This is a genomic window from Oceanobacillus senegalensis (genome assembly GCF_900176885.1).
Lineage (GTDB): Bacteria > Bacillota > Bacilli > Bacillales > Amphibacillaceae > Oceanobacillus > Oceanobacillus senegalensis.
The window spans coordinates 3,703,297-3,760,967 of the sequence record NZ_LT839648.1; the positions used below are offsets into that span (position 1 = coordinate 3,703,297).

47 protein-coding genes and 1 riboswitch (1 of these 48 running past the window's edge) are annotated in these 57,671 nt (G+C 37.4%); of the genes, 35 read left to right on the forward strand and 12 right to left on the reverse strand.

The window, feature by feature from the left end; translation table 11 throughout:
- Positions 1 to 298 precede the first annotated feature (298 nt).
- The 6 genes from CAO17_RS17920 (at position 299) to CAO17_RS17945 (ending at position 5,775) form a co-directional block, all read left to right on the forward strand.
- A complete protein-coding gene (locus tag CAO17_RS17920; RefSeq protein ID WP_085993926.1) occupies positions 299 to 1,339 on the forward strand; it encodes an ABC transporter substrate-binding protein in 1,041 nt (346 codons plus the stop codon).
- Between the two features lie 209 nt (positions 1,340 to 1,548).
- Positions 1,549 to 2,526 (forward strand): ABC transporter permease, encoded by a 978-nt coding sequence (locus CAO17_RS17925; protein ID WP_085993927.1) that lies wholly within the window; start codon positions 1,549 to 1,551, stop codon positions 2,524 to 2,526.
- Positions 2,527 to 2,528: 2 nt separating this feature from the next.
- The gene (locus CAO17_RS17930) at positions 2,529 to 3,323 is read left to right on the forward strand and encodes an ABC transporter ATP-binding protein (RefSeq protein WP_085993928.1); all 795 of its coding nucleotides are present in this window, start codon (positions 2,529 to 2,531) and stop codon (positions 3,321 to 3,323) included.
- A 389-nt stretch (positions 3,324 to 3,712) separates the two neighbouring features.
- Entirely contained in the window at positions 3,713 to 3,895 is a 183-nt protein-coding gene (locus CAO17_RS17935; RefSeq protein ID WP_085993929.1) for a hypothetical protein, read from the forward strand.
- A 218-nt stretch (positions 3,896 to 4,113) separates the two neighbouring features.
- The gene (locus CAO17_RS17940; protein ID WP_085993930.1) at positions 4,114 to 5,025 is read left to right on the forward strand and encodes a DMT family transporter; all 912 of its coding nucleotides are present in this window, start codon (positions 4,114 to 4,116) and stop codon (positions 5,023 to 5,025) included.
- Positions 5,026 to 5,241: 216 nt separating this feature from the next.
- Entirely contained in the window at positions 5,242 to 5,775 is a 534-nt protein-coding gene (locus tag CAO17_RS17945; RefSeq protein ID WP_085993931.1) for a flavodoxin family protein, read from the forward strand.
- Between the two features lie 210 nt (positions 5,776 to 5,985).
- Here the strand turns inward: CAO17_RS17945 and CAO17_RS17950 are convergent, their stop codons facing one another.
- Positions 5,986 to 6,966: a M20/M25/M40 family metallo-hydrolase gene (locus CAO17_RS17950; protein WP_342744218.1), complete on the reverse strand. Its 981-nt coding sequence runs from the start codon at positions 6,964 to 6,966 to the stop codon at positions 5,986 to 5,988.
- A gap of 310 nt (positions 6,967 to 7,276) precedes the next feature.
- On the opposite strand from CAO17_RS17950, the gene CAO17_RS17955 reads away from it, so the two are divergent.
- Positions 7,277 to 8,329: a M14 family zinc carboxypeptidase gene (locus tag CAO17_RS17955; protein WP_179151983.1), complete on the forward strand. Its 1,053-nt coding sequence runs from the start codon at positions 7,277 to 7,279 to the stop codon at positions 8,327 to 8,329.
- A gap of 90 nt (positions 8,330 to 8,419) precedes the next feature.
- Here the strand turns inward: CAO17_RS17955 and CAO17_RS17960 are convergent, their stop codons facing one another.
- Both CAO17_RS17960 and CAO17_RS17965 read right to left on the reverse strand, forming a co-directional pair.
- On the reverse strand, positions 8,420 to 9,649 hold the full coding sequence (locus CAO17_RS17960) for an ABC transporter permease (RefSeq protein WP_085993933.1): 1,230 nt from the start codon (positions 9,647 to 9,649) through the stop codon (positions 8,420 to 8,422).
- Positions 9,642 to 10,574, reverse strand: coding sequence for an ABC transporter ATP-binding protein (locus tag CAO17_RS17965; RefSeq protein WP_085993934.1), 933 nt, complete (start codon positions 10,572 to 10,574; stop codon positions 9,642 to 9,644). The genes CAO17_RS17960 and CAO17_RS17965 overlap by 8 nt, the downstream gene beginning before the upstream one ends.
- 375 nt (positions 10,575 to 10,949) lie before the next feature.
- Between CAO17_RS17965 and CAO17_RS17970 the strand changes: the two genes are divergently transcribed.
- The 5 genes from CAO17_RS17970 (at position 10,950) to CAO17_RS17990 (ending at position 18,237) form a co-directional block, all read left to right on the forward strand.
- A complete protein-coding gene (locus CAO17_RS17970; protein ID WP_085993935.1) occupies positions 10,950 to 11,465 on the forward strand; it encodes a DoxX family protein in 516 nt (171 codons plus the stop codon).
- A 409-nt stretch (positions 11,466 to 11,874) separates the two neighbouring features.
- On the forward strand, positions 11,875 to 12,465 hold the full coding sequence (locus tag CAO17_RS17975) for a superoxide dismutase family protein (RefSeq protein ID WP_085993936.1): 591 nt from the start codon (positions 11,875 to 11,877) through the stop codon (positions 12,463 to 12,465).
- 346 nt (positions 12,466 to 12,811) lie between these two features.
- Complete coding sequence (locus CAO17_RS17980; RefSeq protein ID WP_085993937.1) at positions 12,812 to 14,005, forward strand: MFS transporter; 1,194 nt, start codon at positions 12,812 to 12,814, stop codon at positions 14,003 to 14,005.
- Between the two features lie 26 nt (positions 14,006 to 14,031).
- The gene (locus CAO17_RS17985; RefSeq protein WP_085993938.1) at positions 14,032 to 14,754 is read left to right on the forward strand and encodes a DUF3784 domain-containing protein; all 723 of its coding nucleotides are present in this window, start codon (positions 14,032 to 14,034) and stop codon (positions 14,752 to 14,754) included.
- Between the two features lie 303 nt (positions 14,755 to 15,057).
- Positions 15,058 to 18,237 (forward strand): DEAD/DEAH box helicase, encoded by a 3,180-nt coding sequence (locus CAO17_RS17990; protein ID WP_085993939.1) that lies wholly within the window; start codon positions 15,058 to 15,060, stop codon positions 18,235 to 18,237.
- Positions 18,238 to 18,406: 169 nt separating this feature from the next.
- On the opposite strand, the gene CAO17_RS17995 is transcribed toward CAO17_RS17990, so the two are convergent.
- Entirely contained in the window at positions 18,407 to 19,696 is a 1,290-nt protein-coding gene (locus CAO17_RS17995) for a hypothetical protein (protein WP_085993940.1), read from the reverse strand.
- Between the two features lie 472 nt (positions 19,697 to 20,168).
- Between CAO17_RS17995 and CAO17_RS18000 the strand changes: the two genes are divergently transcribed.
- Positions 20,169 to 21,854, forward strand: a complete 1,686-nt coding sequence (locus tag CAO17_RS18000; RefSeq protein ID WP_085993941.1) for a peptide ABC transporter substrate-binding protein — start codon at positions 20,169 to 20,171, stop codon at positions 21,852 to 21,854.
- 198 nt (positions 21,855 to 22,052) lie between these two features.
- Here CAO17_RS18000 and CAO17_RS18005 read toward each other — a convergent pair whose 3' ends face one another.
- The gene (locus CAO17_RS18005) at positions 22,053 to 22,406 is read right to left on the reverse strand and encodes a DUF3899 domain-containing protein (protein ID WP_085993942.1); all 354 of its coding nucleotides are present in this window, start codon (positions 22,404 to 22,406) and stop codon (positions 22,053 to 22,055) included.
- Between the two features lie 466 nt (positions 22,407 to 22,872).
- On the opposite strand from CAO17_RS18005, the gene CAO17_RS18010 reads away from it, so the two are divergent.
- From CAO17_RS18010 to CAO17_RS18070, 13 genes are all read left to right on the forward strand, one after another.
- A complete protein-coding gene (locus CAO17_RS18010; protein ID WP_085993943.1) occupies positions 22,873 to 24,534 on the forward strand; it encodes a peptide ABC transporter substrate-binding protein in 1,662 nt (553 codons plus the stop codon).
- Between the two features lie 303 nt (positions 24,535 to 24,837).
- Positions 24,838 to 26,508: a peptide ABC transporter substrate-binding protein gene (locus CAO17_RS18015; RefSeq protein ID WP_085993944.1), complete on the forward strand. Its 1,671-nt coding sequence runs from the start codon at positions 24,838 to 24,840 to the stop codon at positions 26,506 to 26,508.
- Positions 26,509 to 26,663: 155 nt separating this feature from the next.
- On the forward strand, positions 26,664 to 27,593 hold the full coding sequence (gene opp3b / locus CAO17_RS18020; RefSeq protein WP_085993945.1) for an oligopeptide ABC transporter permease: 930 nt from the start codon (positions 26,664 to 26,666) through the stop codon (positions 27,591 to 27,593).
- Positions 27,593 to 28,744: an oligopeptide ABC transporter permease gene (gene opp3C / locus CAO17_RS18025; RefSeq protein WP_085993946.1), complete on the forward strand. Its 1,152-nt coding sequence runs from the start codon at positions 27,593 to 27,595 to the stop codon at positions 28,742 to 28,744. The genes opp3b and opp3C overlap by 1 nt, the downstream gene beginning before the upstream one ends.
- A gap of 19 nt (positions 28,745 to 28,763) precedes the next feature.
- The gene (locus CAO17_RS18030) at positions 28,764 to 29,807 is read left to right on the forward strand and encodes an ABC transporter ATP-binding protein (protein ID WP_085993947.1); all 1,044 of its coding nucleotides are present in this window, start codon (positions 28,764 to 28,766) and stop codon (positions 29,805 to 29,807) included.
- Positions 29,807 to 30,742, forward strand: coding sequence for an ABC transporter ATP-binding protein (locus CAO17_RS18035; protein ID WP_085993948.1), 936 nt, complete (start codon positions 29,807 to 29,809; stop codon positions 30,740 to 30,742). Before CAO17_RS18030 ends, CAO17_RS18035 begins: the two co-directional genes overlap by 1 nt.
- Before the next feature lie 217 nt (positions 30,743 to 30,959).
- Positions 30,960 to 31,955: a TAXI family TRAP transporter solute-binding subunit gene (locus CAO17_RS18040; RefSeq protein WP_085993949.1), complete on the forward strand. Its 996-nt coding sequence runs from the start codon at positions 30,960 to 30,962 to the stop codon at positions 31,953 to 31,955.
- 273 nt (positions 31,956 to 32,228) lie between these two features.
- The gene (locus CAO17_RS18045; protein ID WP_085993950.1) at positions 32,229 to 32,759 is read left to right on the forward strand and encodes a DUF1850 domain-containing protein; all 531 of its coding nucleotides are present in this window, start codon (positions 32,229 to 32,231) and stop codon (positions 32,757 to 32,759) included.
- The gene (locus CAO17_RS18050) at positions 32,752 to 34,779 is read left to right on the forward strand and encodes a TRAP transporter permease (RefSeq protein WP_085993951.1); all 2,028 of its coding nucleotides are present in this window, start codon (positions 32,752 to 32,754) and stop codon (positions 34,777 to 34,779) included. The genes CAO17_RS18045 and CAO17_RS18050 overlap by 8 nt, the downstream gene beginning before the upstream one ends.
- A 201-nt stretch (positions 34,780 to 34,980) precedes the next feature.
- Positions 34,981 to 36,324 carry an MATE family efflux transporter gene (locus CAO17_RS18055; protein WP_085993952.1) on the forward strand — a complete coding sequence of 448 codons (1,344 nt, stop codon included), beginning with the start codon at positions 34,981 to 34,983 and terminating at the stop codon, positions 36,322 to 36,324.
- Between the two features lie 490 nt (positions 36,325 to 36,814).
- Complete coding sequence (locus CAO17_RS18060; RefSeq protein WP_245831868.1) at positions 36,815 to 37,435, forward strand: lysozyme family protein; 621 nt, start codon at positions 36,815 to 36,817, stop codon at positions 37,433 to 37,435.
- 118 nt (positions 37,436 to 37,553) lie between these two features.
- Positions 37,554 to 37,931: a RidA family protein gene (locus CAO17_RS18065; protein ID WP_085993953.1), complete on the forward strand. Its 378-nt coding sequence runs from the start codon at positions 37,554 to 37,556 to the stop codon at positions 37,929 to 37,931.
- Positions 37,932 to 37,958: 27 nt separating this feature from the next.
- Positions 37,959 to 39,131 (forward strand): iron-containing alcohol dehydrogenase, encoded by a 1,173-nt coding sequence (locus CAO17_RS18070; protein ID WP_085994562.1) that lies wholly within the window; start codon positions 37,959 to 37,961, stop codon positions 39,129 to 39,131.
- 264 nt (positions 39,132 to 39,395) lie between these two features.
- Here CAO17_RS18070 and CAO17_RS18075 read toward each other — a convergent pair whose 3' ends face one another.
- Entirely contained in the window at positions 39,396 to 40,613 is a 1,218-nt protein-coding gene (locus tag CAO17_RS18075; protein ID WP_085994564.1) for an MFS transporter, read from the reverse strand.
- Between the two features lie 322 nt (positions 40,614 to 40,935).
- On the opposite strand from CAO17_RS18075, the gene CAO17_RS18080 reads away from it, so the two are divergent.
- The 4 genes from CAO17_RS18080 to CAO17_RS18095 all read left to right on the forward strand — a co-directional run bounded on the left by CAO17_RS18080 (position 40,936) and on the right by CAO17_RS18095 (position 45,081).
- A complete protein-coding gene (locus CAO17_RS18080; RefSeq protein WP_085993954.1) occupies positions 40,936 to 41,868 on the forward strand; it encodes a DUF1002 domain-containing protein in 933 nt (310 codons plus the stop codon).
- Positions 41,869 to 41,931: 63 nt separating this feature from the next.
- Positions 41,932 to 43,281 carry an MFS transporter gene (locus CAO17_RS18085; RefSeq protein WP_245831869.1) on the forward strand — a complete coding sequence of 450 codons (1,350 nt, stop codon included), beginning with the start codon at positions 41,932 to 41,934 and terminating at the stop codon, positions 43,279 to 43,281.
- Positions 43,282 to 43,460: 179 nt separating this feature from the next.
- On the forward strand, positions 43,461 to 44,015 hold the full coding sequence (locus CAO17_RS18090; RefSeq protein WP_085993955.1) for a TetR/AcrR family transcriptional regulator: 555 nt from the start codon (positions 43,461 to 43,463) through the stop codon (positions 44,013 to 44,015).
- A 319-nt stretch (positions 44,016 to 44,334) separates the two neighbouring features.
- The gene (locus CAO17_RS18095) at positions 44,335 to 45,081 is read left to right on the forward strand and encodes a 3D domain-containing protein (protein WP_085993956.1); all 747 of its coding nucleotides are present in this window, start codon (positions 44,335 to 44,337) and stop codon (positions 45,079 to 45,081) included.
- 185 nt (positions 45,082 to 45,266) lie between these two features.
- On the opposite strand, the gene CAO17_RS21970 is transcribed toward CAO17_RS18095, so the two are convergent.
- The 5 genes from CAO17_RS21970 to CAO17_RS18115 form a co-directional block, all read right to left on the reverse strand.
- Positions 45,267 to 45,398, reverse strand: coding sequence for a hypothetical protein (locus CAO17_RS21970; protein ID WP_281252946.1), 132 nt, complete (start codon positions 45,396 to 45,398; stop codon positions 45,267 to 45,269).
- Between the two features lie 226 nt (positions 45,399 to 45,624).
- Entirely contained in the window at positions 45,625 to 47,247 is a 1,623-nt protein-coding gene (locus CAO17_RS18100; RefSeq protein WP_085993957.1) for an ABC-F family ATP-binding cassette domain-containing protein, read from the reverse strand.
- A 432-nt stretch (positions 47,248 to 47,679) separates the two neighbouring features.
- Positions 47,680 to 48,318 (reverse strand): YpmS family protein, encoded by a 639-nt coding sequence (locus CAO17_RS18105; RefSeq protein WP_085993958.1) that lies wholly within the window; start codon positions 48,316 to 48,318, stop codon positions 47,680 to 47,682.
- 5 nt (positions 48,319 to 48,323) lie between these two features.
- Positions 48,324 to 49,241 (reverse strand): SGNH/GDSL hydrolase family protein, encoded by a 918-nt coding sequence (locus CAO17_RS18110; protein ID WP_085993959.1) that lies wholly within the window; start codon positions 49,239 to 49,241, stop codon positions 48,324 to 48,326.
- A gap of 536 nt (positions 49,242 to 49,777) precedes the next feature.
- Positions 49,778 to 51,493, reverse strand: a complete 1,716-nt coding sequence (locus CAO17_RS18115) for a PLP-dependent aspartate aminotransferase family protein (protein ID WP_085993960.1) — start codon at positions 51,491 to 51,493, stop codon at positions 49,778 to 49,780.
- 108 nt (positions 51,494 to 51,601) lie between these two features.
- Positions 51,602 to 51,714: riboswitch (SAM riboswitch) on the reverse strand.
- Positions 51,715 to 52,096: 382 nt separating this feature from the next.
- Between CAO17_RS18115 and CAO17_RS18120 the strand changes: the two genes are divergently transcribed.
- The 5 genes from CAO17_RS18120 to CAO17_RS18135 all read left to right on the forward strand — a co-directional run bounded on the left by CAO17_RS18120 (position 52,097) and on the right by CAO17_RS18135 (position 57,397).
- Entirely contained in the window at positions 52,097 to 53,488 is a 1,392-nt protein-coding gene (locus tag CAO17_RS18120) for an alanine/glycine:cation symporter family protein (RefSeq protein WP_085993961.1), read from the forward strand.
- Between the two features lie 91 nt (positions 53,489 to 53,579).
- A complete protein-coding gene (locus CAO17_RS21470) occupies positions 53,580 to 53,732 on the forward strand; it encodes a hypothetical protein (protein WP_218775575.1) in 153 nt (50 codons plus the stop codon).
- Positions 53,733 to 53,910: 178 nt separating this feature from the next.
- Complete coding sequence (megL, locus tag CAO17_RS18125) at positions 53,911 to 55,095, forward strand: methionine gamma-lyase (protein ID WP_143833778.1); 1,185 nt, start codon at positions 53,911 to 53,913, stop codon at positions 55,093 to 55,095.
- A gap of 334 nt (positions 55,096 to 55,429) precedes the next feature.
- Positions 55,430 to 56,878 carry a cardiolipin synthase gene (gene cls, locus CAO17_RS18130; protein ID WP_085993962.1) on the forward strand — a complete coding sequence of 483 codons (1,449 nt, stop codon included), beginning with the start codon at positions 55,430 to 55,432 and terminating at the stop codon, positions 56,876 to 56,878.
- Between the two features lie 18 nt (positions 56,879 to 56,896).
- Positions 56,897 to 57,397 carry an acyl-CoA thioesterase gene (locus CAO17_RS18135; protein WP_085993963.1) on the forward strand — a complete coding sequence of 167 codons (501 nt, stop codon included), beginning with the start codon at positions 56,897 to 56,899 and terminating at the stop codon, positions 57,395 to 57,397.
- Between the two features lie 199 nt (positions 57,398 to 57,596).
- Here CAO17_RS18135 and CAO17_RS18140 read toward each other — a convergent pair whose 3' ends face one another.
- Positions 57,597 to 57,671: the 3' end of a winged helix-turn-helix transcriptional regulator gene (locus tag CAO17_RS18140; RefSeq protein WP_085993964.1), read on the reverse strand. Its footprint extends 258 nt past the window's final position; 75 of the gene's 333 nt are visible here — the last part of the coding sequence; its start codon lies off the right edge, out of view; it ends in the stop codon at positions 57,597 to 57,599.

The window sequence follows — 57,671 nt, forward strand, 5'->3', positions numbered from 1 at the left end:
TGGTTTTTAAATAAGAAAAACCGCCAAAACATATGTAATGGCGGTTGGGGGTAGTGATATCGTCTTAAACTGATTGTAACACAAATTATAGTAAAAATAAATAATTTATTGAAAATTTAATCTTTTAGGCAAATATTTGAGACATCCTAACTTTGTCGAATCAAGTCTATTAATTATCCAAATTGGTAAAAAAATAGTACATATTTTTCTCTTAGAGCTATCGTAATTGGGCTAATAGTATGATATAATCACGTTTAAATATTTAGAAACTTTTAAACTACAAATGGAGGAAGAATAGATGAAAAAACTATTGTTATTTTTTGCTATTATTGCCCTTGTTATATTAGCAGCATGTGGTTCGGGCTCAGAAGAGAATACTTCCGGTGATGATACGGCAAGTGATTCTAATGGATCTACAGAGGAAAATGCTGAGTCTGAAGGTGGAGACACGTATTTAGTTGGTGCAACTCAAATTGTAGAACATCCATCCTTAGACAAAGCGTATGAAGGTTTTCAGGATGCACTTTCTGATGCTGGTTTAGATGTGGAATATGATTTTCAGAGTGCACAAAATGACCAAAATAATGTAAAGCCCATCTCTGATGGTTTTGTAGCTGATGGCGTTGATTTAATATTTGCCAATTCTACTCCTAGTGCATTAGGTGCATTACAAGCAACAAGCGATATTCCTATTTTATTTACTTCTGTATCAGATGCGGTTGGAGCCGGACTAGTCCCATCCATGGATGAAGCAGGAGAAAATATTACAGGTAATGTTGACTTACATCCAGATGCTATTAAGGAGACAGTTGCATTTATTGATAAATATTTCCCAGATTCAACGGTAGGAATGGTTTATAATGCAGGGGAGCAAAATGCTGTAACACAGGTTGAGGAAGTAAAAGCTGCAGCTGAAGGGACTGGTCTTTCTGTAGCGGAACGTACCGTAGCAAATTCTGCTGAAGTTCAACAAGCTACGACAACATTAGTAGGAGAAGCAGATGTACTTTACATTATTACCGATAATACAGTAGTTTCAGCAATTGATAGTGTAGTAGGAATTGCAAATGAACAAGATATACCTTTAATTGTTGGGGAACCAAATTCATTGGCAAAAGGTGGTTTTGCGACATTCGGAATTGATTACTATACTTTAGGTTACCGTGTTGGTGAAATGGGGGCGTCTATTCTATCAGGGGAAAAAGCGGTAAGTGATATACCACCAGAATTCCCGCCAGAAATCCAGTTATTCATCAATAAAGATGGAGCAGAAGAACAAGGTGTTGAATGGAATTCTGACTGGGATGAGGCTGCTCAGATTATTGAAACAGAAAAATAGTTAGTAGAAATGAATAGAGGTTGGGTCAAAAGTATTTTCTCGAAGTATATACGAACATAATTGTTGTATAAATAAATCGCTCCGGAGATATATTTCGCTAAGTAGTGTATTATTCGTTTTTTGAGCTATACACGTTGCTTATGTCCCAACCTCTATAGTGCTTTACTACTATCATAACTTCATGAATGACACACGAGAGGAAGGGAAATATGTTTATATCAGTTTTTGGTGCTGTGGAATCAGGAGTAATCTATGCAATCATGGCTTTAGGAGTTTATCTAACCTTTCGTGTACTAGATTTTCCGGATTTAACGGTTGAAGGAAGTTTTGTGACGGGGGCAGCGGTTGCTGCGTTCTCCATTGTTAATGGAATTCCACCCATTGTGGCTACCATATTAGCTGCTATTGCTGGTTTCTTTGCCGGATGCATAACTGGTTTATTGCATACGAAGGGTAAAATTAATTCATTGTTGGCTGGTATCCTTATGATGACAGCACTTTATTCAATTAATCTTAGAATTATGGGACAGCCAACCTTATCACTATTAAATGAAACGAGTATATTTGATCAACTGGAAGCTATTTGGGCTTCAACAGGTCTGGACGCTATCTTTAATGGTATGCTTACTGCGTTAGGATTGGAACAATTGCCTGGGACATGGTCTATTCTAATTGTGATGACTATCGTTACTATTGGTATTAAATTTTTGACGGATTACTATTTAAAAACAGAGGTTGGTCTTGCATTACGAGCGATTGGTGATAACAAGAGGATGATACGTAGTTTATCTGCAAATACGGATTCCCTTATTATTGTTGGGGTTGGCGTATCTAATGCCCTTGTAGCATTAGCCGGGGGGCTGATTGCGCAATTAGGTGGATTTGCGGATGTTAATATGGGTCTAGGTTTAATTGTTATTGGTCTTGCCTCTATTATTATTGGTGAGGCATTGTTTGGAACCAAAACAATTGTCCGTGCAACATTAGCCGTCCTATTGGGGGCAGTTATTTATCGAATTATTGTAACATTAGCACTGCGCGTAGACTTCCTAGAAACAGGGGATATGAAGTTAATTACAGCGGTAATCGTTGTGGTTGCTTTAGTAACACCTAAAATTATTCAGTCTAGAAGAGAGAAAAAACGTCGTATGCTAAAGCGTCAACGACTTAAGGCGGGAGGAGAATAGTCATGCTAAAACTTCAAGATATTTCCGTCACATTTAATGAAGGTACGCCAGATGAGAAAAAGGCATTGAAGAATATCCAGTTAGAATTAAAACAGGGTGAGTTTGTAACGGTTATTGGGAGTAATGGAGCCGGGAAATCGACATTAATGAATATTATTTCCGGTGTATTAGTACCAGATGTTGGTGATGTTTATATCGCCGATAAACAGGTTGTCCACTTACCTGAATACAAACGATCTAAATATATTGGCCGAGTTTTCCAAGACCCTATGGCTGGAACAGCACCGTCCATGACTATTGAGGAAAACCTTGCAATGGCATACTCCCGAAATAAAAAACGAAAGCTCAAACTAGGAGTAACGAAACAAAGGAAGAAATTGTTTAAGGAATACTTAGAAACTCTAAATCTTGGCTTAGAGAACCGGTTAACGGCAAAGGTTGGATTGCTCTCTGGAGGAGAAAGACAAGCATTATCATTACTCATGTCAACCTTCACAGAACCCAACATCCTTTTGCTAGATGAGCATACAGCGGCACTAGATCCATCTCGTGCAGAGTTGATTACAAATCTGACCGATCAAATTGTAAAAGATTCTGGGCTAACCACACTGATGATAACACATAACATGCAGCAAGCACTCGACCTTGGTAGTCGCTTGATTATGATGGATAAAGGGCAGATTATTTTTGATGTAAGCGGGAAAGAAAAAGAGAAATTAACAGTTGAGGATCTTATGAGAGAATTCCAGCGTATTCGCGGAGAACAATTCGGTAGTGATCGGGCGATTTTATCGTAAAATATATGCTTTTGAACCGTACAGGGACCATAAGGAATGTGGTTCCTGTATTTTTGTGTTATGGACTCATTGTGGAAGCAAATACGGATTTATTTCCAAGATAGTTATGACTTTTCTGTGATAAAAGAGGAGAGGTACCTCGGATAAAGGAGAAGATAAGGTTTTAAGAAAGGCTACTTTCTAAAAGATTGTTACTATTTGCAAAAAATGGATAGAATGCGCAATAACCAGACGAAGATAATCGGTGCATTAATACCGCTACGGAAATACACTACGCTTTCCGTATAATGTATAATGGCATTCATAAAATTTATAGTATTTCGTAAAATGTTAAGACAATGTGAAACCAATAATGCTATACTTAATATAAAGATAAAGGAGTGGAGTTTATGACAGAAAAGGAAGAGGTTCTTAAATTAATTAAAGAGCTACCGGAAGACGTAACATTAGAAGAGGTAATGAGAGAACTGTATATTTACATAAAGTTTCAACAAGGTGTTAGGGAACTGAACGATGAAATGGCCAACAAGGGGAAAACAGTGAAGTTAGAGCATGATAAATTGTTTCATTAATAATAATTTTGTTAAAAGTAATGGTTGGAATGAAAGAGGTTAGAGATGTACAGGGATGGGTCTGGGCTAATCGCTATAGATCACAGCGGCTATATTGAAAGCGGATTCAAATGATAAACAATTGAATTTTTCTGAAAGGGTCATTGTATTCCATCTTAACCTTCGATATAATTTAGAAATATTGATGGAACGAAGAACATGGAGAAGGGGATGGAATCTTGAGTCAAGGTAATCGGCCAAAATCTATAAGTATTCCTTTAATTGTTTCCATTATCGCTATTTCCTTTTCGGCTATTTTTGTAAAATGGTCTGAATCTCCTGCGACTATATCTAGTATGTATCGCATGTGGTTTGCAGCTATCTTTTTGATTCCCATTGTATGGAAAAAGCGTGATGAGCTTCGAAAGGTTACAAAAAGAGATTGGAAACTATTCACTTTTTCGGGGGCATTTCTAGCCCTGCATTTTGCACTTTGGTTTGGCTCTTTAAAGCTGACGACAGTTGCAAGTTCTACTATTATTCTTGCATTACAGCCAGTTGTAGCAGTCATTGGTGGATTCATCCTATATAAAGAACGTTCTACAGCTTCCGCACTCACCACGATGGGGATTGCTGTTATAGGAGCTATCATGATTGGGTGGGGCGATTTAGCCTTAAGCACACAGGCTATTATCGGCGATATCCTTTCCTTTTTGAGTGTAGTGGCAGTTGTGGGCTATCTATTAATTGGACAAAATGTTGTGAAAAAGGTTTCACATTGGATTTATAGTTTTTTAGTCTTTACGATTGCAGCTGTATTTTTAACGATTTACAATGTTTTAACTGGTGTTGCTTTAGGAGGCTATTCTTTTCAGGAGTGGGGCATTTTTATATTACTAGCAATAGTACCAACGATTTCTCATGTAATAAATAACTGGTTATTAAATTATATAAACGCAACAACGATTTCGATGAGTATATTGGGAGAACCAGTTGGAGCAAGTGCCCTTGCTTTCGTGTTATTAGGTGAACGACTTACCAGCATGCAAATCATTGGAGGCTGTATTGTATTAGTTAGTGTGTTTTTCTTTTTATTACAGCAACGAAAACGAATACAAGCGCAAAGCTCGGCAATGGAAAACATCGGATAAATGGTATGACCTCTTTAAATTTCTTGGTGTATTTTAATAAGTTACATGTTTTTGATTTCTTCTCATATATATTTTATTAAGTATCAATTTTTAGTGATTTAGGGTGGAAATGGAGACTGCTCATATTAAGTTTTGTTAAGAGAAATAGCATACGAAACTAAAACTTACTTTATTTCCGGAATAATTTTTTAACATTTATTTCAGGGAGGACCGTTAATGAAGACAGTCGTTATTCATGGATCAACTCGGGAAAATGGGAATACGGAGTACTTAACGTATCATGCTGTTCCAAAAGAAAAAGGAACGCATATTTATTTACGTGAACATTTTATACAACCAATCGTGGATGAACGCCATGCAGAACATGGTTTTGAAGAAGTTGAAGATGATCATAAAAAACTCATAAATAAGATGTTGGAGCATGATGCAATTGTCTTTTCAACACCTATCTATTGGTATAGTATGTCGGGTCCAATGAAGACATTTATTGATCGTTGGTCACAAATCTTACGTGATCCAGAATTTCCGCATTTTAGGGAAGAGCTAAAGAAAAAGAAAGTGTACTTAATTGCCGTTGGAGGAGATACTCCACAGGTGAAAGGTTTACCGCTAGTTCAACAATTTAACTACATCTGTCAGTTCTACGGGATGACTTTTGAAGGTTATGTGATTGGAAAGGCTAGTCGTCCAGGACAAATGGAAAATGACCAAAAGGCATTACGCGCTGCCTCGGTATTATTAGAGCAATGACATATGGAAAGCATACAATTCTAACTAATTAGTTACGCTCAGATAATTTTCTGAGCGCTTTCTTATTGTCTTACAAGTATATCAATATTAGAAGAACTGTTCTTATATTTCACAAGAGATAAAAAGCCCACCACTTATAGTGATGAGCGGAAAAATTCATCTTATCACAGGTTAAGGGGCAGTCATCCCCCCATTTACTGAAGATTCATTTTATAAATTCGGTTCTTCATAATCATAATCGACTGGTACTGGTTTAACGGCTGATTTTTCTAATGCAGGTGTATCTTTACGAGTAATTTGGAAAGTTGCTGCTCCAATAATATTAGCAACATCATGTAGCTTTTCCTTACTAATATAATCCATAATGTCATCTTCTGTGTGATACCAAGGTTCAAGTGGTGTATGAATAAACAATGCTGCCGGGATTCCTAAATGATGAAAGGGAACATGATCACTCCTGCCCAGTTCACTATAAGGTACAATATCGCTTACACGAGAACCTGCTGCGGCACCTAAGTCAGTTACCGTGTTAGTCTTCCCATCTGCTGTAAACATGATTAGATCTCCAGCATCCTTACTTCCTACCATATCTAATTGAAACATCGCTACGGTACTCTCTATTTCTTCTTTAGACATTGCCTCTGCATAACGTCTTGAGCCCCATAAACCATTTTCTTCTGCGCCAAATGCAATGAATTTAATCGTTGTGTCTGTTGGTGTATTTGCATATATTCTCGCTAATTCGAGCAATACTCCAGTCCCAGACGCATCATCGTTAGCCCCTGGCCCCCATGCAACAGAATCATGATGGGAACCGATAATAATTTGCTGCTCTGTATCATGATTTTTCATTGGTTCCTTTAAAGCTTCTACATTATAAGATGTAATTTCTTCCCCACGTGAAGTGAAGGTAAATTCGTGGACATTCACCTTATCATAACCATAGCTTTCAAATTGTTCTACAAGATAATCAATAGTCCGCGCTTCCCCTTCTGTACCAGCAGCACGAGAACCAATTTCTTCAGATAAATATGAAACGTGTTCATAAATATTATCGACTTTAATCCGTTTTACTATTTTATTATCCAATGCTTGTTTTGCGTTTCCGTTAGGTGCTGCAAGGACAGGAGTTGTTACTACCATTAGAAAACTTAAGAGGATTAGACCAACTTTTACTTGTAATTTTTTCAAAAAATCACAACCCTTCATTTGTTTGATTAGATATATTTTCGAGGAAAAACTAGGTTCTCCTCTATTTTCCAGAAAAATGGGATAATAGTCCTGCGGTTCAATTCATGTTTATAGAGGGTACTAGATTTTTTCATAAAAATTCTCTAACAAAGTACCTATAATTACTTGACTAATTTATGTAACCTAACAAAACTCCCGGTAGATATATGGATAGATAGACAATATGATTCATTTTTGGATTATCGGAAGGAGTTTTGGCCAAATGCCCCGAAACGTTCTATATAAAACAAATTAAAATGGAGGGGTATGAATGAAAAAGTTGAACAAACAATTACTTATCTTGTCTATTACTAGTGCGATTGTGCTTGCAGGAACTTCTCTTGTTTCTCCTGTTATCCATGCGGTTGGCAATGGGCCAAACTATAATGGGAATGAGACGGTAAACACTTCGATTCTTACTACTTATGAAGAAATGGCAAGTTATCTCCAAAAACAAGAAGCAAAACAAAAGCATATGGAATTAGAGGTTATTGGCCAATCCATAAAAGGGAAAGATTTATATTTAGTTAAATATATTTCCAATCCAGAAAACCCAACCATTCTTTTCTTAACCCAACAGCATGGAAATGAGCAATTAACGACAGAAGGTGCGCTAGAATTCATTAAGCATCTAGGAACAGGTAAGACAAAAGGGGTATTGGATAAAGTGAATGTATTAGTTGTACCGATGTTAAATCCTGATGGTGCAATGGGGGATGTTGACTTTTCATTAGATGATTATGTTGCGAAGGGAGACCGTCATTTAACAAGATATAATGCTGTTGGAGCGGATATTAACCGTGATCATATTGCTAAAATTCATCCTGAGACACAAGCACTTCATCAAAATGTATTACAGAAATACGATATTGATTATATGATTGATTTACATCATCAAGGAGCATATAGCGAGAGAGACGGTGAGCTTGTATCCGGCTCCATTCTTCACCCAACAACTCCGAATGTGGACCCAGATGTGCTTCATAAATCCAAACAATTAGGAGCAGTAGTATTTGATGCAATTGATTCGACTGGTTGGGGCCACTTAGGAAAATATGTTGGCGGTACAGCAGAAACAATTGCTCGAAATGGGATTGCTGTGGAGTACGATATATCTACACTCTTATTTGAAATGCGTGGTATGGCAGATCATTCCTATGAGCCTTATGTACTTGGACAAAAGAGTAATGGGTATTTAATCAAACAAACGATTAACACGCTTGATGCAGCTGTACGTGCGATTGCAGATAGATCCATTAATGAAAAGGATGTATCCATCTGGGATTCACTACCTGAACAAGAATGGCGAACTGATTCTGAATAAGGAGGATTCTTCCATTTCTCTATTTTTCGTTATACTATAAAATGAATAAAAGAAAAGCCGAAATCGATACCGATTTCGGCTTTTTATAGACTATGCTCTAATCCATTTCCAAATCTCCCCAGGGGTTGCATTTTTCCCGTACATAAGAATGCCAACTTTAAATATTTTCCCTGCAAGTTTCATGAATAATAGAATGCTAACGATTAATATTGCTAGGGAAATAATGATTTCCACCCAAGGCCATGAGTCCAAAATGGATAAGCGTAGAAGTAATACACCTGAAGAGGTAAATGGAATATATGACCCAATTTGTGCCCACATTCCTGATGGGTCGCTTATTACTGGACCAATAAATATAAACGTTGCAAATGGCAGCATCATAACTAATCCCTGGAAGTTTCCAGCAGTTGAAATATCAGACATCGTTGCGCCAATTCCAACGAATATGGATGCGAAAAGTAAATACCCGAGTATGGCAATAAATATAAAGAGTAAAAGCTCAGGGACAAATAGATGCTCCCAAATTGGAAGATCCATTCTCCAAGCTACAACCGGTAAGACAACGATAATAGAGACGATGGTTTGAATGATTCCTAGTACAAAATAACCGATAATTTTCCCTTGCATTAAATCAGTTGGTGTAATGGAAGATAGTATAATTTCCGCAATTTTATCCTTCTTTTCTTGTGAGGCACTTTGGAAAATAGCCATACCGGTAAATACAATAGATAAAAATATGAATCCAGCAAAAGCACCTGGTATGATTTTATTGAGAGAAATATTTGGCTCTATATCGGCTTGCTCGGATTCGGATGTTTGCTGTGCAGTAAATTTTTCAAACGTAATGTTGCTTGATATAACAGCTAATTGTTCACTTGATAGACCAAGCTGTTCCATTTGATGTGCCTTTATAGTGTTCTTTAAAACCTGTAATTGATCGAAGAAAAAAGGTACGGTTTCTTCGCTCGTATAAACGGGAATAATACCATTTTTCAAGGCTTCATTCGTTAAAAACAGGTAGGCGGTATTCTCACTAGACTCTAGCTCACCTGCCACATCTTCTTCACGAATATCTGTCTGGTGAATATTCCAGTTGAAACCAGATGCGGCTTCCTCTATACTAGAATAGACATTTAATTGATCATGAATAAATATGTCCATGGCTTCACTATTTGCTTCATCTGAATCATTCCCAAATATACTACCTAAAAACATAAATCCTACAATAAAGATGGGGGTAAGAAATAGACCGATAAGATAGGTCTTGTTTTTCATATTTCGTTTGATTTCCCATTTAGCAACCTTCATAGAGTTACGCATGTTCAGCACCCTCCTCCACTAGTAAATTTTTATCTGTAGCTATATCAATGAAGATTTCATGGAGTGAAATCCGGTGTATCTTTAGCTCATGAATCGTAGTTTCATTTGGAAGTTGTTTTAACCATGTCGTTGGATTGACATCTTTATCTAAATAGAGAATAGAGGTATCTCCATTTTGTTCAACCCTTTGAACGTTAGGAATGTTTTCCAAGGTGGAAGGGCGGTTTTTCCCGTGAATGGTACACTTGAAATTCGCATATTCCGTCTTCACCTCATCTAAGGTTCCGTAAATTACCTTTTGTCCTCGTTGAATCATGAATACACGGTCACACATTTCTTCAACTAAATTCATTTGATGGGAGGATAGGAGAATGGCAGTCCCATTATTTGCGAGATTTCTAATCTCCTCCTTGAATAATTCCTGACTTACCGGGTCAAGCCCAGAAAAAGGCTCATCTAAAATTAATAGTTCAGGTTCATGGATAATCGAGGAAATAAATTGTACTTTCTGTCCCATTCCTTTGGATAGTTCATCCATAGATACTTTTTCTTTCCCCTCTAAATCAAATTTTTTCAAGTATAAAAGAGCTCGTTCCTTCGCTTTATCGAGAGGATAATCTTTTAATTCGGCTAAATAAAGTAGAATATCCATGACTTTTACATTCTTATATAGCCCACGTTCCTCTGGTAAGTACCCAATTTTATTTCGAGGAATGCCTTTTCCGTTATGTTGGTGAAAGGTGATGGATCCTTCATCAGGATACATAATTCCCATGATATTTCGGATGGTTGTTGATTTGCCGGCACCATTAGGACCAAGTATGGCCATAATTTCCCCTTTACGTACCTCGAAGGAAATACCTTTTAGTACATCTTTTTCTTTGAATGACTTCTTTAGTCCTTCAACCGTTAATAAAACTTCCATTCTCGTACAAAACTCCCTTCAAATTCGATTTAATGTCTATACGAAGCTAATAAATCTTATAACAGTAGTAATACGGATAGAGTGGAAAAAGGTTTCTAAAAAGAGCTTTTATCTCGTTAATAAATCTTTTAAGAGAAGCTTTCCCATTAAATAGGATATATAATATGTATTTAAGGTCCTCGTCCAAATGTTGTCCTTTTATTTCTATAGCATGTTCACAATCCTTTCAATACTTTGTTAACAAATTGTGAAATGGTGAGCAATAGTGTTTTCCAAGAGGCTGAAGCATGGTATGATACAAGTGTAGTAAGGTTAAACACAAAACAACTTGTGAATTAATGAGCAGGTTGTACAATAGAAAAGGAGATGTTTACTATGTTAATGGACTTTATTAGAAATAACAAAGTAGTTGCAGCTATTTTAACGGTATTACGCGTTTATATAGGATATACATGGTTCGTGGGTGGTTTAGGAAAAATAACAAGTGGTGGATTTGATGCAAGTGGATTTATCCAAGGAGCGATTGCTAGTGCTGGGGGAGAACATCCTGCCGTCCAGGGCTGGTGGGCAGCATTTCTAGAAACGGTAGCATTACCGAATGCAGGTATCTTTAGCTTCCTCGTTATGTGGGGTGAAGTATTAGTTGGACTAGCACTTATCTTAGGTATTTTTACAAACTTCGCCGCATTAATGGGAATTACCATGAACTTTGCTTTCCTATTCAGTGGGACGGTAAGTACAAATGCACAAATGGTATTAATGACTATTTTCTTACTTGTAGCAGGATACAATGCAGGACGTTATGGCTTAGATAGATGGGTCATTCCATTCCTAAAGGAACGTACACCAATGTTCAAAAACAAAGGGAAAAAAGAAGTCGTTCCTGCTTAGGTAATGGTACGTGATTACCGCTATAGAAAGCTATTTTTCGGAGTAGAATTCAACAATGCCACCTTTATTTCATCTATAAGGCTAACCAAATTTGAAAACAGCTTAAAGGGCTTGACCTACTTATTAAAGGTCAGCCCTTTTTCGTTTCCATCATCATGTATCACAGGTTAAGGGCAGTAATACCCAGCCTTAAAAATGGAAGAAAAACCAATTCCTCAAATACGTAGTTCTTAGGAGGCGTAGCAAAAGACGCTGCGACTTTAGCCTTTGTTCCTTTTTTTAGTGTGGGGGTGAAAGATACCCCCTACAGATAGAAAACTCACTTTATATCCTCCTCTAGTTGTAGATGTTTAAACAAGCCCAAAATGGTGAAAAATGGTAGTAATTAAAATGGGAGGGAAATGGATAGATGAAAAAAATATCGACAACAATAGGAATCCTATGCTTGCTTTTACTAGCTGCATGTAACCAAGAGGAAACAGAGGATACGAATCAGCAAATTTCCAATATAAATAGTGAAGAAGAGCATCAGCCAGTTAATGCAATAAAGGAATCGGATGTACTTGTAGATTTGAAAAATGCAGAAGGTGATAAGGTTGCTCAAGCCTCCTTAGTGGAAACCGATTCGGGTGTAAATATTGCTTTAAAGGGAAACAACTTACCTCCTGGTGTACATGGCTTTCATATTCATGAGAATGGTTTGTGTGAAGCACCGGATTTTAAATCTGCTGGAGGTCATTTTAATCCATTTGGAAAAAAACATGGATTTGATCATCCAGAGGGTAGGCATGCCGGTGACTTAGAGAATATTGAAGTAGCTAATAATGGAGATATATACACAGAGGTTCGAGCTGATTTGGTAACTCTGGAAAAAAACAAAAGAAACTCGCTTCTAAAAGAAGGTGGAACAGCGTTAGTCATTCATTCTGAAGCAGATGACTATAAATCACAGCCTTCAGGTAATGCAGGGAGTCGAATTGCATGTGGAGTTATAAAGTGAGGAAGGTCTATAGCTAGACGTGATGAGTGTTAACAATCCTAAGTAGGGGTTTTACAGACCCTTTATCACATGGTAAAGTAGTATAATCAATGTAGCATATCATCTATGTAACACTCATAAGTATGAAGAGCGGTGTACCTTTACGAAGGTTCACTGCTCTTTCGCTTTTTACTATTCTGAATTGTTATGTATTTCAATCCTAATCATGTATAATAAGGGCAAGTAACTTGAAAATTATATGGATCGATAAACTAGATGTTGGGCAGCGAATACTCTTCTGTTTTAAGAGAATCACTGCCCATTCCTACGTGATAAATTTCAATTATGGAAGGAAAGGGAGAAGAGGATGGAGACAGCGACAAAGGTTCACTTCAAACCGGAAAAGGAGAAAATTTGGACCCGTGACTTTGTATTAATTTGTTTAGCTAACTTTTTTGTGTTTTTAGGATTTCAAATGACATTGCCGACTATCCCATTATTTGTAAAGGAATTAGGTGGTGGGGATCAGTTAGTTGGTGCGGTGGTTGGTATATTTACTTTTTCTGCACTACTTATTCGTCCATATGCTGGGCATGCCCTTGAATCAAAGGGAAGAGGATTTGTTTTTTTATTAGGTTTAGCTATTTTTGTCGTGTTTGTAGGGGCCTTTGCTTTTGTTGCCAGTATTGTTCTGTTATTTTTAATTCGAATTATTCAAGGAGTGGGATGGGGTTTTTCCACAACAGCAGGTGGGACAGTAGCGACAGATATTATTCCGCCAAAGCGACGAGGGGAAGGGTTAGGTTATTTTGGTTTATCAGGTAATATTGCCCTTGCATTTGGGCCATCCTTGGGATTAGCACTAGTCGGTGTCATATCCTTTACACAACTGTTTTTAATTTGTGCTGGAATGGGGCTTGTAGCACTTTTATTGGCATCAAGAATTCAATATAAAAAGGTGGAACATTCTGAGCATAAAACGGCGACCATACAATTGGACCTTTTTGAAAAGTCAGCGATAAAACCTTCCATATTATTATTTTTTATTACCTTTACATTTGGCGGTATCGCTACTTTTCTTCCGTTACATACGATGGAAAAAGGTATTGACGGCATTGGGTTATATTTTCTTATCTATGCGATATTTCTAATGATATCGAGAACGTTTGCAGGGAAAATCTATGACAGAAAAGGTCATCTTTATGTGTTTCTTCCAGGTACCGTACTTATATTTACGGCGATGTTGTTCCTAGCATGGATTCCGAATACAACGGTTTTGCTAATAGGTGCTGCTTTATATGGGCTTGGATTTGGGTCGGTACAGCCTGCACTTCAAGCATGGGCGGTCGAAAAGTCTCCAAATAATCGAAAGGGAATGGCGAATGCAACGTTCTTCTCATTCTTTGATTTAGGAATTGGGATTGGTGCTATTCTATTTGGACAAATTGCGTTATTTGGTTATGCAACTATCTATTTGACATCAGCAGGATCCGTCCTTCTCTCCATGATTTTATACGTGTATCTTTATATGAGGGCAAAGAAAGTGGTAAATGAATCGTGATTTTCTAATGAGAGGATACAACAAACATGAATGCAATAGGAATTTTTATTCTAACGGCAGCGGTAACCTTTATGTATATTGCTGCCTTTCTTATTTTTAAAAGGCGGAAATACATCTTTATATCTGGAATGAGAAATCGTACGGATGAAGAAATAAAAAAGCTGGAGAAGTCTGGGTACCTAAAAGCGGCGGGAAAGTTGTATGTCGTGACAGCTGTTCTATTAACCATTGGACTATTACTGACGGTGCTTGAGATTCCATATGGTTTTGAGATAGCTGTTGGTATTACGGTATTGGTATTTATTATCGGCTATATTTATATACAGAAATATGAAATGAAGGAAAGGCGGAAAAGTGCTTATATATCTAGTGTTATTACTGCTTTCATCACCATTGGGATAATTGGCTATATTATCAGTAGGGCATTTTTGGCGAATGAGTTGATGGTGTTAGAGGATGATTTAGAAATAACAGGCCCCTATGGCACAGAGATAAATATCGAAAGTATACAAGAAATAGAACTTCTCGACAAACTTCCAGCGATAAACTTACGTACAAATGGTTATAAAGTGGGAGAACGTTTAATGGGGCATTTTCAAGTAGAAGAGTATGGAGCAGTCACGCTTTATATTCATGGAGGAAATCGTCCGTATTTATTGATTAAGCATAATGATTCTTATACGTTAATAAACAGTAAGAAAGAGGAAGAAACCATTGATTGGTATGAACAGCTAAAAGAAAAGATATAGAGACTGGGACATAACTAAAGTATTTAACTCAAAAGAACGAACAACGTATTATTTAGTGAAGTATATTTCCACAGCGGTTTTTATCCACCAATCGTGTTCGACTTTTTTTAGAGAAAATACTTTTGTTCCAGTCTTTTATTGATGTATTTATGTATAATCTACTAATTTACATCCTATCCTAGTTATTAGAGCAAATGTCATAGTTTTCATAGCGAATGGTTTAAAAACAGTTGATTCTCGTTTAAAATAGAGGGTAGTAACGTAAATATAAACGAGAGATCTAGAAGGTAGGTTGCTAGTGTTTTGAAAAGACTTAGTGATATCAATCTCCAAAAATTATTTCCATCAGTTATTTATAGAAGAGGGCTAGAATATTTTAAACAAAATAAAGTAAGTGACCTTTTATTTGATATTAACTATAATGTTTGGACTGCAACGGTTCATGGAGCGGAGGATTATTTTGTTGAAATTAATACGTCTGAAATAGAAAAAGGATCGGTTGAAACATATTGTGATTGTCCAGCATTTGATACGTTTGGTTCTTGTAAGCATATTGTTGCAACCTTAATTAGCGTTGCGAATAAGGAATCCAACAATAACAGCTTTCATTCCACAACGTATGACTATCAATTAACGGATCGCTTTATGCAGGCGTTAAGTGCAGCCGACCAGTCGGATAGAAACAAAGAAATTTTACCAGACAGAACACCGATGCAGGTAGAGTATTATTGTAAATGGTCCTATAATCGAAATATAGTGATTGAGTTGAAGGCAGGAGAATCCCATCGTTATGTAGTGAAGGATGCCTTTGACTTTTTGCGTGATGTGTTACAAGGAAGAGAATATTTTTTTACAAAGAAATTCACCTATAGTCCAGACAGTCATTACTTCTTGAAAAGGGATCTAGACATATTTGAGATGCTTTACTCCATACGGAAAAACGAGGAAGTCTATGATGGATTTCATTTTCATCATTATCAAAGCAATGTCAATGACAAAAGAGCAATTGTCATCCCGCCATATATGATAAAGGAACTACTAGAAAAGCTTGTAGATAGAGACCTTGTAGTAGATTCGCGTCAGAAGACCTATGAACATATTAGTATTGAAAAGGGCATTCTACCATTTCAATTCTCATTAACGAAAAACGAACGGGATGATTTATTATTATCCATGGATGATATACAAGATGCATATTATTTCAAACATTATGAGCTACTTTTTTCTCAAGGGGTGTTCTATTACCCGAAAAAAGAACAGATCCCTATCATTGAACAGATTGTCGGATTTGGGATGGAGGATTTAAATCTGCCCATTACGAGACAGCAAGCGGATACGTTTGTGTCAGAGGTTCTACCTTCGTTGAGAAAGTTAGGGGACGTAGAGGCTTCAGAAAAGGTAAAATCTGAAATTATTCAATATCCTTTACGTGCGAAACTCTATCTGGAAGTGAAGGATGATTGGATTGTGGGGAACTTGGAATATCACTATGGAGAACACTTAATAGACCCGTTTAACGGTACAAGGGACCAAAGTGATGTCATCATTATCCGGGATGTTGAAAAAGAGCAATACATTATGCAACTTATTGAACATGCTAACTTCCATTATAATGGCAGAGATCTATATATTGAAACGGATGAAGAAGAATTATATGATTTCCTTTACCATGTCATGCCACTTTTAGATAAGGAAGTTGAGTTATTCTTATCAACTGAAATTCGCAACCTGTTCGTTGAAAATCACACAGCGCCTAGTACGAGTGTACGACTAGAATCCTCCTCTAACTTATTAGAGATTGGTTTCGACATCGATGGGGTGGATGACTCCGAAATCAACCAAATTTTAGATGCTGTCATAGAAAAGAAACGGTATTATCGGTTACCAGATGGAGCATTACTTTCTTTAGAAGGAGAGGAGTTCCATTCGTTAAATCAACTTTTCCAAGACCTAGATATTCATAAATCAGATATCCAGGACGGTCAAGTTCAAATGCCTGTTTATCGTGGGACACAGTTGGATGAGCTCATTCAAATGGATAAAAGCTATGACCCGGCATTTCGAAAGCTATTACATCAACTGAAGTCACCTGAGGAACAGGTATATGATTTGCCAGATAACCTACATGCGGATCTTAGAAGTTACCAAATGACCGGATATCAATGGTTTAAGTCTTTAAGTCATTATCATTTAGGTGGCATTTTAGCGGATGATATGGGGTTAGGGAAAACCTTGCAAAGTATTGCTTATATTGCATCAGAGCCTACGGAACAAGGTCCACATTTAATTGTTGCACCATCATCTGTTGTATATAATTGGAAAAATGAGCTGAATAAATTTGCACCAACCTTACACGCAGCCATTATGACAGGAGCGCCAGCTGAACGGCATGAGAAAATGGAAGCTTCCAAAGATATGGATGTTTGGATTACATCGTATGCAACATTACGACAAGATATTGATTTTTATCGAGAAATGTCGTTTCAAACGCTAATCTTAGATGAGGCACAATATATTAAAAATTATGCGACCAAAACTTCTCAGGCAATAAGGGAAGTGAAAGCGACGAGAAGGTTCGCTTTAAGTGGAACACCAATTGAAAATTCCATTGATGAACTATGGGCCATTTTTCAAGTGATTTTGCCGGGGTTAATGCCAAGTCATCGGAAATTTAAGCAATTGTCCAATGAGAAAATATCGATGATCACAAGGCCATTTATTTTAAGACGGTTGAAAAAAGATGTCTTAAAGGAACTACCGGAAAAAATAGAATCGGTCCATGTTTCCGAGTTAACGAAGGAACAGAAGGACTTGTATATTGGTTATTTAAGACAGGTACAACAAGAAGCTGCGCAATCCATAGAGGAAAGTGGATTTAGCCAAAGTCGAATGAAAATTTTAGCTGGGCTAACAAGACTTCGCCAAATCTGTTGTCATCCTTCCATGTTTATTGAGAATTATGAAGGAAAGTCTGGTAAGATGGAACAACTCATGGATACGGTTAAAAGTGCAGTGGAAAATGGAAAACGTATGCTAATCTTTTCACAGTTTACAAGTATGCATGAGCTTATTATCGAGCGATTAGAAAACGAAGGATACGATTACTTTTATCTAAGTGGTCAAACCCATTCCAAGGATCGGGTCGAGATGAGTGAGAAATTTAATAACGGTGAAAAGAGTATTTTCCTTATTTCCTTGAAAGCTGGGGGAACGGGCTTGAATTTAACTGGAGCGGATACGGTAATTCTTTATGATCTGTGGTGGAATCCAGCTGTAGAAGATCAAGCAACAGGACGTGCTTACCGATTTGGACAGAAAAATGTTGTTCAAGTCATCCGATTGGTTACGGAGGGTACCATTGAAGAAAAAATTTACGAGTTGCAGCAGAAAAAGCGAGAGCTCATTGACCAAATTATCCAGCCTGGAGAAACCATGCTTTCCAGCTTAAGTGAAGAAGATGTTCGGGAGTTGTTGAGTATATAAGGCATATGAAACATGTGGCGTTAGATATGTGATAAGCGGTCACCCGATTTCTGAGCATGTTGCTTAGCGAAACGATCATGAGCCTACATGCCAAAAGAGGGGAGCGCCGATAAAATATCCACAGAAATAAGCCGGATACCTAAGTTTGGTAACCGGCTTATTTTGGACTCTATTGATTTAACGTAAACAGTTTTCTTGGTCGCCCTTTTTGATATGGTCTCTCTTCGCCTGCAACTCTTATGACTTCCCCGTTTAGGAGCTTATTAACGGTTCGTTCTGCACTACGTTTTGTTACATTATAGTAGTTCGCAATATCATTTGATGAGAATGGCTCATTATTTCTTAGACGGATGAAGTCAATAAAATTATAGGATAGCTCATTGTTTAATCTGGCTTTGTGGATGAGTGCCTGGTAAAGTTTGGATGCATCAAATTCCTTTTTTATTCCAATTGGCCCAATTGTTTCTTTTCTTTCGTTTACAATGTAGCACTTACTGTCTTCAGTTTTACCGCATGTTTCGATAGCTATTTGTGCATTGACATCCGACTGTTTCGCTGTTAATCCTAGCCCATATCCCATATCCACTGGAACATCAAGTGCTGTTTTAATTTCACGAAGAAGTGGGAAATCACGGTAATGGTTTGTTAAATGATTGATTAATGCTTTGGTACCAAATAAAATCAATTGGTGATTATTTAGTGGGTAAACAGAAATATCCGTCTTTTTACTGAATTTGGTTAAAATCACCTGTAGCTTTGTTATTATTTGTTGGAGCTCTTTTTCGCCCTTCTTTTTTGCTATTTCTTCATGGTTTTTAATTCGAACGTACCCGGTTACAACTTGAGCACTTTTGCTTAAATCCAGTTTCACTTTTGATTTTGCCTTTTCTAAAGCTTGTTTCAAGCTGACAGAAGGAATAACCATTGGCCTAGTAGGGATTCCCATTTCAAGGAGACGGTCGCCAACACTTTTCACAGATGTTAACACGTAATCTATTTTACCTTCCCCCCATAAATTGGAATGATAATCTACTATATGATCAATGGAAATATCTGAATCGGAACTATAGTCATAGATGTGAATGTTCTGGCGATTCATATGTAAATCTTCTAATACATGGTTAATCGCAGTTTTATCTCCGTAATCGATAGATATTCGTCTAATCGTATCTCTACTATTTTTTAACTGATAGAGATTGGTTAATACCATCAGCTCATCGGAAGGAATGACAATAGTAGGTAATCGCTTTTTCTCAATCTTCTGTTTCGCAAATAAATAGGTTATTTCCTCCGTAAAAAGAAACACATCACACATGAAAGCCTTTTCAATTAACTCCACGGTTTCTGCTTCATTATCGTAAGGGAATGGCACCATCTCTACATCTGTTTGGTTCGTAACCATTGTTTTCAACCGGTTAATGGTTATTTCTTTTCCAAACACTGCAATCTTCACTTTCATGAATAACACTACTCCTTTAATTAAGTATTCTTTTTGCTTGAGTAGATCCAATGATGATTATATATATTAAAATGTTTAACTATCATAAAGGATAAAAGTATATGAATACATATTGATTTTCGCTATTTATAGCGAAAAATCGTGTGTTTTATCTAACATTTCATTAATAGTTGTGTTTATATATTATATTATATTTACTATTTTACATGAAGAACGGTGATAAGTATATGAATGTATATGAAATGATTAGTTAATTATTACTATCATATTGAATTTTCGTAATATTGTCAAGAAGTATGGAAGACAAGCTATCTTTGGCGCTTTAAGTAAGAATATTCACTATCTAAAAGGACGAATTATTAAAAATACTTTACAATTTTAATAATAGGGGTATAATTCTGTTTAAGGTTTTACTAGCTTCTTTATACCTATTTTTTTCAGAATAAAGGGACAACGACGAGGAGGAATAAAAATGAAGCGAAAGTATTGGTTAATGCTAATGACATTAGGTTTATTACTTAGTGTATTAGTTGCGTGTTCCGGTGGAGATAGCGAAAAGACTACCGGTTCAGATGATAGTAGTTCGGGGGAAGAAGCAGCAACTACTGAAGGAGAAAAGGTTCTAAGTTTTACGAATCCAGAGGTCATTCCAACAATGGATCCTTCGTTAGCAACAGACGAGTCTTCTTTTGTATATTTGGCTGCGACGATGGAGGGTTTATACCGTCTAGATGAAAATGCACAGCCAGTAGATGGAATTGCTACTGATCATGAAGTAAGTGATGATGGGCTTACATGGACGTTTACATTACGTGAGGATGCAGTGTGGTCAAATGGCGACCCGGTTACGGCACATGACTTTGTTTATGCATGGCAGCGCGCTGTTAATCCGGAAACAGGTTCTGAGTATGGTCCATATATGATGAATGGTGTGATTAAAAATGCAACAGCAGTAAGTTCTGGAGAAGCACCAGTTGAAGATTTAGGTGTAACTGCAAAAGATGATTATACACTTGTGGTAGAATTGGAAAATCCAACACCATATTTTGAGACATTAACAACCTTTGGAACATTCTTCCCATTAAATCAATCATTTGTAGAAGAGAAGGGAAGTAGTTTCGCAACAAGTTCGGACAATCTATTAGCAAATGGTCCGTATACTATTTCTAATTGGGAAAGTACAAGCAATTCCTGGGAGCTTGTAAAAAACGAGAATTATTGGGATGCTGAAACGGTACAAATGGATAAGATAACGTTTGAAGTAGTAAAAGATCCACAAACAGCTGTACGTTTATATGAAGAAGGTACAGTTGACCGTATCGATTTAACTTCTGACTTAGTTGACCAGTATGGTACAAATGAAGATTATGTCGTTTCTCCACAAACATTTGTGTATTTCTTGAAGTTTAATCAAGAAACAAGTGATGCTTTAGCAAATGAAAACATCCGTGCAGCAATTAGTAGAGCATTTAATAAAGAAGCATTAGTTAATGAAATTTTAAATAATGGCTCAATTGTCGCGAATGGATTAGTGCCAGCAGAATTTTCACCTATGCCTGAAACCGGGGAGGACTTCCGTGAAGTAAGTGGGGACCTTGTAACTTATGATCTGGAAGCTGCTCAGGAATATTGGGAAAAGGGCTTAGAGGAAATTGGTAAAGAAACAGTAGAATTAGAGTTCTTAGCTGATGATGATGAGACAACGAAAACACTTGTTGAATACATAGCTAATCAGCTTTCAACGAATTTAGAAGGGTTAACTGTAAAAATTAAGCAGGTTCCTAAAGAGCAACGACTTGACTTAGATACAAATATGGATTATGAATTACAACTTACTAGATGGGGTCCAGATTTCTTAGATCCATTAACATTCATGAATCTATGGATAACAGATGGTGGTAATAACTTAATGGGATATTCGAACCCGGAATATGATAAGTTAATAGAAGAAACGTCTACAACCTATGCAACAGATAATGCAGCGCGCTATGAGAATTTCCTAAAGGCAGAGAAAATCCTATTTGAAGATGCTGCTATAGCACCTGTATACCAAGCATCCCGTGCTCAATTGATTTCACCAAGAGTAGAAGGTGTATTTGTAAACCCATTTGGTGCAACATATGAATATAAATGGGCAGATGTTAGTAGCACCGAATAATAAATAATAAGCAAGTTTGAAAATGGCAGGGAAATGGATTTCCCTGCCATTTTTGTTGTTTTATGGCTGGTTGTTTTCGTTATGAAGATCAAATGGGAAATCTCCTTCCTACTAGCTATGTAGATTAAATCAAGATTTAAAAAGGAGAGAAACGCACTTTTTACGACGATGGAATAGTCATTCAGACCATTCCAGTAATCAAACATAATAAAGTATGAGCAGGATTATAAAAAGAGCTAAAAGGATAAGCGTTTGAAATTTCATCGCTTGGTAGAATCCTTCGTTTCGTTTTTCGGATGGGAGCGGCTTTTCCTTCCATTCCTCAAGGTAATCTTTTTTTGTCATAATACTGGTAAATCTACGAAACCCAAATGTTACCCCATCATAAAAACCGCCTCGTTTGGTGTATAAAAATAAGGTAATGATTAAATAAAGAAAACTAAAGTAAAACATGATATTAATTAAGTTTACGAACGTATATTCAAAAGAAAAAAGATAGAACAATGCGATGATTAGGATGGTTATTATTAAGTATATGTATTGTTTTTTCATTATAATTTCACCTTTTATAAATAGAATTATGCTTTTTTAATGGTGTGTTCTAAAGGTTGTTGTTTTAGGACGTAAAATAGATAGATAGAATGCCCAGTAACCAGACGAAGATAATTGGTGCATTAATACCGCTACGGAAATACACTACGCGGACCTTAGGGCGCTGCTGAACCTCCTCCGAGCTAACGCTCTCCAGAGTCTCCAGAGGCTGAAGCCGTTCCCTGAGTTACTGCGCATCATCCCTCTACTGCGAAACAAAAAATATGTAAGATCATCCTTCTTTAAAAAACTACTCCACATTATATCACAACATTCTTTACCCTAGATGGACTGACTTATTGGTAATTTTGTGTAAGGCATACATTATTAAGGTGGTTAAGGGGACACTAGACAGTGATGTGAAATGCGATAGCAGGGCATTACTGCTGTTATAAAATGGAGTTTTTTTAAGAGGAGGTCATCCGTTATGGATGTAAGGTGTAAAAAAATGGCATTTGTCTTAGGCTTACTAATTCTACTTTTAGTTGCATGTGGGGGAAATGATGGAGAACCGGTGCCAGGAGATGAAAACAATGGTGCGGAAGGAGGGAAAACACTAAGCTTTGTAAATGGGGATACGATACCTTCTATGGATCCCTCTATGGCTACGGATGAATATGGGTTTCAGTTTTTAGGGGCTACAATGGAAGGACTTTATCGATTAGATGAAAATGCTGAACCAGTAGAGGGAATAGCGATGGATCATGAGGTAAGTGATGATGGGCTAACATGGACATTCCAGTTGCGTGAGGATGCAAAATGGTCAAATGGCGATCCAGTGACAGCCCATGATTTTGTGTTTGCGTGGCAGCGAGCAGTAGATCCCAATACGGGTTCTGAATATGGTCCGTACATGATGGGAGGAGTTTTAAAGAATGCTACTGCTGTTAGTAAAGGGGACGTTCCGGTTGAAGAGTTAGGGGTAAGAGCCGAGAATGACTATACATTAGTAGTTGAATTAGAAAATCCAACACCATATTTTGAGTCACTTACGACATTTGGTACGTTCTTACCGTTAAACAAAGACTTTGTAGAAGAACAAGGGGATCAATTTGCAACAAGTACAGAGTCATTGCTGTTCAATGGTCCGTTTACATTAGAAAATTGGACAAGCACAGCGAATGAGTGGGATCTTGTTAAAAATAAAAACTACTGGGATGTGGAGACGGTGCAATTAGATAAAATTCATCATACCGTCGTTAAGGATCCAACAACTCAAGTAAGATTGTATGAAGAAGGTACGGTAGATCGTGCGGGTATTTCATCTGATTTGGTTGATCAATATCAAACACACGAGGATTATCAGGTTACCCCAGAAACATCCGTATTTTTCCTTAAGTTAAACCAAGAAGGAAATAAAGCATTAGCCAATAAAAACATTCGGGCTGCCATTAGTAGGGCGATTGATAAAGAGGCCTTGGTGAATGAAATTTTAAATAATGGATCCATTGTCGCTAATGGGCTAATTCCATCTGATTTTGTGAATGTACCTGAATCCAATAAAGATTTTAGAGAAGTGAATGGGGATTTAGTGACCTATGATCTTGAGGCAGCAAAAGAGTATTGGGAAAAAGGACTACAGGAGCTTGGAACAGACACCATAGAACTTGAATTGCTTGGCGGTGATACTGAAACATCTAAGGTAATGAATGAGTACCTTGCCAATCAATTATCAACCAATTTGCCCGGGCTTCAAGTTAATTTGAAAAATGTTCCTTTTGAACAACGTTTGGATTTAGATACAGCAATGGACTATGAAATTCAAGTTTCTGGATGGGGACCGGATTATCTTGATCCCAACACATTTTTAGATCTGTGGGTAACGGGTAGTGGAAACAATAAGATGGGTTATTCGAATAAAGAATACGATGCATTGATAGAAGAAGCGGCGACGGATTTAGCGAATGATAATGTAGCTCGCTATAAAAATTTTCTAGAAGCAGAAAAAATTCTATTTGAAGATGCAGCAATAGCGCCAATTTACCAAAGTGCAATGGCGCAGCTTGTGTCACCGAGAATAGAAGGGGTGTTCGTAAATCCATTTGGAGCAACCTATGAGTACAAATGGGCAAATGTAACCTCAGAATAATAGGGTAGAAGGGGGAGTACATTTTAACGTATTCCCCTTTTAAATCGTTAAAGAGAATGTTAAATTATTCACAAGTGATTTTGACGTAAAAATGTATAAGTGTATTTAAAGTAATAACGAAAATCGTCGAATAAATTAAGAAATTTGTCGATAAATGTAACATTTTAATAAATATTTTTACATTTTTTTAAAAAAGTATTTACATTATTCACAATCTCGGGATATAATTCATTATGATAACTTTCTATACAGATTTAATTTCTGAAGTTTTCAGAAAAAAATAACTACAGGGAGGACAGAAAAATGAGGCTTAAAAATTGGGCTTTGTTATTAGCTCTAGGGTTACTGTTAACTGTATTAGCTGCCTGTGGCGGTAGTGATACAGATGAATCGGCAGAATCGGCTGATGGAGATACAGAAGAAGCAACAGAAGGAGAAAGAGTCCTTAACTTTATTAATGGAGATACGATTCCAACAATGGATCCATCTATGGCAACAGACCAATACGGATTCCAATTTATTGGGGAAACGATGGAAGGTCTGTACCGTTTAGATAAAAATGCACAACCTGTGGAAGGTATTGCAGTGGATCATAAAGTAAGTGAGGATGGCCTAACTTGGACATTTAACTTACGCGAAGACGCAAAATGGTCAAATGGTGACCCTGTAACAGCACATGACTTTGTATATGCTTGGAGACGTGCGGTTGATCCAGCAACTGGCTCTGAGTATGGTCCATATATGATGGGCGGCGTTATTAAAAATGCAACAGCAGTAAATACAGGGGAAGTTCCGGTAGAGGAATTAGGTGTAACGGCAAAAGATGATTATACACTTGTAGTGGAACTTGAAAATCCAACTCCTTACTTTGAAACACTAACAACTTTCGGAACTTTCATGCCGTTAAATGAAGCGTTTGTTGAAGCACAGGGAGACGAATTTGCTACAAGTACAGAAACATTATTATTTAATGGTCCATTTACACTAGAAAACTGGACCAGTACTGCTAACGAATGGGATCTTGTAAAAAATGAAAACTATTGGGATGCGGAAACAGTACAGGTTGATCGTATCAACCATGTAGTTGTTAAAGACCCTACAACATCTGTGCGATTATATGAAGAGGGTACAGTGGACCGTGCTGATATTTCTTCTGATTTAGTAGACCAATATTCTACACATGAAGATTATCAAGTGAGACCACAAACAGCTGTATTTTACTTGAAAATGAATCAAACTAGAAATGAAGCTTTAGCAAATGAGAATATCCGTAAAGCAATCAGTATGGCATTTGATAAAGAAGCATTAGTAAATGAGATTTTAAACAATGGTTCTATCGTTGCAAATGGGTTAATTCCTTCTGACTTTGTTAACATGCCAGAATCTGGTGAAGATTTCCGTGAAGTTAGTGGTGACTTAGTAACCTACGATAAGGAAAAAGCTCTAGAGTACTGGGAAAAAGGTTTAGAGGAATTGGGAACAGACACAATAGAACTTGAATATCTTGGTGGAGATACCGAAACAGCGAAAGTAATGGATGAATACATTGCGAACCAATTAACATCCAATCTGCCAGGCCTAAAAATCAATCTTAAGAATGTTCCATTTGAACAACGTTTAGATCTAGATACAGCAATGGACTATGATATTCAAAATGCTGGATGGGGACCAGACTTCCTTGACCCATATACATTCTTAAGTCTATGGATTACGGACGGTGGAAACAACAAGATGGGCTATTCAAATGAAGAATATGATGCTTTATTAAAAGAAGCTCAAACGACTTTAGCACTAGATAATGCTGCACGTTATGAAAACTTCCTTGAAGCAGAGAAGATTCTATTAGAAGATGCAGCAATTGCGCCTATCTATCAAAAAGCCTATGCACAGCTTATTTCACCAAAAATAGAAGGTGTGTTTATGAACCCATTTGGTCATGAATATGAATATAAATGGGCACGTATTGCTGAATAATATATTGGGTTTAAAATTGTATAGTTAATACAAAAATAAACAAGAGAGTGTGCCAATAACATGCTCTCTTGTTCCATTTCGATTGAAAAATCGTACAATAATGAACATTTCTCACTTTTTGAATATAATTTTAAATCAACGGGAGGTGTGCGAGAATGGTTCGTTATATTTTACGACGGGTAATGTATATGCTGATTACCTTATTTATCATAGCAACATTATCGTTCTTCCTCATGAAAATGCTACCTGGTAGTCCGCTTAATGCAGAGGATAAATTGACGGAAGAACAAAAAGCAATTGTTTTAGAAAAATATGGGCTGAATGATCCAATACCAGTTCAATATGTGAACTATATTACTGGTTTAGTGGAGGGGGATTTAGGGATATCCTTTGCCTTCAGTAATACGCCGGTGACAGATATTTTGATGGATCGAATTGGACCATCCGCACAATTAGGTGCACAGGCGCTTATAATAGGGACAATACTCGGGGTTCTTTTGGGTCTTATAGCAGCAATATCTCATAATGGTTTTCTTGATTATACCTCAACTGTTATCGCTGTATTAGGTACATCCATCCCCAACTTTGTGTTTGCAGGTCTTCTTCAATATGTCTTTGCTGCGGAATTGGAATGGTTCCCTGTTGCACTGTGGGGAAGCTTTGAACACTCCATATTACCTACCATCGCATTAATGATTTTCCCAATGGCAACGGCTGCCCGTTTTGTGCGTACGGAAATGGTAGAGGTATTAGGGTCAAATTATATTACAACAGCACGTGCAAAAGGTGTAACGGAACCAGGAGTTGTTTTTAAACACGGGCTTAGAAACGCATTAATTCCATTAATTACGGTTATTGGACCAATGGCGGTTAGCTTAATGACTGGATCAATGGTTATCGAACAAATCTTTGCTATCCCTGGAATCGGGGAACAGTTTGTAAACTCTGTTTTGGTTAATGATTATCCAACAATTATGGGTACCACGCTGTTGTTTGCAGCATTATTCATTGGAATTATTTTAATAATTGACCTTCTGTATGGACTAATTGATCCAAGAATTAGAATTAGCGGAGGGAATAAATAATGGATACAAAAGATAACAACATACCAAAAGAACTTCTTGTCCCGATGAAGCAGAAAGAAGATACGAGTGAAGCGATCACTAGTCCGAGCAGAACATTCTTGCAGGATGCTAGAAGAACGTTCTTTAAAAATAAATTGGCCGTAGTAAGTATGCTTGCACTACTCTTTATCATAATCATGAGCTTTGTTGGGCCACTAATGAATGACCATGGACTAGATGAACAGGACCTATCCCGTGCAAAAATGCCAGCACGTATTCCTGTATTAGAAAATATATCCTGGTTAGGATTTAGCGGTGTTTTAAGTGATACATTCAAAGGAGATACGGTTGAACAAGCAACAACTAATGCAATTGCAAGGTATGATAATGCCGAGGAATTTATCGATATCAAAGTGTTAAATGAAGGGGACGGAAGCAGAAACTCTGCGGAAGTAAAGGCTACTTATCATATATATGAAGCAAAAGATATGGGTGACCAATATTTTTGGTTAGGTACCGATACACTAGGACGTGATCAATGGACAAGGCTTTGGGATGGTACGAAGGTATCATTACTTATTGCGTTCATTGCAGCGATTATTGGTCTAGTAATCGGTGTTGCTTATGGTGGTATTGCTGGTTATTATGGCGGTAAAGTGGACGATGTACTAATGCGTATTCTTGAGGTACTTATTGGTATACCGAACCTTGTTATTATTCTATTGATGATGCTTGTGTTAGAGCCAGGTATCACCTCCATTGTTATAGCATTGACAATAACAGGTTGGACGGGGATGGCCCGTATTGTTCGTGGAGAAGTCATGAAATTAAAGAACCAAGAATATGTACTAGCGGCTAGAACACTTGGTCAGTCGAACTGGAAGGTAATTACAAAGCATTTATTGCCTAACATTAGTGGGATTATCATAATTAATACCATGTTTACTATTCCTGATGCGATTTTCTTTGAAGCATTCTTAAGCTTTATTGGTCTAGGGATTACTCCACCAGACGCATCACTTGGTACGTTGATTAACACTGGTTTTGACAATATTATGCTTTATCCATATATGCTCGTATTCCCGGCTATTCTGATTTCGGTTATTATGATTGCATTTAACCTAATCGGTGATGGATTACGTGATGCATTTGATCCGAAAATGCATAAATAATAAAGGTAGGTGTCTTTAAATGAGTAAATTATTAGAAGTAAAAGATTTAGCTGTTTCATTTAACACCTACAATGGTGAGGTGCAAGCTGTCCGTGGTGTTAGCTTTGATTTGGACAAAGGAGAAACATTAGCGATTGTTGGGGAATCAGGTTCTGGTAAATCTGTAACAACAAGTGCGCTAATGGGGCTTGTACCCAAACCACAAGGTGTTATTAAATCTGGGGAAATTCTTCTTGAAGGAGAGGACTTAGTTAAAAAGTCAAATAAGGAAATGCAGAAAATCCGTGGGAAGGATATTTCTATGGTGTTTCAGGACCCAATGACTTCCTTAAATCCAACGATGAAGGTTGGGAATCAAATTATAGAGGGGCTAATTAAACATCAAAACATGAACCGCAGTGAGGCTAAGAAAAAAGCTATTGAATTGCTTGATCAGGTAGGAATTCCTCATCCAGAAATTAGAATTAATCAATACCCACATCAATTTTCAGGTGGGATGCGTCAGCGTGTTGTTATCGCGATTGCATTAGCATGTAATCCGAAAGTGCTAATTGCGGATGAGCCAACAACTGCACTTGATGTAACCATTCAAGCACAGATTTTAGAGTTGATGAAAACCATTCAGAAGGAAACCAATAGTGCGATTGTGTTTATCACGCATGACCTTGGCGTGGTGGCTAATGTCGCTGACCGTGTTGCCGTGATGTATGCTGGTAAAGTTGTGGAATATGGTACGGTTGACGACATATTCTACAATCCGAAACACCCATATACTTGGGGATTACTTGGATCCATGCCAACATTAGATAGCGAGGATGAGGAACTGTATGCTATTCCTGGGAGCCCGCCAAACATGTTGAATCCACCTAAAGGAGATGCCTTTGCACCTAGAAATAAGTTCGCATTGGAAATTGATGCAGTCATGGAGCCTCCGATGTTTCAAGTGTCTGATACGCATTATGCAGCAACATGGCTACTTCATGAAGATGCACCAAAAATAGAACCTCCAGAATCTGTTAAGAAACGTATGGAAGGATTTGCAAGAACTGGGGGTGACAAGTAATGGCGGAGGACAAAATTCTAGAAGTTAAAAATCTTCAAAAGCACTTTAGGGTAGGCAGAAATAAAACGGTAAAAGCAGTGGATGGCGTTACGTTTGATATTTACCGTGGAGAAACGTTCGGTCTTGTTGGTGAATCTGGTAGTGGGAAATCAACAACCGGAAGAACCATTATCCGCCTTTACGATGCAACAGGCGGAGAGGTTAAGTTTAATAATGAAGATGTCCATGGAAAGAAATCAAAGGAAGAATTATTAAAGTTCAACCGTAAAATGCAAATGATTTTCCAAGACCCCTCCTCATCTCTTAATCCACGTATGACGGTTATGGACATTATAGCGGAAGGATTGGATATCCATAACTTAGTAAAAAATGAGAAAGAACGTAAAGAACGTGTTGAAGAATTATTAGAAGTAGTTGGATTAAATAAAGAGCATGCAAGTAGATTCCCACATGAATTTAGTGGTGGACAACGTCAGCGTATTGGTATAGCTCGTGCCTTGGCTGTAGAACCAGACCTTATTATTGCAGATGAGCCAATTTCAGCATTAGATGTGTCGATTCAAGCGCAAGTCGTTAACTTGTTGAAAAAGCTTCAAAAGGAACGTGGCCTAACCTATTTATTTATTGCCCATGATTTATCCATGGTGAAATACATTAGTGACCGAATTGGTGTGATGTATTTAGGTAATCTGGTGGAGTTAGCGGATAGTGATGAATTGTATAATAATCCAATTCATCCATACACAAAATCGTTGTTAACAGCTATTCCACTTCCTGACCCGGAATATGAGCGGAATCGTAAACGTGTTCCGTATGATCCGAGTGTACACGACACAAGTGAGGTACCAGAGTTTAGGGAGATTAGGCCTAGACACTGGGTACGCTGTACGAAGAAGGAATTTGAACAATATAAAAAAGAACTTGAGAATGAATAAAAAATCTCCTTGTTACCTTTCACGGTAGCGAGGGATTTTTTTTCTAGGTCAACCACCCCTTTCTGTAGGGTTCTTTTTAGTAAACTTGTACCCATTGATCGAATTTCATGTATTTTGTTATTTAACAATGATTCGTGAATGATGAATTGTTTGACAACAGGTCCTGTATTATAATAAAATATTGAACAGAAGTATGAGAAAAAAAGGGGGATATGAAATGAGAAAGAAGACACTTTTTACCTTTGTAATGCTTTTCGTTTTAGCGATGGTCTTAGTTGCCTGTGGAGGCGGGACAGACACTGGAAATGAAGACGGTAGTTCGAATGGAGGGGGAGAAGCTCCTGAATTCTTGAGCATGTTAACCGGCGGAACAAGTGGTACGTATTACCCATTGGGTGGGGAAATGGCAAGTATTATTACAGATGAAACAGGAATTCAAACGGATGCGATTTCTTCCAATGCTTCCGCGGATAATGTAGTTTCTTTACAAGAAGGGGAAGCGGAATTAGCATTTGTTCAAACGGATGTTATTGCAAACGCTGTAGAAGGTGTTAATGCATTTGATGGTAACCCAGTGGATAATGTATTAGCGTTAGGTTCATTATATCCAGAAACGATTCAAATTGTTACAACAGCGGATTCAGGGATTGAGTCTGTGGAAGATTTAAAAGGAAAAACCGTTTCTGTAGGTGCACCAGGATCTGGAACTTACATTAATGCAGAGCAAATCCTTGAAGTTCATGGATTATCCATTGAAGATGATATTGAAGCACAGAACCTAGACTTTGGTGAATCTACTGGTGGAATTCAAGATGGTAACATCGATGCTGCATTTATTACAGCCGGAACTCCTACTGGTGCGGTAGAAGGATTAGGAGCTACTACAGATGTAAGTATCGTTCCAATTGCCGAGGAAAAAATTAATGAGCTTGTGGAACAATATCCTTATTATGCTGCAGATACCATTACTGCTGGAACGTATGGACTGGAAGAGGATGTAACAACAGTTGCCGTTCTTGCCATGCTTGCTGTAACGGATTCATTATCTGAAGATGCTGTTTACGATATTACAAAAGCAATTTACGATAATACGGATGCTATTTCCCATGCTAAAGGGGAATTTATTACGAAGGATTCTGCCTTGGACGGTATTGGAATTGACTTGCATCCAGGAGCAGAAAAGTACTTCCAAGAAGAAGGACTACTTGAATAGAACATAGAATAAGGCCGGCTGTTAAACCTATTGTTCATAGGCTTAAGCTGCCGGCTACTTTTTTAAGTCTTTATAACCTTCATGTATGGATTCAAAAAGAAGGATGACAGAATCATCCGCTCAGGTCACATTTTGCCGGATTTTGAATATACCCTTAACGTATTACATATATAGTCTATCAATAACTCATTCGCATATACCCTAGAAACGAATGCATTTTTCAAATTATCCCTCTGGTTATATAATAGTAGGATACGAATAGGTGGACTGAATATGAAATTAAAGAAATTATTACTTTCCTTTATCATTCTGCTCCTTTTACTCATCGGTTTGTTTGTTCCCTTTCGTACTGCTTTAGTCTTTTATAAAGAGAATACAGATTATATTGAAGCATTTTTGCCCATTCAAAAGGGAGACACCTTCCAAATTATTTTTAAACATTCTATTCACTTAAAAGATGTGGTTGAAAAATATAAAGTTACAGATGATTTACAAATAAAACAATATGAATTTGTCTATGAGGAATTCGGAATTGGAATGCCTAGTAATGCACAAGAAGGAGAGTCTTTTGTATATGAAGATGGGAAATATCATATAAGAGATATAGATCGAATATTTCCATTCATTAATGTTCGAAATGGTAAGACCGTATCAAAAAATCGATTAGTTTGGGGAACAGAGGATTCAGAAGAAGAGCATATGGTTTGGTTTAATGAGTACTTCAAGCCAGGTGCATGGTTTACGATTAAAGTGGAGAGGATTTCACTTTGGGAATACTTGAAAGGAGTGAAAATACATGACTGATCAAAATAAAAAAGTTGAGTTAACGGAAGAAGAACAGCAAAAACTATTAGAAAAATATGATGCAGAATCCAATACGAGGAAGTTGACTGGTTTTGCGGGATGGCTTGTATTTCTTACATTAATTGCATTTTCTTTATTTCAATTATATACGGGGGCATTCGGTGCCTATACAGCATATATTCAACGAACCATACACTTAGGGTTTGCTTTATCTCTCATATTTTTATTATTTCCAGCTAAAAGAGGGACAAATAGAAATAGAGTACCATGGTATGATTGGATTTTAGTTATTTTATCCGTTGTCGTGTCGAGTTATTGGCCTTTATTCTATGAAACGTTAGTACAGCAAATTGGTGGGATTAACCAAGCACAGATGATTATTGGTTTAATTGCTATTTTACTTGTCTTAGAGGCTACTAGACGAGCAGTTGGTCTACCTATTATCATTATTGCAATTGTTTTCTTGCTTTATGCTTATTTTGGCCGACAAATGCCGGGAATGTTAGCCCATCGTGGACTTAGTTTAGAACAATTAGTTGATTCTATGTTCTTTACGACAGAAGGTATTTTGGGTACACCGTTACAGGTTTCCTCCACATATATCTTTCTATTTTTACTATTTGGAGCGTTTTTAGTACAGACTGGTGTTGGTTTGTATTTCAATGATTTGGCTTTAGCTATTGCGGGTCGCCGTGTTGGTGGACCGGCGAAGGTAGCAATATTCTCAAGTGCATTGAACGGAACCATCTCCGGGAGCTCTGTTGCCAACACAGTAACCACTGGTTCATATACGATTCCAATGATGAAAAAGTTAGGGTATAGGCCAAACTTCGCAGGTGCTGTTGAGGCTGCTTCTTCCACAGGTGGTCAAATTATGCCTCCGATCATGGGTGCAGCAGCATTCTTGATGATTGAATTTGCAGGTGTACCGTATTGGGATATCGCTAAGGCAGCGGTTATACCAGCAATTCTATATTTCTCTGGTATTTGGATTATGACACACTTTGAAGCGAAAAGGGTTGGACTTGTTGGACTAGCAAAAGAGGAAATACCGAATAAAAAGGAAGTATTTAAAAAGCTATATCTACTACTACCAATTCTGGCAATTGTTTATTTCCTTTTTGATGGATATAGTATTGAAAGAACTGCTATATATGGAATTCTTATTACCATAGGTGTTAGCTTACTTCGTAAAGACACAAATATATTCATTGAGAATGGCAAATTTACATTAAGGAAGCTAATTACGGCACTTACGGATGGTGCTCGTACTGCATTAGGTGTAGCAGCAGCAACTGCATGTGCTGGTATTATTGTAGGTGTTGTAACGAAGACGGGATTAGGTCTAAAGCTTGGTAATGGATTAGTAGATATGGCAGCAGCTATCACTAGTACACCATTAGCGCTTTTATTATTGACACTTTTCTTTACCATGGTAACCTCTATTATTTTAGGTATGGGTTCACCTACAACAGCTAACTATATTATTACATCAACGATTGCTTTACCTGCTATTATGGCGTTGGTTGATCAATATCAATTTGCGATTCCGGTATTAGCAGCTCATATGTTTGTATTTTACTTCGGAATTGTTGCGGATATCACACCGCCTGTTGCGTTGGCTGCATTTGCAGCAACAGGTATATCGGGTGGTGAGCCGATACGAACTGGTTTTAATGCATCGAAATTGGCGATTGCAGCATTTATCATTCCATACATGTTTATCCTTGAACCACAATTATTAATGATTGATGTAACAACAGGTGGAATGATTTGGTTACTCCTAACGGCCATTACAGGTATGATTGCTATTGGTGCTGGCTTAATTGGCTTCTGGTATCGAAAACTACATTGGGTAGAACGTATCGTTACAGTTGTTACTGGTTTACTACTCATTTATCCTGAAGGTAACACGGATATATATGGACTCGTTCTATTTATTGCTATGTTAGTTGTTCAATTTATGACTAGGAATCGAGCAAAAGGTCAAAAACAAAAAGTGGCTGGTGGAGAAGCTTAATAGATTAATAATGTCAATGAATATTGGATGGCCAGGATATTTCCTGGTCATTTTTTTACTGTTTTCCAATCTTTAATTACATATACTTCAATGAGTCACTAAAAATCTGGCAGTCTATTAATATGCTTTTAGAAAAGGATTTAGCTATGGGTCTATGCTAAAATAGATGTCAGAATAAATTAGAAAAGGCTGGTTTTATAAATGAAAAAACAGCATGATTTTACACAGGGAAATATAGTTAGGCAACTTATTGTATTTTCCGGACCAATCATGTTAGCAAATCTTTTGCAGACGTCTTATCAGTTTATTGATAGTCTTTGGGTTGGGAATTTATTAGGGGCAAATGCTTTGGGTGCTGTTGCTGTTTCAAGTACGATTATATTTACTGTATTATCATTTGTCATTGGACTAAATAATGCTGCACTCACGATACTTTCTCAACAAAAAGGGCGTGATAATAAGGAAGGTTTAACGCGCTACTTAAATGCATTTGTTGTTATTTTAACAACGATATCTATATTACTAGGGCTTATTGGATATTTCTTTGCGGAAGGTTTTTTACATCTACTAGGTACACCTGAAAGTATGATGGATGAGGCTATAAGTTATTTGCGAATTAACTTTCTGGGAATTCTCTTCCTTTTCGGTTATAACTTTATTAGTACGGTGCTTCGTGCCTTAGGAGATAGTAAAACTCCCATGCATTTTGTTACGCTTGCCGTATTACTTAACATTGTACTTGATCCATTATTTATATCTACTTTTAATTGGAAAGTAGAGGGGGCAGCATTAGCTACGGTTGTCTCTCAGGGGAGTGCATTTTTGTATGGAATTATTTATGTTCTTTCTAAAAAACTTGCGCCATTTACAATGCCGACATTACCAGCTTGGAAAGAAGTTCGTCTAATCTTAAATTTGGGGATTCCATCTGGGCTGCAAATGGCTGTGATTTCAGCTGGCTCTGCCGCCATTATGAGTGTTGTAACTACATTTGGTGCAGGAGTTGTGGCTGGCTTTAGTGCAGCGCAACGTTTAGATAGTTTATTACTCTTGCCAGCCCACGCACTTAGCACAGCTGTTGGTAGTATGGCCGGACAAAATATTGGAGTGAAAAACTGGTCACGCGTAAGCAGTATAGTGAAGTATGGTGTTTTGTATAATTTAACCATCATGGGGTTAGTGGCCATTTTAGTTGTGTTTCTTGCCCAATATGGTGTACAGCTGTTTATTCGTGAAGAAGAAGCTGTTCAGTTTGGTACCATGTATTTGCAAATCATTGCCCTTTGCTACCCATTTCTCGGAATCAACTTTGTCTTAAATGGGATTGTAAGAGCCGCTGGTGCGATGTATCAAGTGCTTGCTCTGAATATCATTTCCTTTTGGGTCTTACGTTTCCCGTTAACGGCATTATTCGCCAATCTGTTTGGGGAAATGGGTATTGCAATTGGAATGGGATCGAGCTTTATTGTAAGTAGTTGTATTGCATTCCTATATTTCCGGTTTGGTAAATGGCGTGAAAAGGAGTTATTCGTCAAAAATCGATAATATGTGCATAGGGCTGTTGATATCTTATGGATATTTTCCAAGGATTGGGGATAAGTGAATAAAGTTGTGGATAAAATTGTTTATAATGGGGGATATTTCCACAAGGATTTAGTGCTTAGGTAGATGTTTTATAGATTTAATGATCAGTAGATGTACGGTAAGTATTGATTTGGCGGTAATTAATATGTGGATAAGGGTTAGGATATATCCTTCTAGTTGCCCTCTTAAAATAATAGAATTAATAATATGATATGTTGATAATTAGATAGATATCCACAATTAATTCACAACCTGTGTATTTCTCTGATTGATTCTAATCTTATTGCTTTTCAAACGATTATACGTTGTGTTAAAAATCAATATCTATTAATAGATTTATCGCAGGTTAAGGGGCAGTAATATCCTCCACCTTAAAAATGAGGATGGGGGATGAAAGAAACCCACCACTGATTGAAGATTCACTTTATATTATCAAGATAGGTGATTTAAATTGAAGAAACAAACGAAAAAAGCAATCTATCAAATTATGCTTATCATTATTTTATTTTTTACAGTGTTTATCGTTATTTCTATCTTATCATTCATAGATCATAGTCCAAGAGAGTCAACTTCAAATTATCCACAAATATCAGATGAGGTTCGGCAATATAGGCCACTTGTGGATAAATATGCAAAGAAATATGGAGTAGCTAATTATGTGGATGTCCTATTAGCAATGATGATGCAAGAATCATCTGGTAGGGGAAAGGACCCAATGCAGGCTTCTGAAAGCTATTGTGGACAGATTGGATGCATAGATAATCCGGAGTTATCTATTAAACAAGGAGTCTATTATTTTAGTGAAGTTTTAAAAGATGCCGAGGGTGATCTGGAATTAGCCATTCAATCCTATAATTTTGGTAGAGGATTTATTGATTACGTATTAAGTGAATCCGGACATTATACAGAAGATATTGCAATTGACTTTTCCCAAGAAATGTATAAAAGGGCGCCAGATAAGACAATTTATACCTGTCTAAGGGAAGAAGCAAAAAAATATAATGCTTGTTATGGTGACATCTATTACGTGAGATCGGTTATGGCCTATAAAGAGGGATTAGCCTTAGAATAATGAAGCTGTTAAAATATGGGTAAAGGCTATAAGTGTCTGGGTAATGGAAATCATTCTGCCTACACGTATAGCTTTTAAGAAAATATAGTTTTTTTCTAATAAAAAGGAGGAAATGGAAATGACAAAAGCAATACATACTGAAAATGCCCCAGCTGCAATTGGACCTTATTCACAAGCTATTCAAGCGGGAGACTTTGTTTATGTTTCAGGGCAAATCCCGATTGACCCAGCTACAGGAGAAGTAGTAGAAGGAATTGAAAAGCAAACTGAACAGGTATTAAAAAATCTTCAGGCTATTTTAGCGGAAGTTGGTACGGATTTTTCTAAAGTAGTGAAGTTCACGATTTATATTGCAAACATGGATGACTTCGGTACAATTAATGAAATTTATGGAGGGTTTTTATCCGAGCCATATCCTGCGCGTGCGACTGTAGAGGTAAGTCGATTACCAAAAGATGTACAAGTTGAGATGGATGTTGTTGCGTACGTGAAATAAGCGAGTAAAAAGAGGGGGAAGTGCATGATGGATAACTTTATTTATCAAAACCCAACAAAGTTAATTTTTGGAAAAGGGCAATTGGATCGTTTGCCTAAGGAAGTGGAAAAATACGGTAGAAAAGTACTTATAGTATATGGCGGCGGAAGCATCAAGAAGAATGGCATCTATGATAATGTGTTGAACATGTTAAAGGAAATAGATGCTAATGTTTTTGAACTTCCTGGAGTAGAACCGAATCCCCGTATTTCTACGGTTCGAAAAGGAGTAGAAATTTGTAAATCAGAGGGGATTGAATTTATTTTAGCAGTCGGTGGTGGAAGTACGATCGATTGTACGAAGGCTATCGCTGTTGGTGCCAAAACAGATGTAGATATGTGGGATGTTGTAACCAAAAAGGAAAGAGCTTCTGACGGCTTGCCTTTTGGTACGGTATTAACACTTGCGGCTACGGGGTCAGAAATGAATGGTGGATCCGTCATTACGAATTGGGAAACAAATGAAAAGCATGGGTGGGGAGCAGCTCCATACACCTTCCCGAAATTCTCTATCCTTGACCCTGAACACACCATGACTGTGCCACGTAATCAAACGGTATACGGTATTGTGGATTCCATGTCACATGTGTTAGAGCATTATTTCCATCAAACATCAAATACACCGATTCAGGATAGATTTTGTGAAGGCATCTTAACAACTGTGATGGAAACAGCACCCAAGCTACTTGAGAATCCAAATAATTATGAATATCGTGAAACGGTTATGTTGGCAAGTACATTAGCATTGAATAATATGCTAAACATGGGATATCGTGGAGATTGGGCAACTCATAATATCGAGCACGCTGTCTCTGCTGTTCATGACATTCCACATGGGGGAGGATTAGCAATTATATTCCCACATTGGATGAGACATGTATTAGATGACGAGAATTCCGCCCGTTTTAAACAGCTGGCGGTTCGTGTCTTTGGTCTAGACCCTTCTGGAAAATCGGATAAAGAGGTAGCGCTTGAGGGAATTGACAAACTAAGTGAATTCTGGACATCTATTGGCGCTCCATCTAGATTAGCTGATTATGAAATAGATGAATCGACAGTTGAGTTAATGGCTGAAAAAACCGTTATTGCAAGACCTCAATACGGAAACTTCAAAAAGTTAGATAAACAAGACTCGATAGCCATTTTGAAAGCTAGTTTATAATTCATTGATAATGGCAAGATTCGACAATATTTCCTGGGGAATATCCGAATGTTGTCACATAAAAATAGACTGGGACATAACTAAGTATTTAACTCAAAAGACGAACAACGCACTACTTAGCCAAGTATATTTACGGAGCGTTTTTTATCCACCAATCGTGTTCGGCTTTTGCTTAGAGAAAATACTTTTGTCCCAGTCTCTTTACATATTATATTCCCTAACTTAATACGATAATGATTGCGTTAAATACCAAAATCAACTTTCCTAATGCGAATGTCTAGATCTTGCTGATGATACAGATTGGCTGTGTTTTGGTGAATACTCATATTTATACCAGATTACTAGAAGAATAACCCCTCCAAGAATAAGAAGGATACTTGTAGTAACGAATACGGTTGAGAATCCGTACATAGCTGCGAGCAAACCACCAAGTGCCGGCCCGATAATGTTTCCAAGGAAGCGTAAGCTCGTATTGTAACCTATCACTTCTCCTTGCATAGAAAGTGGTGCTGCGGTTCGGATATATGCCATTCGAACAGGAATAATACCACCAATGGACATACCAAGTAAGAATCGCAGAACAACCAATTGCCATATATTGGATACAAATGCGCCTGGTAAATAGACAATACCAGCAGCAAATAATAGAATAATTAATATTTTCGTGTGACCAACTTGGTCTCCTAATTTACCCCAGTTTCTGGACATGAGTAAATTTCCTAACCCGGCAGCAGAAAAGGCTAATCCGGCATAGAAAGCAACATTTACTGGTCCATGTATTTCGGCTACGAACAAGGATAGAATCGGTTGAATACTAAAGTGTGCTACTTGTACGAGTGTTGATAATAATAGAACAATAAGAAGAACCGGGCTTTTTAAGATGTGTAAGATTACTTGTTTACTAGAATATGTTTGGTAGTCCGATGCATCGTTAGATAGTTTCAGCTTAACCTCTTTCGTTCCAAACATAACTAAGAATGCTGAAACAAAGATGGTTAGGGAAATCCATTTAAATGTGTTAGCATATCCGAATGTATCTGCTAGAATTCCTCCAAGCATCGGTCCCATTAATGCTCCGGTAATATTTCCAGTTTGCAAGGTACCTAGAACCTTACCTGCCACCTGCTTTGGAGTCTGTGTTGAGATAAAGGCCTGAGACATAGGAATAAATCCAGTTACAACTCCCATAAATAGACGCAATAAAAAAAGCTGCCATACAGTTGAGACAAACCCCATTAGAAAAACGGATAGTCCAATACCGATTGCAGAGAAAATTAGAATATACCTTCTTCCATATTTATCGCCGATTCTTCCCCATATAGGAGAAAAGAGAAATGCAGTGACAAAGGTTATCGCAAAGGTTAATCCTGACCAAGTTTGCACGTAAGAATCAGAAAAATCCCCCAGTGTTTCAATATACAGGGAGAGGAATGGGATGACCATTGTCATACTTCCGGCAATAAAAAAATTAGCAAACCACATGATTGCTAAGTTCCGTTTGACCAATAAGTCCGTATTAGTAATTGTATATACCTTCTTTCAATAATTTTTATTCCACTTCCTAGAATGATAAATTAAGTAGGAAGTCTTCCGTTTATTACGTCTTAACTAGTTTCATTTTATTTCAGTTACCTTAACTATACGCTATTCGAACTAAATTTGAAAGCTCTCTGCTCATATGTTAAATGTTTGTAAAGGAAGGTAATAATGTGCACAAGCAATAAAAAGCAGTATAATAAATTTATGGAAATTGCTGAGTGATATGATAATGAATCATCTTGTTCTAATAGGAAGGAGACTTTTAATGAGATATAACATGAAGCGAATTCTTTGTATATTGACTTTGACTATTTTAATCTTTGGGCTTATCCTACCAAGTCATGCCTCACATGCTGCAACGAATACAGAAAGCATCAATGAAAAGCTGGGACCGCCAATTGTTGTGTATGGTGGAACTTTATCGGAAGCACAGCGAGAAGAGGTTAGAGAGTTATTAGAAGTGACGAACATGGAAAATGTGATTGAATATGATGTGACAGGGGAAGATATAGCTAACTATATTAATGGGGATATTCATTCTAATATGTATTCTTCCGCTAAAATTGTGAGGCAAGAGGAAGGAACTGGATTAAATATAAATATTGTGACACCCGAAAACATAACAGAGGTAACGAGTGATATGTATGCGAATGCATTATTAACGGCTGGTGTTGAGAATGCAACAGTTGATGTAGCATCTCCTGTACGTGTGAGTGGCCACTCTGCCTTAACTGGGATTTATAAAGCATATGATGCAGAAGGGGAAGAGCTTGATAAGGAACGAATGGAATTAGCAAATGAGGAGCTAGATGTTGCTACAGACCTAGTTAATGAAGATAAAGGAATAACACAGGAAAAGGTTAGTCAATTGTTGACGGAAATTAAACAAACGATTGCGGAACAAAATCCAGCAACCAGGGAAGATGTGGAGCAAATTGTTAGTGAACAATTGGAAAATGTCGGTATATCACTTAGTGAAGCAGATCGGCAAATGCTGATCGATTTATTTGATAAGATGCGAAATTTAGATATTGATTTTAATGCGGTGAAAAGTCAATTAGAGGACATCGCCTCAACTATAACTGAAAAGGCGGAGGAATTAGGATTAGACCAAAACTTTTGGGAAAAAGTGGCCGCCTTCTTTAGTCAGCTATTTGGGGCTTTGAGCGAATTTCTAGGAGGACTCGTTAACGAATAAAACAATCTTAAAAGGACTCTATGCTTGCAGAGTCCTTTTTAAGTATGCTGGAGTTGAGAGAAGATGATGACGAAGCAGACAAACCCACAAGCATGGGCAATTGCCCTTTTTACAATAGGTGTATTTATGGCTGGATTAGATAATGGAATCATAAGTACAGCGTTAACTACGATAAATGAATCCTATCAAGTTTCTCCAACATGGGGAGCATGGACTGTAACGCTTTACACACTTGGTCTGGCTATTAGTACACCAATCATTGGAAAACTATCAGACCGTTACGGTAGAAAACGACTATTTATCATGGAAATCACGCTTTTTGGATTAGGATCTGTCCTTGTTGCTCTCAGTCCAAATTTTATCATGTTATTGGTAGCAAGGTTTATCCAAGCAATTGGTGGTGGAGGAATATTTATAATCGGAAGTTCCCATATACTTTCCACCTTGCCTAAGCAAAAACAAGGTAAGGCATTGGGTATGTTAGGCGGAATGCATGGACTTTCTGCTGTAATTGGCCCTAATTTAGGAGCTGTCATTCTTAGTTTTACTGGTGCATGGCAATGGATGTTTTTGATCAATGTGCCGATTGCCATCTTTCTTATTGTATTTGGTTTAAGAAAATTAGAGGAATCCAAACCAGGAACAGAAGCAAACTTAGATGTGATAGGGGCTACGCTGTTATCCATTAGTATTCTAACGATGATGTATGGAATCACTCAAGTAGCTATTCCATTCCTTTTTGTTGCAATTATCGTATTTATTGTATTTGTAATCCATGAAAAACGAATAGAACAGAACGAAGGAGATCCCATTTTATCCTTTTCACTATTAACAAAAGGAAAATTCATAATGACACTAGTGCTTGGTTTTTTGTCTGGTGGATTTCTGGCAGGAATTATTTTTATTCCTTCCTTCGTGGAAAATGCCCTAGGTGTTCCGGTTGAATATGCAGGTTATTGGGTGACTCCATTAGCCTTAGCCTCGGGAATTGGTGCTGGATTGGGAGGAGCTATGACCGATAAATTAGGACCACTACGAGCCATTGCTAGTTCTGGAGTGATTGGGATTATTGGTTTCACATGGTTCGCCGTATTTGTTGAAGGTTTTACAAGCTTTTTATTGGCAAGTATCCTTGCAGGTGTAGGGTTAGGGATATTACTTGGTGCCCCATTAAATATGCTTGCCGGGGAAAGTGCAAAGGAATCCGAACAGGGAACAGCGATTGGTACCCTGTCACTAGCCAGACAAATTGGACTGACCATTTTCCCTGCATTATTTGCTGTATTTATGGCAACATCAGGTACAGTTGTTCGATCAGGTTACAATCAAATGTTTATTACAGCCGCAATCTTAGCTCTAATTGTATTTATTATTGGATTCGTCATGTCGGTACGATTAAGGGTTAGGGGATAGCTGGTTAAAAGAATTGAGTTTGACTGATCGCCAATCCATTTTAAAAGTATGTTTTCTAAAGTGAATCTTCAATCTGGGGGCTTTTTGCATTCCCCACTTAACATAACTCATTTTTGAGGGGTATTACTGACCTGCAATAAAACAGAAAATGGTTGTAAAAATAGGAGGGAATTTTCAAGATGACTCAATCCAAGCAAGATCCACGAATTCTTCGTACCCGCAAGTTAATTATGGATTCTTTTATTGAACTATCCGGTAAAAAGGAATTTAAGGATATTACCGTTAAGGATATTACAACAGAGGCTATGATAAACCGGGCTACATTCTATTATCATTTCGCGGATATATATGATCTATTGGAAAAAGTATTATCTGAAGTATTATTGATTAATTTGAACGGTCATAACTATCAGGAAAGTAGCCTTAATGAGGAATCCATTATTCGTATTTTTACGGCCATTACAAACTTTCAAGAGTCCCTATCCAATCGCTGTCATAGAGGATACGAAGACACGATTGCTCGTATTATAAGGGAACAGCTTGAAATTATTTTTTATAAAATGTTGTTAAAACAAGGTAAAACGGATGAAGATGAAGCCTTAAAAGTGACAGCTGTCATACTAAGTTGGGGAATTTATGGGGCCTCTGTGGAATGGAGAAGAAATAGAAAAGAGATAGAGCCGAAAGAATTTATCCAATCAGCTATTCCTTATATATTTTCTGGGATTCAATAAAGTGAATCTCAATCAGTGGGGGTTTTCTTTCATCCCCCACTTAAAATGATTCGTTTCTTCCATTTTTGAGGTGGATTACTTACGATAAATGTCGAAAAGTAATTCAAGGCATCGATTAAAAATCCTTATCAGGAAATTAGAATTTTAAAACTATCGTAATAGAATAGTATGTTACTAGTACTAATGTATCATTTTTATTACAGATGTTACAAGATTGGTAGGTTAAGTAATGCTTGTAATGGATTCTTAACTAGCCTGTTACTGTTTTCCCTAGAATCCTATGATAGTATTATCCATAGAATTCGAAGGAGGAATTGATATGAGAAAGCTAGTAACAGTGTTAGCCACAGGTCTAATTCTAGCATTAACATCTGTAACTACTGTTTCCGCAGAGGAATATGAAATTAAAAAAGGGGATACCCTTTGGGATATTGCAAATGAACATAATACAACTGTTGATAGTTTAATAGATATAAATGATTTAAAAACAACTTTGATCCATCCGAAACAAATCCTATTATTACATGAAGAATATACGGTTCAAAAAGGGGATACTTTAATTAGTATTGCCGATAAATACGATGTATCAGTAGAGGATTTAAAGAAATGGAATAATTTAGATTCTGATATCATTGTAATTGGACAAGACTTAGAAATTAAAGGTGTAACGGAAGAGGATTCAGAGGAGAAAGACCAATTCGCATCAGTCCAAACAAAAGAAGAAGATAAAGCAGAAAAAGCAGAAAAAGCATCAAAAGATGAGCCAAGCGGAAAGAAAATGACTGTAACAGCAACGGCATACACAGCTAACTGTGAGGGTTGTACAGGAATTACTTATACAGGTGTAGATTTAAACAAAAATCCAGATGCAAAAGTTATTGCAGTGGATCCGGATGTTATCCCATTAGGTTCTGAAGTATATGTGGAAGGCTATGGATACGCAACAGCAGCCGATATTGGAAGTGCCATTCAGGGTTCAAGAATCGATTTATTTATTCCTGAGTTAAGTGATGCAAAGGAATATGGGGTAAAAGATGTAGAAATAACTATTGTGAATGAAGCATAGAAACAAAGAAGGAATACAGCCACTTATAGGCTTGTATTCCTTCTTTTTGTATAGTAGTTATCCGTAAAGTAATATTTCCATTTCAAAGGTGTAGAATAGCGGTCCCTAAAAAGCTCGATACATATAACAATATCAGTGGGAAAAGGATTTTTCACTGATGTAGATCCCTTTATCTTCTATCATGTTTAGAAGCTAATTTCAGTGGAAATATTATTATCTTCAATAATCTTTACTGGATCATCTGTTGTTTTTACTACTCCAACAGTACCAACTGTTAGGATAAGCATAACAAATAATGCAAATAAAACTTTCTTCATTCTTGATGCCCTCCATCAAAAGTTACTAACAACAGTATAATAAAAATAACGAGAAATCACCACATGGAAATCCTTCAAAATGTGAACGATTTTAGATAGATATTCTTAGAGGACAAACGATAGATAGAGAGGAACATACAACATTCCATTTAGTGAACACCAAATCTCTCTTTGTAATCCAAATAAAAAGCACCCCCATTCTACTAGGGGTGCAATAGATAAAATCTTAGCTTACATACATTTCTTTAATTTGGTTTTGCAAATCACGATCTTGTACGTATTCGTCATAACTCATTTCTTTATCTATAATGCCATTTGGTGTAATTTCAATGAGTCGATTTGCGATACTATTAATAAATTGATGGTCATGTGATGTAAATAGAATCGATCCCTTGAATTTGATAAGTCCATTATTTAAAGATTGGATAGACTCTAAATCCAAGTGGTTGGTCGGCTCATCAAGTATTAATACGTTAGCGTTCGATAACATCATTTTTGAGAGCATGCAACGAACCTTTTCTCCACCAGAAAGAACATTTGCTTTCTTTAATGCCTGCTCTCCGGAGAACAACATTCTTCCTAAAAAGCCACGTAAGAAGGTTTCTGTTTCATCTTCTGGTGAGAATTGACGAAGCCAATCCACCAGTGTCAAATCACTATTTTCAAAGTACTCGGAGTTATCCCTTGGAAAATAGGATTGTGAAGTGGTGACTCCCCATTTATACGATCCAGCATCAGGCTCGATTTCACCCATTAGAATTTTAAATAAAGTTGTTTTTGCGATATCATCTCCACCAACAAATGCTACTTTATCATCTTTATTGAGGGTGAAGCTTACATTATCCAATACTTTCTTGTCACCAATCGTTTTTGTTAAGCCTTCTACTCGTAATAAATCATTCCCAATTTCTCTTTCCGGAGAAAAAGCAATATATGGATATTTACGAGAGGATGGTTTAATATCATCTAACGTAATATTATCCAGCATTTTTTTACGAGAAGTTGCTTGTTTTGATTTGGATGCATTTGCACTGAATCGGGCAATAAAGTTTTGTAATTCCTTAATTTTATCTTCCTTTTTCTTATTAGCTTCTTGTGCCATTTTCGTAGCAAGCTGACTAGACTCATACCAGAAATCATAGTTTCCTACATAAATCTCAATTTTTCCATAGTCAACATCCGCAATGTGCGTACACACTTTATTTAGGAAGTGACGATCATGGGAAACAACAATGACGGTATTTTCAAAGTTGATTAAGAACTCTTCTAGCCATTGAATGGCTTGAATGTCCAAACCGTTTGTCGGCTCGTCCATTAGAAGAATATCTGGATTTCCAAATAGTGCTTGTGCTAATAAGACTTTTACCTTTTGGTCTTCGGTTAACTCTGACATGAGAACAGAATGTAGGGATTCATCAATTCCAAGTCCTTTTAATAGAACAGCAGCATCTGATTCTGCTTCCCATCCATTCATTTCGGCAAACTCTCCTTCAAGCTCTGCAGCACGCATGCCATCCTCTTCAGAGAAATCTGCCTTCATGTAGATTGCGTCTTTTTCTTGTTTTACTTTATATAAACGTTCATGCCCCATGAGGACTGTTTCTATAACAGGGTGCTCTTCATAAGCGAAGTGGTCCTGTTTTAATACAGCAATTCGTTCACCTGGGGTTAGGGAGACATTTCCGGATTGGGCTTCGATTTCACCGGATAATATTTTTAAAAAGGTTGACTTACCGGCGCCATTTGCACCAATCACTCCATAGCAGTTTCCAGGGGTAAACTTTAAATTGACGTCTTCAAATAACTTCTTATCACCATAACGTAACCCGACATTCGTAACCGTAATCATGTATTCTTATTTCCTCCAATTTTTAGAAATATACTATTCGCCTTCCAATTTGAGCGAAAGTGTAGTTATTTTTATACTTAAAAAAATTTTAGAATTTTATTTTTGGCGATTCCCTTTATCTAAATTTTAAATGTAAAAATAAGTAATCAAAGCTAGCTTACGTTATTTATAAGAATACGTCAATAAAGAAACATCATATATTATATAACAGGAATTTCCAAACGAGGATGTTGAAAGTAAATGATTAATAGGAGCATAAAGGGAATCTTCATTCAGCGGTTTTTTTTAGCCTCCAACTAAAATGATCCGTTTTATCTCGATTTTTGGGATGGTGGTATGGCTGCCCTCTTAACCTGCGATAAAAGACTTATAGAGATGTGGGGCTAAATTCAGCGAGGTTTTATGTCCCTCGCTGAATGGATTATGATTATATTAATCTAGCTTTAATGTATCGATACCTAATCGTTTATAGGGGATTTGGATACGGAATGCTAGATGGTTAGCCTCGAGGTCAATATGCTCCACGGAAACTTTAAAATTGCTTTTCATTTCCATTTCTGTAACAGCCACATAGATTTCTTCCTCTTTTGGATTAATGGTCACCCATTCTGGCATATCTAAGTATTTATCCATGTATTCCATGATTTTTTGATTTGGCAATTCTAATAAACCAATGGAAATGGAACGTTGTTTTAAAATAATATCACCGTTGTCCAATACCAGTGGTTCCAAATGTACTGATAGGGGAACCGTAGTAGAAAAGGCTGGTAATTCCCCCATCAAATGAACATCGTCCTCTAAAGATATGGAGTAATGATGTTTCGACCCTTGTAGCATTTCTTGAAGGTAGGCGTTTACGAGTTCATTTAAATTTTGTTTCGTTGTTCGAACTACAAATTCAGAGCTTCCTTCTGTGTTTGGTTTTTGATTTGGGATTATTTCCCGTTCTGAAACAGGCCAAAACAGAAGGGTAGCAAGAACGATGATTACTATTATATTGAAACCTAGTAAACTATAAAATAAGCCTCTCCATTTATTTTTCCTCTTTCTTTTTTCTTCGTGAGCGGTCACTTCCCTCAACTCTCTTCATTTGTAATATAGTTCAGTACACGCTCTGCAATCAGGTGATAGCCTTGGTAATTAGGATGAAAGTTATCCTCGGCAAATAAGTTTATATCCTTATCTTGAAATAAATCCAGTGTAGGAATAAATTCTACATTATCATTTTCATCTGCAATGGCTTTCGTTGTACCGTTGTACGCATTTACAATCATATTTAATTCCTTAATATCCTGAAAGTATTTCTCGAATGGATTGTAAAAACCAATGAGATAGATAGTTGCATCTGGGTTGTGTCCTTTTATTTTCCTCATAATCTGTTTTAGGTTATTTTCATAATGTACTCTCTGTTCGATAAAGTCATTAAGCGTTAAATTCATGAAGTTTTCTTTTGCGACTTGCATAATATCATTTGCACCAATAGTAATTAAAATAATATCCGCTTTAGAAATAGCGGAAGAAACCTCATCTAGGTTTAGGCGTTCTAGCAGTTGCTCTGAACGCGATCCTCGTTTACCGAAATTTTCAAAATGAGCAACCTTCTTATCTTCTGTATTAATCGTTCTTTCTAGGATACCAACATATCCACCTTGATTGGTAGTGTCTCCAACCCCTTGGGTGAGGGAGTCACCAACAGCAACAATATGAATAGGATAATTGTTCTGGAAAAATGCCATCGTTCCTTGAACTGTTTCAGCAATTCTCTCAGGGAGTTCTTTAGGGTCGCTGGGCTGAACTTCCTTCTCAGTAGGTTCTTTTGTTTCTTTGCCGTTCTCACTTACTTCTATTTGTTGTAATTCTTCTAGTTTCGTTTCCTTTAATAAAGCTGGGCGGGATTCCATTTTATCTGGGCCTTCCATTGGAAAAATTATAGAAATCATTGCAATTCCCAATAAAATAGTGCCAAATATAGTATAGAAATATGTTTTTTTCATGTGTATCACACCTATACTGGTTTACTATATATTATGGCTAGGTGAGTCAAATATCCACGTACAGAGATAGGTCTTCTTTATTAGTATATGACAAACTTTCCCTCATATTAAATATACCCTAATATTATAATCATTAAAATAAAAAGTTAAACGTTGTTGTAGGATTGTAAACAGGTTGTCATATAAGGTAGGAGTTACGCTTTTAAGTTGATGAGACGTAGGCTGTCATTTGAGCAAATATACCGCTGCGGAAATACACTACGCTTTCCGTGGGCGCTGCTGAGCCTACTTCGAGCTATCGCTCTTCGTAGTCTCGCCGAGGCTTGTCCTATGGGAATAGCACGTGTCTAAAGACTACGGAGCGGTGGTCTTCCAATACGGAGGCTGAAGCCGTGCCCTAAGGTCCGCGACTGCTCGCAGTGGAAATCAACGTGCACCAACAAACATTATTGTTCTACAGGTTATTGCGCATTCTATATGACAAAAGTAGATAATAAAAAGGATGTAAGCTTATGCTCACATCCTTTTTATTGTGTTTAAACGAAAGCAGCTTCTGTTGTTTTGTTCCCTCTTAATCGATCTGCTTCTTCAAATGGGTTTTTACCTGTGATAACAGTGATTCCTGCCGCTTTTGCGTTTTCGACTGTTGAATCGGCAGAATCTGCATTTTCTACCCAAAGGATTTTTCCTTGTTTATTGATTACCTGTTCAATAGTAGATGTTGGTAATGCTTCTCCATTGATCCAAACGGCATCAATATTACCAGGGATATCTGTTAGTTCATTATATTTTTGACCTTCACCGAACGGTACAAGTTCAAATCCTAAAGCTTCTAATTTCTTCGCTGATTCACAAGTAGAACCAGTGCTTGCGATTACTTTCTTTCTAACGCCCCCAGCACGGTCAAATGGGGAAGAAAGAAGCCATTTAATTGCGTCTTCTTCCGTTTCTTTTATAACAGGTGCTTCTCCTGTAGCTTTAGCAATGGCTTGATCTAAATCAGCTAGAATATCATCTGTTGATTCAAGACCGATAGAAAGTCGAACAAGCTCTTCTGTTACACCACTCTTCTTCAAGTCCTCTTCACCTAATTGTTGGTGTGTAGTAGAAGCAGGGTGGATGATTAAGGATTTCGCATCCCCAACATTTGCCACATGAGACCATAGTGTAATGTTATCGATAAGTTTCCTTCCTGCATCACGTCCACCTTTAATTCCAAAGGTAATAATAGATCCGTATCCTTCTTTAAAGTATTTTTTAGCAACTTCATGGGAAGGATGTTCTTCTAATCCTGGGAAGTTCACCCATTCAACAGCAGGATGTTCTTTCAGAAAGTTTACTACTTTAACAGCATTTTCATTATGTCTTGTAATACGCAAGTGCAATGTTTCTAATCCTTGTAATAATAGGAAAGCATTTTGTGGACTCAAGCATGCACCGATGTCACGTAGCAATTGGACACGTAATTTTGTAATAAATGCTGCTGGACCAAGGTCAACATATTTTAGACCGGCATAGCTTTCATCAGGTTCGGTAAATCCCGGGAATCTTCCATTACCCCAATTGAAGCGCCCGCCGTCGACAACAAGACCACCAATTGTTGTTCCATGTCCACCAATCCATTTCGTAGCAGAATGAACAACAATATCTGCACCCCATGTAAGTGGTTTTGTCACATATGGTGTTGCAAATGTATTGTCGATAATAAGTGGAATTCCGTTTTCGTGTGCCACTTCAGCAACAGCTTCAACATCAAATACATTTAAGCTTGGGTTTGTAATAATTTCACCAAAAATTGCCTTTGTTTTATCGGTAATAGCTTTACTGATTTCCTCTGGTTTTGTACCATCAACAAATTTAACGGTAATGCCGTATTTTGGAAGCGTGTTAGCAAAAAGGTTATAGGTTCCACCGTAAAGATTACTATCTGCAATAATTTCGTCTCCTGTACCTGCTAGGTTTAGGATGGAAAGTGTAATAGCTGCCATTCCAGATGAGGTAGCAAGTGCACCAACACCATCTTCTAATGTAGCAATTCGTTGTTCCAGTGCATCTAACGTTGGATTCATTATACGAGAGTAGATGTTTCCTGGTTCAGCAAGCCCGAAAAGGTTTTGTGCATGTTCTGTATCACGGAAAACATAAGAAGTAGTTTGATAGATTGGAACCGCACGTGAACCTGTTGTGGGGTCAACTTCTTGACCAGCGTGTAGTAATTGTGTTTCTGGATTTTGCAAATGGAAATCAGACATGAAAAATTCCTCCTTAAATTTTAAATAGATATGATTATGTATCTGGAAGCGGAGATAAGAAAAGCCCTCTTCATAAGAGAAGAGGGCTTTGATATGTAGCCGGACCTCCTCTTATCTTCCAAATCATAAGATCTGTAGGATTTAGCACCGGAAAAAGCAAACACTGCCTTCAGGTTGCCGGGTTTCACAGGGCCTATTCCCTCCACCGCTCTTGATAAGAGATTATTAAGTTAAACTCAGTATAGTCGTCAGAATTTTATTTGTCAACTAATTTTATCAAATAATTCCTCAACTTTTTCTAAAGGAAACATTAGCACCTTCATATAAGTCAAGTATGTCATGGAATAAAATACCAGAAAATATTACCTAATGGGAAATTTGCGTATATTCATTATGTTATTGACGAAATTTGTAGAATTATTTAGTATTATGTTGTACAGTGATCTCTTTCAGATTGTTTTAATAAAAGATAGCAATAGGTGTAAACTAATGAAAGGCGTTACACAATTATCTTTTAACCTGTACATTTTGATGAAGTTGTTTTTTAAAAGCGTTTTCATCTATTTAATCGTATCTTATTAAAAGACTTGGGGGATAGGAACAATGGTAGAAATAATAAATAAGATAAACGATTTTCTTTGGGGAGCGCCCAGCTTAATATTGCTTGTTGGGACAGGCCTCTTTTTAACCATTATTTTAAAGGGGATGCCCTTTAGGAAGCTGTTTTATGCTATGAAGCTTGCTTTTGTTCCGGATAAGGAAGATTCTAGTGCAGAAGGGGATGTCAGTAATTTTAAAGCGCTGATGACATCGCTTGCTGGAATGATTGGTAACGGTAACATTGCCGGAATAGCAACCGCTATTACACTTGGTGGACCGGGAGCACTCTTTTGGATGTGGGTTGTCGGCTTGCTTGGAATGGCAACCAAATATTCAGAGGCATTGCTCGCGCAAATTTACCGGGTGAAAAATGAGAATGGTGAGTATTCCAGTGGGCCAATGTATTATATCGAACGCGGGATTGGAAAAAAGTGGAAACCGTTAGCTGCAGCATTCGCCATTTTTGCAGCAATTGCTGCACTTGGAACGGGGAATGGTGTGCAGTCAAATACCATTGCAGACGTAATGGATAACAGTTTCCATGTCACTGGTTGGGTGACAGGTATAATACTTGTTGTACTGACTGCACTTATCATTTTTGGTGGTTTGAAACGTATTAGTAATGTTGCGGGTGTATTTGTACCGTTTTTAGCTCTATTATATATTGTTGGTGCTCTTTTAGTCTTAGTGATAAACTATGATCAAATTCTTCCGGCATTTGAGTTGATTTTCACACATGCCTTTACTCCTGTATCTGCAGCAGGTGGCTTTACAGGTTTTGTTGTTAGTCAGGCAATTCAGCAAGGGGTATCCAAAGGGATATTCTCAAACGAAGCGGGTCTTGGTACCGTCGCACTAATTGCTGGTAATGCGAAGACAACTCATCCAGTAAAACAAGGACTTGTTGCTATGACAGGTGTTTTCATTGTAACAATTATTATTTGTACGATGACGGGACTTGTACTAATCATAACTGGTTTCTGGGATCCTTCGGGAGGACTTATTTCTGGAGTAGAGCATAATCCAAACCTTGAAGCGGGTGCATTAACGAGTGCTGCATTTGGATCAGTGCTTGGGGTACTAGGCGAGTATATCGTATCGGTTTCCGTTATTTTCTTCGGATTTTCCACGATTATCGGCTGGTATGTCTATGGAGCGAAATGCTTTGAATATTTATTTGGTCTAAAATATATTTCCCTTTATGGTGTGATTTATCTTGCATGTACTTATTTGGGTTCAGTAGCCGATTTATCACTTATGTGGACGATAGCTAATCTGACAAACGGACTGATGATTATACCGAACTTGATTGGATTATTACTGCTGTATAAAGTGATTAAACGCGAAACAGAGAAGTTCTTTGCAAATCCAGTAGAAAAGAATCAGTTAAGTTAAATAGATTATCAAAATTTGTTAGGATGCACTAAAGGAAATAGATACAACTGAAGGATAAGGAAAACGAACCTATTCGCGTATAAAGGTGCGAATGGGTTCGTTTTTTAATAGGAATAAAGAAGGAAGTTTTGATTTTAATATTGTGATGATCCACTCTTTTCTATTAGCTAGATGTCTAACTGTACGTTTGACATATGGATTCATGAAAGTAAATGCAATGAAATGTGATGTAGTAGATTCCTAAGGTATTCTGAAAATGCCATCAATGTTGCCCAATCAGTTACATATACTAGTTATGGGTAGAAGACTCATTTTATTGCAGGTCTAGGGACACACCCCGAAAATGGAGGATAAACAAATCATTTTAAGTGGGGATGGGGCCCTGCTGATTGAACATTCACTTGATGGGGAGGAATCATGATATGTCTGGAAAGTTTAAGCGTTTTGAAACAGCTGTGATTCATGATGGTTATGATGACCGAAAAATGCTTGGTAGTTTGACCCCTCCGATATTTCAGACGTCGACGTATACATTTGATTCTGCTGAGCAAGGGGAACGAAGGTTTCGTGGGGAAGAAGAAGGTTATATGTATTCAAGATTGGGGAATCCGACCATAACCATCCTTGAGGAAAAAATGGCAGCACTAGAAAATGGGGAAAAAGGGTTGGCTTTTGGTTCAGGGATGGCTGCGATTTCTGCTGTTTTAGTTGCTTTAACAAAGGCAAATGATCATATTCTCTGTTCCTCTGGATTATATGGATGTACATTTGGATTATTATCAATGATGAAGGAAAAATATAATATATCCCTCGACTTTTCTGATATGAAAACAAAAGAAGAGGTTCGTGCTAGCATAAAGCCAGAAACGACGGTTATTTACGTGGAAACCCCAATTAATCCAACCATGCAATTAGTGGACTTAAAAATGGTTGCAGAGGTTGCGAAAGAAAAAGGTATTCCTGTTGTTGTGGATAATACGTTTTCCTCACCCTACTTACAGAAGCCGCTTGACTTGGGATGTGATGTTGTTATTCACAGTGCAACAAAGTATATCGGTGGTCATGGGGATGTTATTGGTGGACTTGCGATTGGGAAGAGAGATTTTCTTGGGAAAGTGGCCATGACTACACAAAAGGATATGGGTGGAGTCATGTCACCCTTTGATGCGTGGCTGTTAATACGTGGGCTAAAGACTCTCCCGATTCGTATGGATCGACATTGTGATAATGCGGAAAAACTGTTGACCTTCTTAAACGATCATCCAAAGGTAAACCATATTTATTATCCACATGATGTGAACAATCCCGATTATCATACGGGGAAAAAGCAAATGAAGAAAGGGGGCGGAATGATTTCCTTTGAGATTAAAGGGACAAAACAAGATGCACAGCGTTTTTTAAACCGGCTTTCCTTTATTAAGCTTGCTGTAAGTCTTGGGGATGCAGAGACATTAATTGAGCATCCGGCGACCATGACTCATGCTGTCGTGCCTGAAGAATCACGTAGGAAAATGGGGATTACCGATCAATTGATTCGCTTATCTGTCGGTTTAGAAGCGTGGGAGGATATATGGAAGGACTTGGAGCAATCTTTAGATCAGATATAATCTCTTTCGTTAAGCTTGTCTGGGGAACCGGTATAGAAAAACAGAGAAAAGGGAATAGACTAGGAGGATAGTTTTATCTTAGTTTAAGGGACCGTCATACCTCACCTCAAAAAAGAGGAAAAACAAACCATTTTAGGTGGGAATGAGAGTCCCCCCACTATTGAAGATTTACCTTATTTGATAATATACCGCTTTTTGTTAAAGGATATACAGGAGAAAGTCCAAGGAATAATACATTCAAATGTTGTTGCTAACAGGAATTTTTTTCTTGTGCTATATTAAGGATAGTATTATTTTTAATGTGTTTTTCTAGTGATCGGAAAGGAGTAAAACAATGGGAATACTGACATATTTATTAGGATTTGTTCTTGTGACAAATATTATCTTAGGTATTTCTATTGTGTTTCTCGAGAGGAAAAATGCTACGGCAACCTGGGCTTGGCTAATGGTTCTGTTATTTATACCTATTCTGGGATTTGCTCTTTATTTAATTTTTGGCAGGCCTATTAATAAGAAGCGAATATTTACTTGGGATAAAAAAAGTCGTCAAGAAGTAACAAGGCAAGTGCAAATGCAGATGAAGGCCTTAAATGAGGACGAATTTAATTTTCGTGATCGGGGCCAGCCGATGGATGATTATGAGACATTAATCTATTTACATTTGCGGAATGATGAGGCGATTTTTACACAAAATAACCATATAGATATTTTTACAGATGGTCGGGAAAAATTTGACGCATTGATTCGTGATATGGAACAGGCAAAAAACCATATTCATCTGCTATATTATATTCTCAAGCATGATGAGTTGGGCCAGCGTATTGCTGATGTTCTAAGAAGAAAATCCAAACAAGGTGTAGAGGTTCGCGTTCTATTTGATGATATGGGCTCACGTACCTTAAAAAAGCGTTACATTAAAAGGTTACGTAATGCTGGAGTTGAAATAGAGGCTTTCTTTCCATCTAGTATTTTAAATATTAACTTAGAAATCAATTATAGAAATCACCGGAAATTAGCTATCATTGATGGAGAAATAGGTTATATTGGTGGATTTAATATTGGAGACGAATACCTAGGAAAAAATAAGAAGTTCGGTTACTGGCGAGATACACATCTCCGTGTTACAGGACATGCCGTTCATAATATGCAAACTAGATTTATATTAGATTGGAACCAAGCTTCTAGGAATGATATTTTATATGAGGAACGTCTTTATAATGCCAAGCCAAGTGGAAATGTGGGCATGCAGATTGTATCGAGCGGACCGGATTCAAAGTGGGAACAGATTAAATATGGCTATATCAAAATGATTATGTCAGCGAAGGAGTACATCTATATTCAAACCCCTTATTTTATCCCGGATGAAAGCCTTCTGGATGCATTACGGATAGCTGTTTTCTCAGGGGTTAAGGTAAAGTTGATGATTCCCAACAAGCCAGATCATCCATTTGTCTATTGGGCAACATTATCTTATTGTGGTGATTTACTTGCTGCTGGAGCGGAAGTGTATGTTTATCAAAATGGTTTCTTGCATGCAAAAACCATTGTAGTGGATGGTGAAATTGCATCTGTAGGAACAGCAAATATTGATGTGCGAAGTTTTCGTTTGAATTTTGAAGTGAATGCCTTTTTATACAATGAGAAAATATCGATGGATTTGGTGCAGGCCTTTAATGAGGATGTGAAGCTATCGACGCAAATGACGAAGAAATTATATGACAAACGCACAGTCGGGATTCGTTTTAAAGAGTCTATATCCCGACTGATTTCACCGGTACTATGACACAGGAGGATATGTAATATGGAAGCAAAGCCTTGTTCAGAATCAAGAGCAGTAAAGACAACACTTGTTCTACCACCAGATACGAATAATCATGGCACCCTCTTCGGGGGGAGGCTTCTTGCAGATATTGATGAAATTGCATCCATTGCAGCAATTAGGCATGCGAGAGAGTTAGTTGTTACAGCTTCAACAGATTCCGTTGACTTTTTATCTCCCGTAAAATTGGGGCAATCGATATGTATTGAAGCGTTCGTTACATGGACCCATAACACTTCCATGGAGGTATTCGTAAAGGTTGTTACAGAAGATTTGATAACAGGGGAGGAGCAAGTGTGTAATACCGCATTTCTAACCTTTGTCGCTGTAGATAACGATGGCAACCCAATCCCTGTTCCTCCCGTATATCCAGAAACAGAGCATGAAAAAAGGTTATACGAAAGTGGGCCAAAGCGATCACAAGAGCGAAAAGATAGAAGAAAAAGGTCAAAGGAATTTGCAAAAGAATTTGGAATGAATTAGAAGGAAAAAACTGTCTATGTGAGGTGGGCAGTTTTTTCCTTTTTATCACAGGTGAAGGGGCCGTCATCCCCCCAGCATTTTAGGTGGGGGATGATGCCCCTCATTAATGGAAGATTCAACGAAGAAGCGGGTTAGAATGAAAAAGAACAAAACAAAAAACGCTCAGAATGAATCTGGCGTTTAGCTTCATAAGTTCTATTTATTTTACTTTTTCTGCTTCAACTTCTTCCATTGTAACATTATCCTCTGCCCAATTTTGTATTTCTTTGATAAC

Coding starts and splice junctions, on each gene's coding strand:
- CAO17_RS17920 (WP_085993926.1), top strand. CDS start 299: ATGAAAAAACTATTGTTATTTTTTGCTATTATTGCCCTTGTTATATTA.
- CAO17_RS17925 (WP_085993927.1), top strand. CDS start 1,549: ATGTTTATATCAGTTTTTGGTGCTGTGGAATCAGGAGTAATCTATGCA.
- CAO17_RS17930 (WP_085993928.1), top strand. CDS start 2,529: ATGCTAAAACTTCAAGATATTTCCGTCACATTTAATGAAGGTACGCCA.
- CAO17_RS17935 (WP_085993929.1), top strand. CDS start 3,713: ATGACAGAAAAGGAAGAGGTTCTTAAATTAATTAAAGAGCTACCGGAA.
- CAO17_RS17945 (WP_085993931.1), top strand. CDS start 5,242: ATGAAGACAGTCGTTATTCATGGATCAACTCGGGAAAATGGGAATACG.
- CAO17_RS17955 (WP_179151983.1), top strand. CDS start 7,277: ATGAAAAAGTTGAACAAACAATTACTTATCTTGTCTATTACTAGTGCG.
- CAO17_RS17960 (WP_085993933.1), bottom strand. CDS start 9,649: ATGCGTAACTCTATGAAGGTTGCTAAATGGGAAATCAAACGAAATATG.
- CAO17_RS17965 (WP_085993934.1), bottom strand. CDS start 10,574: ATGGAAGTTTTATTAACGGTTGAAGGACTAAAGAAGTCATTCAAAGAA.
- CAO17_RS17970 (WP_085993935.1), top strand. CDS start 10,950: ATGTTAATGGACTTTATTAGAAATAACAAAGTAGTTGCAGCTATTTTA.
- CAO17_RS17975 (WP_085993936.1), top strand. CDS start 11,875: ATGAAAAAAATATCGACAACAATAGGAATCCTATGCTTGCTTTTACTA.
- CAO17_RS17980 (WP_085993937.1), top strand. CDS start 12,812: ATGGAGACAGCGACAAAGGTTCACTTCAAACCGGAAAAGGAGAAAATT.
- CAO17_RS17985 (WP_085993938.1), top strand. CDS start 14,032: ATGAATGCAATAGGAATTTTTATTCTAACGGCAGCGGTAACCTTTATG.
- CAO17_RS17995 (WP_085993940.1), bottom strand. CDS start 19,696: ATGAAAGTGAAGATTGCAGTGTTTGGAAAAGAAATAACCATTAACCGG.
- CAO17_RS18000 (WP_085993941.1), top strand. CDS start 20,169: ATGAAGCGAAAGTATTGGTTAATGCTAATGACATTAGGTTTATTACTT.
- CAO17_RS18005 (WP_085993942.1), bottom strand. CDS start 22,406: ATGAAAAAACAATACATATACTTAATAATAACCATCCTAATCATCGCA.
- CAO17_RS18010 (WP_085993943.1), top strand. CDS start 22,873: ATGGATGTAAGGTGTAAAAAAATGGCATTTGTCTTAGGCTTACTAATT.
- CAO17_RS18015 (WP_085993944.1), top strand. CDS start 24,838: ATGAGGCTTAAAAATTGGGCTTTGTTATTAGCTCTAGGGTTACTGTTA.
- opp3b (WP_085993945.1), top strand. CDS start 26,664: ATGGTTCGTTATATTTTACGACGGGTAATGTATATGCTGATTACCTTA.
- opp3C (WP_085993946.1), top strand. CDS start 27,593: ATGGATACAAAAGATAACAACATACCAAAAGAACTTCTTGTCCCGATG.
- CAO17_RS18030 (WP_085993947.1), top strand. CDS start 28,764: ATGAGTAAATTATTAGAAGTAAAAGATTTAGCTGTTTCATTTAACACC.
- CAO17_RS18035 (WP_085993948.1), top strand. CDS start 29,807: ATGGCGGAGGACAAAATTCTAGAAGTTAAAAATCTTCAAAAGCACTTT.
- CAO17_RS18040 (WP_085993949.1), top strand. CDS start 30,960: ATGAGAAAGAAGACACTTTTTACCTTTGTAATGCTTTTCGTTTTAGCG.
- CAO17_RS18045 (WP_085993950.1), top strand. CDS start 32,229: ATGAAATTAAAGAAATTATTACTTTCCTTTATCATTCTGCTCCTTTTA.
- CAO17_RS18050 (WP_085993951.1), top strand. CDS start 32,752: ATGACTGATCAAAATAAAAAAGTTGAGTTAACGGAAGAAGAACAGCAA.
- CAO17_RS18055 (WP_085993952.1), top strand. CDS start 34,981: ATGAAAAAACAGCATGATTTTACACAGGGAAATATAGTTAGGCAACTT.
- CAO17_RS18065 (WP_085993953.1), top strand. CDS start 37,554: ATGACAAAAGCAATACATACTGAAAATGCCCCAGCTGCAATTGGACCT.
- CAO17_RS18070 (WP_085994562.1), top strand. CDS start 37,959: ATGGATAACTTTATTTATCAAAACCCAACAAAGTTAATTTTTGGAAAA.
- CAO17_RS18075 (WP_085994564.1), bottom strand. CDS start 40,613: ATGTGGTTTGCTAATTTTTTTATTGCCGGAAGTATGACAATGGTCATC.
- CAO17_RS18080 (WP_085993954.1), top strand. CDS start 40,936: ATGAGATATAACATGAAGCGAATTCTTTGTATATTGACTTTGACTATT.
- CAO17_RS18085 (WP_245831869.1), top strand. CDS start 41,932: ATGATGACGAAGCAGACAAACCCACAAGCATGGGCAATTGCCCTTTTT.
- CAO17_RS18090 (WP_085993955.1), top strand. CDS start 43,461: ATGACTCAATCCAAGCAAGATCCACGAATTCTTCGTACCCGCAAGTTA.
- CAO17_RS18095 (WP_085993956.1), top strand. CDS start 44,335: ATGAGAAAGCTAGTAACAGTGTTAGCCACAGGTCTAATTCTAGCATTA.
- CAO17_RS21970 (WP_281252946.1), bottom strand. CDS start 45,398: ATGAAGAAAGTTTTATTTGCATTATTTGTTATGCTTATCCTAACAGTT.
- CAO17_RS18100 (WP_085993957.1), bottom strand. CDS start 47,247: ATGATTACGGTTACGAATGTCGGGTTACGTTATGGTGATAAGAAGTTA.
- CAO17_RS18110 (WP_085993959.1), bottom strand. CDS start 49,241: ATGAAAAAAACATATTTCTATACTATATTTGGCACTATTTTATTGGGA.
- CAO17_RS18115 (WP_085993960.1), bottom strand. CDS start 51,493: ATGTCTGATTTCCATTTGCAAAATCCAGAAACACAATTACTACACGCT.
- CAO17_RS18120 (WP_085993961.1), top strand. CDS start 52,097: ATGGTAGAAATAATAAATAAGATAAACGATTTTCTTTGGGGAGCGCCC.
- CAO17_RS21470 (WP_218775575.1), top strand. CDS start 53,580: ATGGGTTCGTTTTTTAATAGGAATAAAGAAGGAAGTTTTGATTTTAAT.
- megL (WP_143833778.1), top strand. CDS start 53,911: ATGTCTGGAAAGTTTAAGCGTTTTGAAACAGCTGTGATTCATGATGGT.
- cls (WP_085993962.1), top strand. CDS start 55,430: ATGGGAATACTGACATATTTATTAGGATTTGTTCTTGTGACAAATATT.
- CAO17_RS18135 (WP_085993963.1), top strand. CDS start 56,897: ATGGAAGCAAAGCCTTGTTCAGAATCAAGAGCAGTAAAGACAACACTT.